Raw genomic sequence first — 49,193 nt, forward strand, 5'->3', positions numbered from 1 at the left:
AGGAATGGGAAGCAAAAGAACGAGAAGTTATCACGTCACAAGCCTATTTTTCTGATAACGGCCAATACGCTATTGTTAACGTGCGCTCAAAAGACAACAAAGACCGTTGGATTGCCAAATTGGATTTATCTAATGGCGAGTTGTCTATATTAGACAGACAACGTGACGAAGCGTGGATTGCCGGACCAGGGATTGGTTGGTCAATGGGTGGTGGTACCATGGGCTGGTTACCCGATAATAAACATATTTATTTTCAATCTGAAGCCACAGGATATTCGCATTTATATCTTTTGGATGTCACCAATGGTAAGAAAAAAGCCTTGACATCAGGAGATTTCGAAGTTTTTGATCCGTTTATTTCCAACGACCAAAAAAGTTGGTATCTAACCACCTCAGAAGTTGGTCCTGGCGAAAGACATTTCTATAAAATGCCATTAATGGGTGGAAAAATGGAGCAGTTGACCTCTATGACCGGTAATAATGACGTGACACTTTCTCCAGATGAAAAACACCTGGCTATTTTACATTCTTACAGCAACCAACCTTGGGAACTTTATTATAAAAAGAATACTACTAAAGCTGAAGCAGTTCAATTGACTTCAGGACAATCCGATGTCTTTAAATCCTATAATTGGAGAGATCCACAGCTCATCACATTTAAAGCTGAAGATGGCGCACAAGTACCTGCGAGACTTTATGTGCCGGAAGCATCGGTAAATAATAATGCCGCGGTTATTTTTGTCCACGGCGCAGGCTATCTACAGAACGTACATAAATGGTGGTCGTCTTACTTTAGAGAATATATGTTCCATAATTTGTTGACCGATTTAGGATATACGGTCATCGATATTGATTACAGAGGAAGCGCGGGCTATGGAAGAGATTGGCGTACCGGAATTTATAGACATATGGGCGGAAAGGATCTTTCTGATCAAGTGGATGGTGCGAATTATCTCGTGGAAAATTATGGCGTTGACAAAGATAAAATTGGAATTTACGGCGGAAGTTACGGCGGATTCATCACCTTAATGGCATTGTTTAATGAAGCGGATACCTTCACTTCTGGTGCAGCATTACGATCAGTTACCGATTGGGCGCACTATAATCATGGCTACACGTCCAATATTTTAAATGAACCATTTAATGACCCTATCGCTTATGAGCGCTCCTCTCCTATTTATTTTGCAGAAGGTTTAAAGGGCAATTTGCTCATTGCTCATGGGATGGTTGATGTGAATGTACATTTTCAGGATGTGGTCAGGTTATCACAACGTTTAATTGAATTGGGAAAGGACAATTGGGAAATGGCAGTTTATCCCGCAGAAGACCATGGTTTTGTTGAACCAAGCAGTTGGACGGATGAATATAAACGGATTTTGAAATTGTTTAATTCTACTCTAGTGGAAGATAAAAAAGATTAACAACTTAATTATCAGGTTTTGACGTCCAGACTTTTAACGCCTATAATAAACATATTGAAATATTAATAAGAGAGGTGAAATGGAATTTGAATTGCAAAACCTATCCATTTTGACTACTTTTGCAATATCTAAAAAGCACTTTATGCAAACGACGCCACAAACAACCAAAGACATTTCCTTCGAAGAATTTCAATCAGAAATCCTTAAAGATTATAAAATAGCGATGACTAGCAGGGAGTGTAGCCTGTTGGGCCGAAGAGAAGTTTTGACTGGAAAGGCGAAATTTGGAATTTTTGGTGATGGAAAGGAAGTACCGCAATTGGCTTGGGCCAAAGTGTTTCAAAACGGCGATTTCCGTTCTGGATATTACCGTGACCAAACCTTTATGATGGCCATTGGTGCTTTAAGTATTCAACAGTTTTTTGCTGGGCTTTATGGCGATCCAAATATTGATCACGATCCCATGTCGGCAGGACGTCAAATGGGCGGTCACTTTGGCACCCATAGTTTGGATGAAAAAGGCGAATGGAAAAATCTGTTAGAACAAAAAAATTCAAGTGCCGATATCTCTCCTACTGCAGGCCAAATGCCTCGTCTTCTAGGATTGGCGCAAGCCTCAAAAGTATATAGAAATGTCAAAGGTATTCACAGCCCAAAATTTTCAAATAATGGAAATGAAGTGGCCTGGGGTACTATAGGAAACGCGAGTACAAGCGAAGGTTTGTTTTTTGAGACCATAAACGCTGCAGGTGTGTTGCAAGTGCCTATGGTAATCAGTGTTTGGGATGACGAATATGGTATTTCAGTACATGCCAAACATCAAACTACAAAAGAAAATATCTCAGAAATTTTAAAAGGGTTCCAACGTGACAATAAACACAAAGGCTATGAGATTTTAAAAGTCAAGGGTTGGGATTATGTGGCATTGGTAGAAACCTATCAGCGCGCTTCAAAAATAGCCAGAGAAGAACACGTGCCTGTTTTGATTCACGTTGTAGAATTGACACAACCACAAGGCCATTCTACTTCTGGATCTCATGAACGTTACAAGAGTAAAGAACGTTTAGATTGGGAAATGGAAAATGATTGCATCCGTAAAATGCGCGAATGGATCATTACCAGTAGTATTTCCACAGAACTGGAGTTGGATACCATCGACAAAAACATTAAAAAACAAGTTAGAGAAGGTAAAAAGTTAGCTTGGGAAGATTATCAAAACCCTATAAAAGAAGAGCAACAAGTAGCTATCCAGCTGATTACTAATCTGGCAAATTCAAGTATCAACAAGGTTTTTATAGAACGTGTGATCACTGAACTTTCCAATGTATCAGAACCAATTAGAAAAGACATTGCGTCTGCAGTTCGAAGATCATTACGCTATGTGATTTCTGAAAACTCCAACGAAAAGCAAATCCTAAACGACTGGATTGATGCGTATTTAGAAAAGATACAGCCAAAATACAGCTCACACTTGTACAGCCAATCCAAAAAATCGGCATTATATATAAAAGAAGTCTTACCAACCTACGATACTTCTGCAGAAGATGTTGATGGCAGATTGGTACTGCGTGATAATTTCGACGTGCTATTTAAAAAATATCCACAAGTTTTGATATTTGGTGAAGATGCCGGAAAAATTGGTGATGTCAATCAAGGTCTGGAAGGTTTACAGGAAAAATATGGCGAGCTTAGGGTTGCTGACGTCGGCATCCGGGAAGCCACCATTATGGGTCAAGGCATAGGGATGGCGATGCGCGGTTTACGCCCGATTGCTGAAATCCAATATTTAGATTATATCTTGTATGCGCTTCAGATTATGAGTGATGATCTGGCTACCCTACATTATAGAACCCATGGTAAACAAAAAGCGCCCGTAATTGTTAGGACAAGAGGCCATAGACTGGAAGGTATTTGGCATTCTGGATCGCAATTGGGAGGTGTTTTAAATTTGATAAGAGGAATTCATGTTTTGGTACCTCGGAATATGACCAAAGCTGCAGGTTTTTACAATACACTTTTAGAATGTGATGAACCTGCTTTAGTGGTGGAATGCCTAAACGGCTACCGACTTAAAGAGAAACTGCCAACCAATTTGGGAGAGTTCAAAACGCCTTTGGGCGTTGTGGAAACGCTCAAAACCGGAAGTGATATCACCTTAGTATCCTATGGCTCAACCTTGCGATTGGTACAACAGGCAGCCAAAGAATTATTGGAAGTTGGGATAGATGCCGAAGTGATTGACGTACAGTCCTTATTGCCTTTTGATTTGAATCATGATATTGTAAAAAGTGTCGCCAAAACCAACCGACTGATGGTGATAGATGAAGATGTCCCAGGTGGTGCATCGGCTTATCTCCTCAATGCGATCTTGGGCGAACAAAACGCTTACCAATATTTAGACAGTCAGCCAAAAACATTGACCGCTCGTGCGCATAGACCGGCGTACGGAACAGATGGCGATTATTTTTCAAAACCTTCAACTGAAGATATTTTTGAAAGTGTTTATGCCTTGATGCACGAAGGAAATCCTAATGATTACCCAAAACTGAGATAATTTTATAAGGCCTTGTTTTTATCGAATTGAATACCTTATTTTATTCCCAATTAATACCCTAATTTATTAACCTTTGTAAATGAAAAATAAATTTAATGATTTGGCGCTTGCTATTTTAAGAGTAGGCTTCTCAGGAATGCTATTGACCCATGGTGTTCCTAAAATTAAAATTCTACTTGAAAATCCCGGTGGTTTTTCTGATCCTTTGGGCGTAGGTAATACAGTATCGCTCATTTTAGCTCTTATAGGAGAAGTTGTAGCGCCAATTTTTATTATTTTGGGACTTAAGACCAGAATTGCGGCTATTCCGGCCATTGGTACCATGGCTGTTGCAGCATTTATTGTTCATGCTCAAGACAGTTTTGGAACCAAAGAAAAAGCATTGTTATATCTGATTGGATTTATCGTTATTGCTTTGGTTGGGGCTGGAAAATATTCAGTGGACAAGAAATAATAATTTTAGATGAAAGCAGTTTCGGTTGTTACCATTAAGAAAGAATTAAAACATCGGTCTTCAGAAGAATTGCTGGAGCTTTGTTTGCGCCTTTCTAAATTTAAGAAGGAAAATAAGGAGCTGCTTACCTATTTATTATTTGAATCTCATGACGAAACGGGATATATCGAAACTGTAAAAGCTGAAATTGACGAACAATTCCAAACTATCAACACCAACAGTTACTTTTATATTAAAAAGAGTGTGAGAAAAATTCTGAGAAACATTAAAAAATATGCCAGATACTCACTAAAAAAAGAAACTGAAGTGGAGTTACTACTTCATTTTTGCACAGCTCTCAAAGACTTCGAGCCTTCTATATTTAAAAATATCACACTCAACAATATATATGACCGTCAGATTATAGCCATAAAGAAAATAGTCAGCAACTTGCATGAAGACTTACAGTATGATTATAATTTGATATTGGAGGAATTAGAAGAGGTCAGTTACAATTCAAAAATATTCAAACTCTGATTCATAAAGCTTCTCAATTTGGCCGGTCTCTCTACCAGTGGGCAGTTAAAGAAATACATCACCATCATAAAATTAATTCTCTCGCATGTATATAAAAATTTTAGTAGGATTTGTTCTTTTTATCCAAGTCCCGAATATTGGTTTTGCCCAGACAAAGGCAGCCGTTAATGCAAATGCTGCGCAAGTCATTTCAAATCAAAAGTCAGGACAGGATCAAATTAAATATGTTGATTCTACTTATGGCTACAGCGTGTTAATACCAACATGGTGGGAGATCAAAGAAACACCAAGTGCTAACTTTTTTGGTGGCACATTTCCTGAGATCGGGAAATCAGAAAGTGCTCTTTTGTTCAAGTCCTTTGAAAAAGAAAAATTTAAAACCCTCCAAAACTTTGAAAATTGGGTCATAGCTGGGTACAGATCGGGGGACACTCCAAAATGGTCAAATGAACATAAGGTATTGTTTAAAAGAGACCTTCCGGAATTCGAAAGCATTGGTAAAGGGTATAAAGTGCAACTAAAATCAGAGGACACTTTTTACAACTCTTGTTACATCATTGTTGAAACTTCCAGTGCGTTTCTATGGATTGATTTAACGGCTACAAGAGAAACTTACGATGCCAATTTTAAAAAACTGGAAAAAATAATGACACAGTTTAGCGCATTTTAAAGGTCATAAAAAAAACGTCAGACATAGTTTTTAATATCTGACGTTTTCTATTTCAATTGGAATTGCTCCCATTAATTTTTCCTTAATGCATGGATCAATTCCTCTTTATCCATTTTACTTCTCCCTTTAATACCAATTTCTTTGGCTTTTTCATAAAGCGCACTTCGCGTGCGATCTTCATAACGTTCGGCCTTTCCTCCTATTTTACCAGGATTTTTGGTATTGGCTATTCTAGCAGCCTTTTGTTTGCTGTAACCTTCATCTCTTAAGGCTTCATAGCGGGCATTATTTTTTATGGTCGGACCATGATCTTTTTGTTTCTCCATAATACGATTTTTTTTGAATATTCAAGCATTGCTAAAAATTATGCAACTTGTTCTTTGTGCTTTCCTTCATAAATTTCCTCAACCAATTTTGCATTGAACGCAGGTAAATCTTTAGGCGTTCTACTCGTTACCAAACCTTGGTCAACAACAACTTCTTCATCTACCCAATTGGCTCCTGCATTGATCATATCGGTCTTAATAGAGCTGTAAGAAGTGATTTTTCGGTCTTTCAACACATCAGCTTCTGCCAACAACCAAGGTCCGTGACAAATGGCACCAACTGGTTTATGGTTTTCGAAGAATGATTTTATAAACCTTACCGCTTTAGAATTTTTTCTTAACGTGTCTGGGTTGATCAGACCGCCTGGTAGCATCAAAGCATTATAATCTGTTTGGCTGACTTCGTCCAAAGTTTTATCGACCGTATAATCTGAACCCCAATTTCCATCGGTCCAAGATTTTATTGTTCCTGATTTTTCTGAAACAATATGGACTTCAGCGCCTGCTTTTTCCAAAGCGGCTTTTGGATCTCTTAATTCACTTTCTTCAAATCCGTTGGTTGCTAAAATTGCGACTCTCTTTTTATTTAGGTTTTCCATAATTTATTTATATAAGATTACTATTTGATTTGTTATAACATAACCAAAATATAGCCTATATAAAAATCACAGCAAGGCTTTAACCTAAGCTTAGCACAAGATGTTAACGTTTCTTAAAACTGAAATTGAAGTTGCCTGCCCGTCCGTAGGTTTTGAGGAGGCGGGAAAATGAAGTCGAAAATGAAGTTGAAGTTGAAGTTGAAAATGAAGCTGAAGTTGAAAGTTTAAACCAGTAAAACTGAAACTCGTAACCTGAAACCAAAATATTACGTCATAATCCGCACCAAAAGCTCTTTTAGCAAATCACCTTGAGGCACGGCATTGGCGCCAACACCTTTGCTTTTTACGTCAAATTCACGCAATGTAGCAATGACACTGCTCACTTTTCTCATCGGAAAATTTCTCGATGCCGTAATATATTCATTCACAAAATAAGGATTGATTTTTAAAGCAGAAGCGATATTTCTAGGCGATTTGTCGTTCATCCCATGTAAGTAAAGCAATTGCGAAAAGAAATTAAACAATAAAGAAACGGTAACCACCATGGGATTATCCTTAGGGTTTTCGGCAAAGTAAATAGCGATTTGATGGGCCTTTTTAATATCGCCCTCACCGATGGCCTTTCGCAATTCGAAGTTGTTAAAATCTTTACTGATCCCGATGTTCTCTTCTATATGCTCTGGAGATATTTGTGTGCCTTTTGGCAAAACAATCTGAAGTTTATCCAGTTCATTATTGATCTTACTCAAATCCGTTCCTAAAAACTCCACCAACATTTGCGACGCTTTTGGAGCAATGGTATAATCTTTAGGAGCCAGCACCCGTCTTATCCAATCGGCGACCTGGTTTTCATAAAGTTTTTTACTTTCATAAACCACTCCCATTTTATTGATGGTTTTGTAAAGTGACTTGCGCTTATCAATCGTCTTGTACTTATAGTTCATCACCAAAATGGTGGAAGGCTGTGGATGTTTGGCGTAATCAACCAGTTTTTCTATAGTTCTTGATAAATCTTGAGCTTCCTTTACAATGATTACCTGATATTCTGCCATCATCGGAAACCGTTTCGCATTTCCTACAATATCATCTATGGACACATCACGACCATAAAGCACCATCTGGTTGAAGCCACGCTCCTCTTCAGTTAGCACATTGTCTTGAATAAAATCTGAAATCTTATCAATATAATAAGGCTCTTCGCCCATTAGAAAATAAATAGGCTTCAACTTTCTGCTCTTAATATCGGCAGCTAACTGTTTAACTTCGTCCAAACTTTGTAAATTTTGAAATTCTCAAGTACCAAATCCCATTTTTACCTTGGGGAATTTGGTATTTGGTTATTGAAGATTAACTTTGGCAATGTCTAAATTAGAAGTCTTGCAACCACTTAATTTTCCAAAGTTTTCGTTCCGATTCAAAAATAGCGAAAATAAAGTATCTATTTTCGACGTCGTTCGTAAAAAGTTCATGATTTTACAACCAGAGGAATGGGTTCGACAACATTGTGTGCATTACCTAATGACTGAAAAAAAATACCCGCATTCTTTAATTAATGTGGAAAAGGAATTGACCATCAACAATCTAAAGAAACGCTATGATATTGTGGTGTTCAACACGCAAGGTGATGTCCATTTGATTGTGGAATGCAAAGCCCCACAAATTGCAATTGATCAAAGTACATTTGATCAAATTGCGCGCTACAACCTTACTTTGAAGGCAAAATATTTAATGGTCACCAATGGTTTGCAACATTATTACTGTCAGATGGATTTTGAAGCCGAGAACTATGTGTTTTTGAGGGATATTCCGGAGTATGAGAGGGACTAATCAATAAGTGGTGAGTGAGTGAGTGGTGAGTGGTGAGTGGTGAGTGGTGAGTGGTGAGTAAGTGAAAATAAATAAAAGTGAATTCGTGGCTAAAAAAGAAATAGCAGTCGTTATATTAAATTGGAATGGCAAGGCCTTGTTGGAAAAATTTCTTCCCTCAGTCCTTAGGTATTCTGAAAACGCGGCTATTTACGTGGCGGACAATGCCTCAACTGATGATTCTGTCAGTTTCTTAAAAACGACATATCCATCGGTAAAAATCATTCAAAACAAAGAAAATGGTGGCTATGCCAAAGGTTATAATGATGCCTTAAAACAGGTTGATGAAGCGGTTTTCTGTCTTCTGAACAGTGATATTGAGGTCACTGAAGATTGGTTGCAACCTATTCAGGCCCTATTTAATTCTGAACCGGGGACTGCCATAATTCAACCAAAAATTCTCGATTATAAAAACAAGGCCTATTTTGAATATGCTGGGGCTGGTGGCGGATTTATTGACAAATTTGGATATCCGTATTGCCGAGGGCGGATTTTTGATACGATTGAAAAAGACTTAGGCCAATACAATGACACCATTCCGATTTTTTGGGCTTCTGGCGCTTGCTTTTTTATTAGGAAATCTGTTTTCGAAAAACTACATGGCTTTGATGAATCTTTCTTTGCACATATGGAAGAAATCGATCTGTGCTGGCGCGCCCATAACGTTGGATATATTACTAAATATATTGGAACTTCAACGGTTTACCATGTTGGTGGTGCCACCTTAAACTCTACAAATCCGAAAAAAACCTATCTCAATTTTAGGAACAGTTTATTCACCTTAACAAAAAACGCTCCTAAAAACCTATTCTTTTTAATCTTTACTCGACTTGTTTTGGATGGACTGGCCAGTTTGAAGTTTATGACGGGATTTAAATTCGCCCATATTCTGGCAGTTTTAAAAGCCCACGCTAGTTTTTACTTGCGCCTTCCCCAACTCCTTAAAAAACGTCAAGCTCTAAGACATAATATAAATGTCATCAAACCTCGTGATTACTACCATGTAAGGTCAATTGTATGGCTTTATTTCGTAAAAAATCACAAGAAATTTTAGGTAGGAATTAAAGTGTTAAAATTCTTGTTAATTCTTCGCTTAAGTAGCATTTTTTATATAATTTTGCCTTGTTAAATTTCTAATTATTTAATCACTACCATTATGAAAAAAATCATGTTATTAAGTGTGTTTTCATTATTGGTTTTAAGTTCATGTGTATCTAAAAAAGAATATACAGCACTTGAAGCTAAACAAAAAGAAACACAAGATTTATTGAATACCGCAACTGTAAAGTTAAACAGCTGTATATCTGAAAGAGCTGCTGCACTAGCACGCGTTGAAGGTCTACAAGAGCAATTGGCTGACATGCGTAGAACAAACCTAGATTTAATTGACACTAAAGGTAATTTAACTACCTTAACTCAAAAAGGTGCTGAGAATCTTGAAAGATCTCTTGAGAGCCTAAAAGAAAAAGATCTTAAGATTACACGCTTACAAGATGCATTAACTAGAAAAGACAGTGTTACTCTTGCTATTGTAACAAGTTTGAAGAAAGACGTTGGTCTTAACGATCCAGACATTCAAATTAATGTTGAAAAAGGAGTTGTTTATATCTCAATTGCAGATAAGTTATTATTCCAAAGCGGAAGCTACAACGTTACTTCTAGAGCTAAAACGATCTTAAGTAAAGTAGCAACTGTAGTTAACGGAAAACCTGATTTTGAGTGTATGGTTGAAGGTCATACCGATAGCGTACCTTACAATAGAGGTGGTGTATTAGTTGACAACTGGGATTTAAGTGTTAAACGTGCAACTTCAATTGTTAGAGTATTGGAAGAATTAGGTGTAAACCCTAAGCAACTGATTGCTTCTGGACGTAGTGAGTATGTGCCATTAGTACCTAACGATACTGCCGAAAACAGATCTACTAACAGACGTACACGTATTTTAGTACTTCCTAAAATTGACCAATTCTACGAAATGGTTGAAAAAGAAATGAAAAGTATGATTGCTGAAGACAAAAAGAACTAAGCAGTTATTTTAAAATATTTAAAAGCTCAACTTGACGGTTGAGCTTTTTTTATTCCTGCGCAGGCAGGAATCTCTTTTTTTATATCTGCACAATGAATTTCCTCAAGAGAAAAGACATCGTTCCATTAGCGCCTATCCAAACCTGTTTTATTATTTGTGTATTATGCAGATAGAGAATTCCAAATCATTGAACACAGCCTCCATTTATTAACGACTGGAAATATGTTCAAAAAATAGATACAATTATTGTAAAGAATTTGAATTTTTCGGATCAAAATTTCAAAACGTTAAGGATCCAAGTCTATATGTTACCATGGATAAGACATATTTTAATAAAGGATCATGAATGGTCTTCTAAAATATCTCCAAGCTCCCTTTGCCTTCTCTTATAATTATAGGCTCCTCTTCAGATAGATCAATTATGGTAGAGGCTAAATTATCACCATAACCCCCATCAATTACCAAATCGACCAGGTTGCCCCATTTTTCTAAAATTAATTCAGGATCTGTGGTGTATTCAATTATTTCATCTTCATCCCTAATCGATGTAGAAATAATTGGCCGTCCCAATTGCCTTACAATTTCTAAAGCAATATTGTTGTTTGGCACGCGGATACCTACCGTCTTTTTCTTTTTAAAAGGATGTGGAAGCGTTTTAGCTCCTGGAAGAATAAAAGTATAGGGACCAGGCAGCGCGCGCTTTAAAATCTTAAATGTGGTAGTGTCAATTTGCTTAACATAATCGCTTAGGTTACTCAAATCATGGCATATAAAGGAAAAATTAGCTTTGTCCAATTTTACGCCCTTAATTTGTGCCACGCGTTCCAGTGCCTTGATATTATTAATGTCGCAGCCTAACCCGTAAACAGTATCTGTGGGATAAATAATCAATCCCCCATTCTTAAGTACCTTAATGACCTTCTTAATTTCTTTGGCGTTCGGGTTCTCTTCATAAATTCTTATCAATTCAGCCATAATATGTGTATTGTAATTACGTTTACAAAGTAATTAATAATTTCATAATGAAAGCCATAAAACTACTTTTACTCACTATTGTCCTTGTTTCTTTATCCTTCTCTTGTAGTAAAGAAAGTACCGATACACCTGAGCAAGGCTTAAACCCGTCAGAATATTATCAAGAACTCAATGTTAGTTATGGCCCTGATAGAGATCAGAAATTCGATGTGTATCTCCCAAAAAATCGAAACAGGTCAACAAAAGTCATGATCTTAGTTCACGGTGGCGGATGGTCTGCAGGCGATAAAGCAGACATGAATGGCTTTAAGGACATCATTCGTCAAGATGTATCGGATGTAGCCATAGTAAACATAAACTACCGTTTGGCAGATGATGATCGGAATCCTTATCCAATGCAGATTGATGATATCACCTCCATAATAAATCATCTTAAAGAGAATCAAGACTATTATGTCATCTCTGATGATTTTGGCTTTATTGGCGTAAGTGCGGGTGCGCATTTGTCATTACTTTGGAGCTACGCCTTTGATCCTGGAAACAATGTGAAAATGGTGTGCAGCATTGTGGGTCCTACAAACTTCACAGATCCTGCCTATTTGAACACTACAGATCCAAATATTCGGGCTTTAATGGATTTGTATGGTACTGCCGCTTCAACTCAGTTTTTGGAAGAGGTCAGTCCGTACCATCGGGTTACCGCTACGGCACCTCCAACCATCTTATTTTACGGTGGAAAAGATCCATTAATCCCAACAACACAAGGTACCGCCATGAGATCTCGTTTGCAACAATTGGGCGTTACCCATGAATTCACACTCTATGAAAATGCAGGTCATGGGTGGATAGGATTAGAATTGTTGGACACCTGGTCCAAATTAAAGGTGTTTACGCAAACGCATTTGTAGTGGAAAATCTAATTGGAATCTTATCCTAATACATCCAATTTCGCAAAGCGAAGTAATAATTTTTTAACACCGCCATGCTCAAAATTGATTTCGGCTTTGGTATCGGCACCGACACCTTCAATTTTAAGAACTTCACCTTTTCCAAAACGCATATGTTCTACAACATTCCCTACCGTCAACTTACCGTCAAATAAATTGACATCCGGACTTCCGGTGGACTTTCCAATTGGCTTCAGTTTTGCCGGAGGAATAAATTTAGGCGGTTTTTCTTCTGATTTTCGTTTTGCCGGTTTTTTGAAACGGATCATATTAGGTTCCACATCTCCAAAAATATCCGCAGACAACATCGGATTAAAGCGTCGATCGTCAATTGGAGTGATCACTTCTAAGAAGTTTTCGTCTATTTCCTCAATAAAGCGGCTTGGTTCAGCGTCAATTAATTTTCCCCAACGGTAACGTGACATGGTATAGGTCAGATAGGCCTGTTTTTCAGCTCGCGTCAAGGCCACGTAAAATAAACGCCGCTCCTCCTCCAACTCACTGCGGGTGTTCATACTCATTCCACTTGGGAATAGATCCTCCTCCATGCCCACAATATAGACATACGGAAACTCCAAACCTTTGGCTAAGTGAATGGTCATTAAGGCCACATGGTCTGCATCGCCTTTATCGGCATCCAAATCGGTGGCCAAGGCTACATCTTCCAAGAATTCAGGTAAAGCACCCGTGGCATCTGCCAATTCTTCTTGTCCTTCAACAAAATCCTTAATCCCATTGAGTAATTCTTCAATATTTTCCATTTTGGCAATCCCTTCCGGTGTGCCATCATCTCTATATTCTTTGATCAATCCAGTCACTTTGGTCACGTGATCTGCCAGCTCAAATGCATTTGCTGTTTCGTTCATCACCTGAAAACTTTCTATCATAGTGACAAAATTGAGAAGCTTATTTTTAGTACCGGAATTAATATTGATTTCAACTTTATCAATATGCTTCATCACCTCAAAAATGGAGCGGTTAAAGCCATTTGCAGCGACTACCAATCGGTCAATAGTAGTTTGCCCTATACCACGGCCCGGGAAGTTGATAACGCGTTTGAGCGCCTCCTCATCGGCTGGATTGATAATCAATCGCAAATAAGACAACACATCCTTAATCTCTTTACGCTGATAGAAGGATAGACCACCATAAATTCGATAAGGAATACCGCGTTTTCTCAAAGCATCCTCCATAGCACGGGATTGTGCATTGGTACGATATAAAATGGCAAAATCACTATTCATCAATTGATGTTCCATTTTATTTTCAAAGATGGAACTTGCCACAAAACGGCCTTCATCACCATCGGTCATCAATCGGTTGACTTTTATCTTAGCCCCTTCATCATTGGCCGTCCATACCACTTTTTCAAGCTTGGTCTGGTTTTTTTCGATGATGGAGTTGGCCGCATTGACAATGTTCTTGGTCGATCGGTAATTTTGCTCCAATCGGAACATTTTCACATCGTCATAGTCCTTCTGAAAGTTTAGAATATTGTTGATATTGGCGCCCCTAAAAGCATAAATACTTTGCGCATCATCTCCAACCACGCAAATGTTTTGGAATCGGTCCGACAATGCCCTAACTATCAAATACTGGGAATGGTTGGTATCCTGATACTCATCTACCAATATATATCGGAATCGGTTTTGATATTTGGCCAATACATCTGGGAAGCGCGTGAGCAATTCATTGGTTTTCAATAACAGATCATCAAAATCCATAGCGCCCGCTTTAAAACAACGATCGACATAGTTTTTGTAGATATCTCCCAAACGAGGTCGCTTGGCCATCGTATCTGCCTCAATCAGCTCTGGATTCTGGAAGTATGCCTTCACCGTAATCAAACTGTTTTTATACGATGAAATCCTAGAGCTGATCTGCTTGGTTTTATAAATATCCTTATCCAATCCCATTTCTTTGATAATGGCACCAATCAAGCGTTGCGAATCCTGCGCATCATAAATGGTGAAATTGCTCGGATAGCCCAATTTATCGGCTTCAATCCGAAGAATTTTTGCAAAAACCGAGTGAAATGTTCCCATCCAAAGATTCTTTGCTTCACTGCTGCCTACAATATCAGAAATCCTGCCCTTCATTTCACGAGCAGCCTTATTGGTAAACGTCAACGACAAAATATTGAACGGGTCAACCCCCAAACTCATTAAGTAAGCAATCCTATACGTCAACACACGAGTTTTACCAGAACCAGCACCCGCAATCACAATCATGGGACCATCTTTTTGCAGTGTTGGTGCTAACTGCGCTTCATTTAACTGACTTAAATACTTTTCCAAATCTCTTTCAATTATTAATCCGTGAAATTAACCAAAGCTTCTGTTTTTAGAGAACGTTTTTATCAATAATTATAAACAATTGCAATTGTTTTTCATCTTTAAAAGAAAAAGAATACCTTTAGAATGATTACGTAAAAAAAACAGCCCATGAACTATTCCCTCCTCCTTATTTGTCTCTTCGGAAGCATACTGTTAAACGCCCAAACTGATTTAGAAACCGATTGTAATGCTATAGAATCTAAAGTAATTGAATGGCGACGACATTTCCACGAACACCCCGAACTGAGCAATCGGGAATTTAAAACAGCCGAAAAAATTGCGGAGCACTTAAACTCTTTGGGCATTGAAGTTCAAACTGGTGTTGCAAAAACTGGCGTTGTGGGACTTTTAAAAGGAAATAACCCAGGCAAAGTTGTGGCCTTGAGGGCGGATATTGATGCACTTCCTGTCACTGAGCGTAATGAATTGCCGTTTAGATCGAAAGTTGAAACAGAATTTATGGGCACCAAAACTGGGGTGATGCACGCCTGTGGGCATGATACCCACACTGCTATTTTAATGGGCGTTGCCGAGGTTTTATCCAAACATAAAGATAAAATCAATGGGACCGTGAAATTCATTTTCCAACCTGCAGAAGAAGGTCCGCCTCCTGGAGAAGAAGGTGGCGCCAAACTCATGATCAAAGAAGGCGTGTTGGAAAACCCAAAAGTTGACGCGATTTTTGGATTGCATATCAATTCAGCAACGCCTGTAGGCACGATCTTATACAAATCTGGTGGTATTATGGCTGCCGTGGAGCGGTTTGTTATTAATGTGAAGGGCAAACAAACTCATGGCTCCCAGCCTTGGCTTGGCGTAGATCCTATTTTGATTTCAGCAAAAATCATTGACGGCTTTCAGTCTATTGTCAGCAGAGAGCTAGACTTGACCAAGGAAGCGGCTGTGATTACCGTAGGGAAAATCACTAGTGGCGTACGCTTCAATATTATACCTGAAAGTGCCGAACTCATTGGAACTGTACGTTCGTTGGATCCTGATATGAAAGCAAAAATCATCAAACGTATGACTGAAATGACCGAAACCATTGCCAAAGCTTATGGCGGCGAAGCTACTATTGTCTTTGAGAACTTTACATCCATAACGTACAACGATCCGGATTTAACGGCTACAATGTTGCCAACGCTTCAAAAAGTAGCAGGAAATGACCATGTTCTGATTACAAAAGCCGTCACCGGTGGAGAAGATTTCTCCTATTTTCAAGAAGTGGTACCTGGGCTATTTTTTTTCCTGGGTGGAATGACCCCAGGGAATATCGAAGTTTTTCCACATCACACGCCAGATTTTGTCATTGACGAAAGTGGGATGTTATTGGGAGTTAAAACAATGACGCAGTTGGCGATTGATTATTTGGAACTGGATTAGTTTTGGTGTTTCCCGCCTTCGCAAAAGCTACCCGCCTACGGACGGGCAGGCGGATGGTCAGGCTTGTTTCTAGTAGAAATCTAAATTTAACAATGTAATCTCTTAAATAACAACTATTTTAAATCTCTAGATTTAGATGCGAAATGCGCGCTTTTTATGCGTGATTCATCCTTTTAACGTTATTATCACATAAATCTGAATGCCACTACTTCTTTTTCCCATCCCCCGTCAATACGCTTGCCAATCCTGCTTTAATGCTTATCCATAGGAAATTGAAAATTGATTTGGTATGATCGCGTTCAATGCCTTCTTTATTACCGTCCCTAAATCCATCAGATTCACGATCACTGTTTTTAGCAATAAACAAATTCGCTATGGCGGATAGGACCTTGTTTTTCTTTTCGCCTTCACCATCTAATATTTCAACTTTAAAATCCTCATAATTTACTCGCATATCCACCCTGGAGGTGTTGGCATCTCCTGATACTGTCGCAAAGGTTTTTAAAAGTTCGCCTTCAAGCTTCACTTTCAAATTGGGTTGCGAAAACGGATTCAAATCTGCCGCGGGAAGCTTCCCAATATCAACTCTAAATACAAAGGCATCATTGACGTTATTAACATCAAATTCCCACTTCACTTTTAACGGCGTTCGCGCCATAAAAACAGCATCAATATCTAAAGTGGTTTTTTCCGATTCGCCATAAGTGTTACTTATGTTTTTTATGTCGACGTTCATTTTTGTGAATGAAAGTTCCCCTGCGCCCATATCGGCATTCACTTTTTCCGAGTACACAATGGATGCGTTCTTAAGAAAAATATCACTTAAAGTTAAATTAAACTTAAGCTCTCTTAACATTCTACTATATAGAATCTTACGCGTGAGATCATCAGCAACTAACTTGTTTCTGTAAATATTCATTTCTGGATTTTCAAAAGTAATCTTTGGGCTTTTAAAATAAAACACAGAATCCTTTTCATATCCGAATTTATGATCCTCCACAACCAATGAAGCTATAGTCACATCAAAATGATCGCGCTCAATAGGGATCATTTTATCATATGTTGCTTTGGAATATTTGGTATACATTTTCATTTGGTTAAAAACCGCTTTATCTTGAGTGATACTCGCAGAAGCTATTTCCAAATTTTCATAAACACCCATACTATAGAATAAGTCGGTGTACGAGATATTATAATCGGTGTATTTAAAAGGAATACGATTATTAACGGAAGCAGGGTCTATAGCAATGTCCAAAACATTTGCAGTGAATTTTTCTGTATAAAACAGAAGAGAGTCCGTTTCGATATCCTTAATGCTGATTTCTGCATTCTGGATATTAAATCTACCCACCTTAATCTCTTCTTTGAACTTCTCTAGGGAAGAATTCTGATATTCGTTTTTCGGAATGGCGCTATTGTGGTTATACCGCAACTTAGGACTTCTCAACTGTACGCTTTTTACATGAATCTGATCATTCAAGAGATAGCTCCAAAGCCCGAAACCACCAACCATCAAGGTGTCGAGATCAACCTCGATATTTGCTTTTGAAGTATGGCTGCCCCTATTCACTATTTTAGGCTGTACCATCACGACATCTCCTCGCCATACGCTGACGTCCAAAGATTTGTAATCCACACTTAGGTTTTCCGGAAGCTCTGTTTTAAGGAAATTTTCAAGTTTTGAAGAGACCATAGCATTTGCCACAAAATAGCCCACAATAGCAAGGACTAACACAGTGGATACTATTATCACAGTAATTTTTACAGGTTTGGTCATAGTTTAAAGATATGCCTTTACAGGCATCTGTTTTAAAAGCTGAAATAAAAAATTAAACTTACAACAACTCTAATCCAGTTGTGTGCTCAAATTTCTGTTTTTTTAACTTCTTTGCGAAATTTTAAAAAAAACATCTTATGTTTGATAAAACTTAACACCTCTTATGGATTTAGTACCAAAACTCATTGACGCCTTACTTTATGCAATCCCAGCATTAATCACTGGGCTTATAGCTTATTATTTTTTTAAGGAGCACACTAAAAACGAAGACGGCAGAAGACGTTTTCTACTTCAAAAAGACATGCAGGTCAACGCCATGCCCTTACGCCTTCAAGCCTATGAACGGATGGCTCTATTCTTGGAACGCATTACACCTTCAAAAATACTCATAAGAGTAAAGCCAACGTCTTCTGACAAAGATGATTACGAGAGCTTACTTATAACAAGCATTGAACAGGAATTTGAACATAATCTGTCGCAACAAATCTATGTTACTGACGACTGTTGGAACATTATTTGCGCCGCAAAAAACGCAACAATACAACTCATCAGAAAAGCCAGCCTTCTAGAAAAAACCGATACTGCCAACAAATTAAGAGAAGTTGTTTTGACTGAAATGATGGAGAAACGAGCGCCTAGTGATGCAGCACTTTCTTACATCAAACAGGAAGTAAGTGACATGTGGTAAATCGTATTGTTTTTAGTCACGCATAAAGCACCAAGTTATATTTCTTTTAACTATTCTGTTTTCTCAAGTTCTACTGGACTTATTTCTTGGTTTTTGTATTTTGCAAAATCAAATCCACTTTGCCACCATAAAGTCATTTTATCCTTGTTGAAAACCAATGAATTGGTAGTCAAAACGGTTGGGGTATAATAAAAATTAATAATCGCATTTTGGTTGTTGGCCACAAACTTTCCAATTCGGATGTTTTGAAATTCGATTCTATCCAACATGAACGCAAACATATTGGTCAGCAATGAAAACGCATTTAAAGAAGGCATCCTGTTATACTGGGTAACTTCAGTCTGTAAAACCACCGCGTCCACTACCGTTGCACCGCGCCTAATAGCCTCTTCTATAGGCACCATCGACCCCAAACCGCCATCGGCATATTCACAACCATCCTTTTTTGCCAAGGACATAAAAGGTGTATAATTGCACGAGATCCATACCCAATCCATAAATTCTTCGTAATCAAAGTCTTTAACAGATTTGTACTCCACCTGATTGAGGGACAGATTTGAAACCGTCACAACCACGTCAGCTTTCAAGGCTTTTAAGGCATTAAACCCCTCTTCGGTAACGTGTGATCGGATAAATCTTTTTAAATTATGGCTTTCACCAAAGGTTTTACTTCCACTAAAAAGATTTCGTAACACATTGAAATGATTGATACTAATGGTCTCAATACCTTTTCTCTTTTTGATGTTAAAGGGACAGACATTAAAAATATCGCTCTGAGTCACATTCGTATAGATTTCCTTAATTTCCTTCACCTTATTTAATGCCAAATGAGATACCAACAAGCTTCCCGTAGAAGTACCAATGAATAAATCGTAGTCAAGTTTCTTGTTTTCAATAAGATACTGTGCCACCCCACCTGCAAACGCACCTTTACTCCCTCCTCCTGATATGACTAATGCCCTCATTTATTTTTTGTTGTTTTTCGTTTCTCATTTCCCGCCTCCGCAAATGCTACGGACGGGCAGGCTAGTTTCCCGCCTCCGCAAATGCTACGGACGGGCAGGTTAGTTTCTCGTTTGAAAATTATTCTATTTATCTATATTCTTTGTTCCTATTTCTCCAATTCATCAAGAACCTGCTGATATGCTTCAATATTTTGAAGTTCCAACAACAATTCCTTTGCAAACTTTTGAAATCTCCAATTGTGATGAGTTGTTGCTTGAATTAAATTGGCCAAAGATATTTTATCGAACCCATTGATCAATTTTAGATAATTAAACGCATTCATCCGCAAATCAAAACTAAACCTTGGATCGGTATAACTTCTTAATTCTTCAAAAATTTCTTGTTTTTTATCCGATTGATATTCTATCGTATTTAAATGTAAGGCCAACCAAAGCAATTTCACATTATAATCGTTAAATCCATAAATATCTTTGGTTTGATGGAGATATTTAGCGCGATCGCTTGGGAAATTTACCCATAAATTATACAACGCACTCTCAATCGTCACGTAGGATGCGTCGTTTAAAAGTGTTTCATACATTTTTTTAAATTCGACTGGAATAGCGGCCATCTTTTGAGCAATAGCTTGGCGCACCTCAAAATTATTATTAAAATCCTCCAACTCAACCTCGTAACTGGGTTGCGAAAGAATCTTAATTTTCGCTTTATCAGAAATATCCGAAACCAAATAATCCCCACATTTTGAGGGATAGGTTTCACAGCAAACATCCATGTATTCTTGAATAAACGCTGATTTTTTCAAACTCTGAACCATCACATCTTGCGGCAACACACGGTCTTCTAACCATATCTTTACAAATTCTGACAAATCCTGACCGCTTGCCAACTCCACTTCTTGAATAAAATCAGACGTTTCAACATTTTTGTATTGATGCTTTAGTAGATAATTTCTCACAGCCAATGCAAAAGCATCTTCCCCAACCTGCTCCCGCAACACATGCAAGGCCCAGCATCCTTTTTGATAAAAAGTCACGCTACTGGATTTCGGATCAAGCAAAGACGTTGCATCTCCTGCATTTTCTTGCCCTAAAAGCTGCTGGGCGTACTCGTGCAATCGCCAATAGTAATAGTTATCCCCAAACACGTCACGCTCTGCCAAGAGCGCGTAATACGTCGCAAATCCTTCCTGCAACCAATGATGCTCACCACTTGTAGCTGTTACCATATTGCCAAACCACTGATGTGCCAGCTCGTGGGCATTGACGTTGACATAGTTCCGGTCGTTAAACCCAATAGCATCCACTACCATAGCATCTGAAAAGATGGTCAAAGTGGTGTTTTCCATCCCAGAATATAAAAAATCCTTGACCGGAACTTGTTTATAGATTTCCCAAGGATATGGCACACCAATCGCTTCTTCCAAAAAATCAAATAGCTGTTTGCTATAGCGATAAGTGGACTCTACTTTGGCTGAATCTTCTGGATAATAGTAATATTCTAAGGGAACGCCACTTTCTGAAATTTCCGTTCTTTTATTGTAATTGCCAATGGCAAGCGCTACGAGATAACTGCTCATTGGCTTGCTCATATCATAATGCCATGTTGTTTGGTTTTGCGTGATGGCTTCTTTTGAAACAAGCTCACCATTCGCCAAAACCTCATAACCATCATCAAAAGAAATGGATAAATCAAATTCAATCTTTTCATTTGTATCGTCAATACTTGGCAACCAGTTACTCGTGTACTTCCCTTGTCCCTGTGTCCAAATTTGATCATCTATAAAGTATAAAGCTTTTTTCGGCTCAGCGGAATACCAAAAAGTCAACAGATAGTCTTTTTCGGCTTTAAATTTGTTGATGATTATAATTTTATCGGATTCAATTCCAAAATCACTGGCTTCGACATCATCCGTAGTGACATCCTTCAATTCTACACTTCTGAAGTTCATATTTATGGCGTCGAGATACACAGAGTCCACCTCCTTTAAAACTTTAAAATAAACAAAGACAAACCCAGAAACCTGTTTGGTGTCTTTAAAATTTAGTTCCGCCTTTAGCTTTTTAAAATCAACAGCATCAGCCTGTTGTGCAGCAGCAACTCCGAAAACAAAAACAAGACAAAGCGAAAGAAGACGTTTCATTTATGGACTTTAGTTAAGATATGACCAAAATAAGAAAATAAAAACGATAATTCTGTAATGCGAATAAGCCTTTGTGAAACTTCTATTTCTTTGCGTAACTTTGCGATATAGCTATTGCACAAAGGAGACACAAAGGCACCACAAGTTCAATTTGGTGGTCATTCAATGGACTTCCGTGCTTCGCAAGACAAACATGAACACCAACCTTCAAACACCCATAGATTATCTCAAAGGAGTCGGTCCAAATCGCGCAAGTTTGCTCCGTAGCGAACTTGGCATTCACACCTATCAAGACCTGATCAACCTTTTCCCCAACCGCTATATTGACAAAACGCAATACTATAAAATCAACCAATTACAGCGCAACAGTGCTGATGTTCAGATAACCGGTGAGATCACAAACTTAAAAGAAGCTGGAGAAGGACGCGGCAAACGCTTGGTCGCTACCTTTAAAGACGACACTGGCATTATAGAACTCGTGTGGTTTAGAGGCCATAAATGGATTAGGGACAGCATCAAATTCGGGAAAACTTATGTCATTTTCGGGAAAATCAATTGGTTTAATGGTGTTTTTAGTATGCCACATCCTGAAATGGAACTGCTAGAAGAGCACGAAAAAAACTTACGCTCTGCCATGCAGCCCATTTATCCGTCCACCGAAAAACTGGCAAATAAAGGCATTTCCAATCGTGTTTTGAATAAAATCATGCAACAATTATTTTTGGAAACGAAGGGGCGATTTGAAGAAACACTTTCTGAAAACTTACTTTCCGATCTCAAATTAATTTCAAAGAGCAAAGCACTTTTCAACATTCATTTTCCTGAAAATCAAGAGCTATTATCGCTTGCACAATTCCGACTTAAATTTGAAGAATTATTTTATATTCAGCTGCAATTGATCATCAAAAATCTGATCCATAAATCGAAAATAAAGGGCTATAATTTTGAACATGTCGGACACTATTTCAACACCTTTTACCAGGAGCATTTACCCTTCGATTTAACCAATGCCCAAAAACGAGTTTTGAGAGAAATCAGGGCCGATTTGGGAAGCAATGCACAAATGAATCGCTTATTGCAAGGCGATGTAGGTTCCGGAAAGACCATAGTTGCGCTCATGTCAATGTTAATGGCACTTGACAACGATTTTCAAGCGTGCTTAATGGCGCCGACTGAAATTTTGTCAGTCCAACACTATCATGGATTAGTTGAGCTATGTAATGAATTGAACATCAGAATGGAACTACTCACAGGTTCAACTAAAACTTCACAAAGACGAAAAATTCACGAAGCGCTCGAAAATGGCGATTTGGACATCCTAATCGGCACCCATGCACTACTCGAAGATAAGGTGAAATTCAAAAATTTGGGACTTGCAGTCATTGATGAACAGCATCGTTTTGGAGTTGCACAACGCAGTAAATTATGGCATAAAAACACCTCGCCGCCCCACATTTTAATCATGACCGCAACACCAATTCCGAGAACTTTGGCGATGTCGGTTTATGGCGATTTGGATGTGTCCGTAATTGACGAATTACCACCCGGAAGAAAGAACATCAAAACGGTACATCGCTACGATAAAAATCGGTTGAAAGTTTTCAGATTTATCCGTGATGAGATCGCAAAGGGCAGACAAATTTATATAGTTTATCCGTTAATTCAAGAAAGCGAAACCATGGATTATAAAGATTTGATGGATGGTTACGAAAGTATCGTTAGGGAATTTCCATTGCCCGATTATCAAATCTCTATTGTCCACGGAAAAATGAAACCTGCCGATAAGGATTTTGAGATGCAACGTTTTGTTAAAGGTGAAACCCAAATCATGGTGGCCACAACAGTTATTGAGGTGGGCGTTAATGTTCCTAACGCCTCTGTTATGATCATTGAGAGTGCAGAACGCTTCGGATTATCTCAATTGCATCAATTAAGAGGCCGTGTAGGTCGTGGCGCAGAACAAAGTTATTGCATCTTGATGACCAGTCACAAACTCAGTGAAGACAGCAAAACCAGGCTACAAACGATGGTTAGCACCAATGACGGATTTGAAATAGCAGAAGTAGATTTGCGACTTCGTGGTCCTGGCGATTTGATGGGCACCCAGCAAAGTGGTGTCTTGAACCTCAAAATCGCCGATGTTATTAAAGACAAGGACATTCTACAACTTGCGCGCCATTACGCGAAAATAATTTTAAAGACGGACCCATCACTATCCCTTCCAGAACATAAAGTACTGCGCTATACTTATGGACAGCTCACGAAGTATAAGAATATTTGGAATTATATTTCTTAAGTTTTCAGTTGGCAGTCTTCAGCTGGCAGTCTTCAACAGATACAGCGGCAGAATAATGATCTTCAATGGTTTTTCTGTCCAAAACTAGGACTTCGTACCACATTTTTCATAAATTTGAGTGAAATGCATTGAATTTCATACCTGTCTGACCGTTCAGACGGGTTTTAATTTAAAACTAAATTATCACTGTAACAATTCGTAAACTAAATGAAATGAGAAAATTCTACTTTTTTATACCAATCACTATGGCAATGTTAATGCTTAGCTGCAAGGACACCAAACAAACACCACTGCAAATGGTTACATTGGACACCAGTCCATTAGATACTTATTTCTCTAACAATATGCCAGCTGATGAACCGGGTGGTGCCATTTTAATCATGAAGGGCGACAGCATTATTTTCAGTAAGGGATATGGGCTTGCCGATCTAGAACTCAACACTAAGATCGATGCCAACACCCTATTCAACATTGGTTCCATTTCAAAAACTTTTGTTGCCAATGCCATTTTGATGCTACAGGCTGAAGGTAAACTTTCGGTTGAAGACAATATGGCGCTATACTTCCCTGATTTCAAAAATAAAGCAATTGCTGAGAAAGTGAAAATCAAACATTTAATTACGCACACTTCAGGTTTACAGGACACTAGGGAAACCAAAACGGACTCCCTATTTTACTTGACTGCCAAAGATGTCGAGAACTGGTATCCGACAACCCAGGCAGAAGATTTGAATTTTGAACCTGGTACACGCTACGACTATTCCAACCCTGCTTACAATGCCTTGGCTCTGATTATTGAAGAGGTGAGCGGAATGAAATGGCAAAAATACGTTAAGAATCACATTTTTAAGCCGTCTGGCATGAAGACAAGCACCATTACAGATGGTCCACACCCTGAGACTGGTGTTTCCCACGGCTACATAAAAGACAACGGAAACTGGCTTGAAAAAGACTATGGCGAGGAACCTACATTTGCAGCAGCTGGCAATGGCGGCGTCTGGAGTTCAGTAAATGAATTGGCGAAATACGAATTGGCATTACAAGCGCACAAATTTATTTCAGATGCTATTTTAGAAGATTCAAGAACCATAAAACCATGGCCAAATTGGCAAGACACTACGCCCCCATTTATAGGTTGGTCTTGGTTTATTGACCAAACAACAGATGGTTTCAAAACGGTAGGGCATACTGGAAGCCAAGGTGGTTTCTTATGTAATTATGTCACGGTGCCCGAAAAAGGGATCACATTCATTATTCTTTGCAATACACCTAGGAATGTGGATGGATTTACAGATTTTATCACGGAATGGCTGATCAAAAATAGCTGGCTTTAAACTCAGCATATCAACATAAGTATTACAACCCACACCTCTCATAATTGAATAAAAAAACCAATCAAAAATCATGAAATCCTTGAAAACCATTTTTGCCCTGACGCTCGTTTCGTTATTACTTTTAGGTTCTTCCTGTCAAGAAAAAATGTCTAAAAAAGAAACTTTAGAAAAAACTATCCAAGCTCAAATTGATTCCATAGATGGCACTGTGGCTGTGGCATTTTACAGCTTATACCAACCTAAAGATAGTTTGTTAATCAATGTTGATGAAAAATTTCATGCGGCCAGTACTATGAAAGTTCCCGTAATGATCGAATTATTTAAACAAGCCTCAGAAGGAAAATTAAATCTGAAGGATTCGATTTTATTGAAAAATGAATTCAAAAGCATTGTGGACGGCAGCCTGTACAGCATGGATATCAACGATGATAGCGACGATATTATCTACAGTCAAATCGGCACAAAAGTAGCAATCAGCGATTTGATGCACAGCATGATAACTGTCAGCAGCAATTTGGCGACCAACATCCTCATTGAACTGGTTGATGCCCAAAAAGTAACTGCAACCATGCGGAGTTTGGGCGCAAAAAACATTGATGTTTTGAGAGGTGTAGAAGACCAAAAAGCGTATGATAAAGGCTTGAGCAATGCTACCACTGCTAAAGATTTGATGATTATTATGGAAGCCATTGCCACTCATACTGCCGGTAAACAACAAGATTGCGACGCGATGATTACTATTTTAAAAGATCAACAACACAAGGATGTCATCCCTGTCTATTTACCAAAAGAGGTTGAAGTGGCGCACAAAACTGGTTCTATAACTGGTGTACACCACGATGCGGGAATTATCTATTTACCTAATGGTCGTGCTTATATATTGGTTTTACTTTCCAAAAACCTAAAAGATTTTGACAAAGGAACCGACCAATTGGCTAAACTATCCAAAACAGTTTATGATTATGTCATTAGCAATTAGAGGAATTTCTACTGATAGTTGACTAAAAATCAACTTAACTATTTCAGATAAAAGTAGGATCGTTGTGTTTTACTGATTGAAACGACGTGCATTCTTAACCAAATCCGGTTGCCTACTTGTTTGCTGCTCTTTTACTACATCTGGAAATATGACTATCTTCGAAGCCTATTTCGGAAATTTAATCTTTCACTGATATCACATGTTACACTTAAAATTAGAAACAGATCCGCGATGGGTAGCCATTGCTGAAGACAATATAGAAGCAATATTGACGGACCACGCGTGGTGTGAACAAAAAGCGGCTACTAATGCCATAACCATCATTACTTTAAATCCGCAATATGAAGATTTGGTGACGGACCTATTGGAACTCGCCAAAGAGGAAATGGAACACTTTCAAATGGTGCACGAAATCATTAAGAAGAGAGGCTACACCTTAGGAAGGGAACGAAAAGACTGTTACGTCAACAAGCTCTACAAATTCATGAACAAAGGCGGTAGCCAATTGCAGAGCATGGTTGACCGATTGTTGTTTTCGGCTATGATTGAAGCAAGAAGTTGCGAACGCTTTAAAATGTTGTCACAACATGTTGAAGACCCAGAACTTTCAAAGTTTTATTATGATTTAATGGTTAGTGAAGCGGGACACTACACGCTTTTCATCACTTATGCGCGAAAATATGGTAAAGACATTGATGTTGATAAACGTTGGAAAGAACTCGTGGATTTTGAAGGCGAATTGATCAAAGAATACGGTAAAAGTGAAAGCATTCACGGATAGTTGGGAGCTGCAAGCTTGTAGCAGGAAGCATGAAGTTGGAAGTTCAAAGTATTAGGGTAAATGAGAAATCGAGGTGTAAATTTTTAAAAATAACTGATGGTGTATTAAATTTAAAAAACTACCTTAGATGTTCGCTTGCCATGTAGTTTAGACTGTTTTAAAATTGATTTTTAAAAACAATGGTCTTATGAAAAATATACTTTTTTTCTTAATTGCATTCTTTGGCTTTATTTCTTGTACTACCGAAGATGCCGCTGTCATTCCGCCTGATGAAGACCTTTCTCTAATCTATTATTACGATCGTAAGGATAGTGGAAATCTACAAGTTTATTCTTACGACGGTGTTCAAGAAACTAATTTGATCAATGACAACTCCTACGATTACTGGTGGATTAAGGTACATCCTGATAAAACGAAATTCTTATGCTATCGCTCTCCAAAAAACGCAGGTTTTAACTCTTATGAGGTTTGTGAATTAATGGTTTTTGATATTGATGGCAAAAATGGTCGCGTCATTGTACCCCTCCATTCTTATGGATGGGAAATTCAAGCACATGCAAAATGGTCTCCAGATGGCACAAAAATATTGGCGAGTGCCAAGTGCCCAGATCCTTCCATCAACGATATGGTATCACGTGGGAGATTAGTAGTCTTCAATGCCGACGGTAGTAATCCTTTCATTGTGTCCAAATTCAAGCATGACGCAACAGATCCTGCCTGGTCGCCTGACGGACGTCAAGTAACTTATGTAGGCCCTTCGGATTTAACTGACCCCACAAATCCGGAAAAAGCTGAAATCTATCAAGCAACACTCAACTATTCTACAATGGCATTGGAGAATCCCATTAGATTAACCTATGACGACCTCTATTGTTATGACCCAGCGTGGTCGCCTGACGGCAAGTGGATTGCATATAGTAAAGGTGCTTTTCTCAATCTGCTTTGGCCTGTAAACCATGATATTTATAAATGCAAACCTGATGGCTCACAAGATGTGTTGGTATTACACGATGGCAAGTTAAATGGTGTCCCCACTTGGACCCCAAACGGCAAACGCTTGATTTTCCATGTGCTTGGATTGGACGGACCGCCACCATTTAGCCTCTACAGTTGCAGCGCCAATGGCGATGATAAAAAACTTATTTTAAGCACTACTGGCATTTATAGAACGACGCCATCGGCAATAGAAAAATGAAGGGTTTTTAAAAACAACCTTAATTATAAAAAATTAGCGCAGTAGGAACGTTTTATTTAGGCACGGATTTACTCCTCCAGAAGTTCTTCCACAAAGGTTCTGAATTCATTTTTAAACTCCACATACTTTGCTCCAGTTGCCGGTCCATTAAAACCTGTATGGATTTTTCGGACTTTTCCTGTTTTATCAATAAAAATAGTAGTTGGATAAGAGACCACTTGCTTCAACATGGGCAATTTCTTCTGAGCTTCAACCTTATCTGAGGTTCCAGATTGCGCCAACAAAACAGGATAGTCCAATCCTAATCTATTCTTTAAGCGTTTTATACCCTCAAATGCCAGCGAATCGGTTTTGGCGTTTTCAAAAGCAAGCGCCACAAATTCGATAGCCTTATCAGAGTTAAGCTTAAAGTATTCAGAGAAAAAAACACTTTCGTCCAAACAGTTGGGACACCAAGTTCCCATAAGCTGCACCACAACAACTTTATTCTGAAATTGGGCATCTGCTAAAGAAATCGTTTGCCCTTCTTCATTTGGAAAACTGAATTCAAAATGCGCATCTTCATTTTGCAGAGTGGTGAGCAAATTGGCATCGGAGAGTTCAAAATGTTCATTTCGTTGGCCTTCAAACGCGGCACTCCATTTATTTCCAGAATAAAAAACACCGTTGAGCGTACTGTCTTTCACCGTTGCGACAAACAGAAACGCATGGGAACCATCAAAAGCCGACAGTTGCAATTCATCAACATTCATAACGCCTTCCAAATACCTGTAATCGCCTGCCTCGGTTCTGAACGTGCCTGTCACCTTCTTGCCGTTTTGCTGAAAGACCCCTTTAGCTTGGTAAACTGACTGATCAGAATCTGGATTAAATGCGACTTCCCAATTGCCCGAAATATCAACCGCCGGCACTTCTTTGGTCTCAAATCGTTCTTTGGAGTTATATATCGCTTTAAACGGTAAGTCCAAAGCCATATCTGTGTTGGTAAAACGACCGACCATGCCTTCTTTCGTTAATTTCAAAGCAAAATAACCTTCAAAAACAGGCATTTTAATAAAGATAGAATCGTTCTTATAGGTGATATCATCCACTAAGATGACTTCCTCGGCGTTAAAAATCTTCAAACTTTTATCTGCCATCACTTCAAAAGTAAATGGCAATGTTTTATTCTCATTAACCTTTAGCTCACCCAGCCAATAGCCATGTCGCATTTTTTCTGAATTATCCTTATTACAAGAAAATAGCGTGAAAACAGATAAAAGTATAAGCAAAAACTTCATAATGTATTTGGGGATTTTAATTGAGGGTTAAAATAAAGCTAAAAATCGTACAAAATAAAATTATTTACCATTTCTATAACTACATACTATTATTATCTTTACGCCGAATTTGAAAACAAGACGGAACATTGGGTTGCATGTAGATTATCTCAATCTCAAAAAAAGGAATACGAAACATCACCCTGTAGCATAACACTTAAAAAATGAAGATTTCCTATAATTGGTTAAAGCAATTTGTAAATATTGATTGGACTCCTGAGCAAACAGGCGAACTCCTTACTGATCTGGGCCTTGAAGTTGAAGGCATACAACAATTTCAATCCATTAAAGGTGGCTTGGAGGGCATTGTGGTAGGCGAAGTGCTCACCTGTGTGCAACACCCCAACGCCGACCGTTTAAAAGTGACCACGGTAAACATTGGTTCAGGCGCACCTTTACAAATTGTCTGTGGCGCACCCAACGTAGCTGCCGGCCAAAAAGTACCTGTTGCTACTATAGGAACAACGCTATATACTGCAGAAGCAGAAGCTTGGACCATTAAAAAAGGCAAGATAAGAGGTGAGGAAAGTCATGGAATGATATGTTCAGAAGATGAAATAGGTCTTGGTACTTCTCACGAAGGGATTTTGGTATTTGACAATGACCTGACCGTTGGCACTTTAGTTGCTGAAATTTATGAAGTTGAAAATGATCAGGTTTTTGAAATTGGGCTGACTCCAAACAGAGCCGATGCCATGAGCCATTTTGGAACTGCGCGCGACCTCAAAGCTGGGCTGATGCAGAAAAACATGCACGTGGAATTGATTACACCATCCGTAAGTGCTTTTAGAATTGATCAAGGGACTTTAAAAATTGATGTTCAAGTGATCAACAAAGAGTTGGCGCCTCGTTATTGTGGGGTCACAATTTCCGATTTAAAAGTTGGCACCTCGCCTACTTGGTTACAAAACAGGCTTAAAGCGATTGGAATCACACCAAAAAACAATGTTGTTGACGTCACCAATTACGTTCTTCATGAACTCGGACAGCCTTTGCACGCCTTTGACGCGAATAAAATTGAAGGCAATAAAGTGATTGTGAAAACACTGCCAAAAGGAACAAAATTCAAAACCTTAGATGGTATTGATCGCGAATTGCACGAAGAAGATCTTATGATTTGTGATGCCATAAAACCGATGTGTATTGCAGGTGTTTTTGGTGGAGAAAATTCAGGGGTTACAGAACACACCACGAGTATTTTCTTGGAAAGTGCCTATTTCAATCCCATAAGTGTTAGGAAATCTGCCAAAAGACACAGTTTAAATACAGATGCCTCCTTTAGATTTGAACGCGGTATTGATCCTAATATCACAGAATACGCTTTAAAACGTGCTGCTTTATTGATTCAAGAAGTTGCGGGAGGTTATGTTACCAATAATCTTGTGGACATCTATCCTAAACGAATTGAGGACTCTCCAGTGCATTTTAGTTTTGCCAATGCCGAAAAACTAATCGGTGAAGAAATCCCAAAGGACATTATCAAACGGATCCTTATGTCTTTAGATATCAAGGTCAATAACGTTACTGAAACTGGCTTGGGCCTAATGGTACCTGCCTATAGAAACGATGTGGTGCGTGAAGCCGATGTCATTGAGGAAATCTTACGAGTCTATGGCTACAACAATATCAATTTTACCGAGAAATTAAATGCCTCCATCTCTCCGACCTCTCGTTTTGAAGATTTTAAACTTCAGAATGTGACGGGCAACCAATTGGTAGCACAAGGGTTTTATGAGATTTTATCAAATTCACTGACCACACCTTCTTATGTCAAATTAAGTGCCGATTTAAAAGAAGAACACAATGTGGTGATGCTAAACCCCTTGAGTATCGATTTAAGTGTGATGCGCCAAAGTTTATTGTTTTCAGGACTGGAAGCCATCAATCGGAACATCAACAGAAGACGTTCGGATTTAAAACTGTTTGAATTTGGCAAAACCTACCATAGCTATGGTGATAAGTACAATGAAAACAAACATTTAGCACTATTTGTGACTGGAAACAAGGATGCCGAACGCTGGAACACCCATCAACAACCAAGTAATTTCTTTTACTTAAAAGGAATCATCACCGCCGTTTTAGAGCGCTTGGGACTTAACGGAATTAAGGGGTCTCCTATTGAAAACGACGTTTTTAGTGAAGGTATCAGTTTGCGAATTGGAAAAAAGATCTTAGTCGATTTTGGATTGGTCAATAAAAAAATAATGAAACATTTTGACATTTCGCAAGATGTATTGTTTGCTGATTTTAATTGGGACAATGTGATTGATTTGGTCAAACACACCAGTGTCAACTTCAAGGAACTCCCTAAATATCCATCAACAAGACGTGATTTTGCACTCTTGATAGATGATAATGTGACTTTTGAAGCCATTGACGCCATCGCCAATCAAACCGAGAAGCGTTTGCTCAAAAATGTCGATTTGTTTGATGTCTATCAAGGTGAAAAACTTCCAAAAGGAAAAAAGAGTTACGCGGTAAGTTTTAAATTCCAAGACGAGCACAGCACACTCACAGATAAGCAAGTAGATAAGATCATGCAAAAACTGCAATCCAATTTTGAAGCGCAACTTGGAGCGGAATTGAGATAGGATTTTAAAAATCACAAAACCAAGTTCAGGTATCAATTATTCGTTTTTAATCAAGCTTTTCGTTATATTCAATGCGAGCTTTTTGACTGTGAATTAAAAAATACGTTTTTGAGCTGATTCATGAGTGAAAACTCAGAGTCAAGTTTTTGCAAAAACAACTTGAAAACATGAATTTTATTAACAGAACATTCAAAAATATTATGTTTTAATTAGTAGACAAAGCTTTAAATAATCCTTAATTTTAATATTTCACAATAAACACAAGATACTATGGCAATTATAACTTTTAAAGGCAACCAAGTAACAACTTTTGGTGAGCTTCCAAAAATAGGAGCTGATGCTCCAAACTTCAGATTAACTGCAACTGATCTCTCTTCAAAATCCCTAAATGATTATTTGGGTCATAATGTGATTTTAAACATTTTTCCAAGTGTTGACACCGGTGTTTGCGCACAATCTGTCAGAACATTCAACGAAAAGGCATCGCAACTAAAGAACACCAAAGTCCTTAATATTTCTAAAGATTTACCATTTGCATTCGCTCGTTTTTGCGCGGCGGAAGGATTGGATAATGTAGAAAGTCTCTCAGATTTTAGAGATGGCAATTTTGGAAAGAACTACGGTCTGACCTTTGTTGACGGTCCTTTAGAAGCCTTACATTCAAGATGTGTGGTGGTGCTAAATGACAAGGCAGAAGTGGTCTATACTGAGCAAGTTTCTGAAATAACTGAAGAACCTAATTACAAAGCCGCGTTAGAGTCGCTTTCATAGATTTCTTATGTCCGAAAAGAAAGATTCGTTCCTGGTCAATCGCTTAAAAAGCGTAGGTTGGGCATTTAAAGGTGCCCTAATTTTACTGCGAACGGAAGCGAGTATCAAAATTCAATTTGCTATTGCAATTCTCGTGACCATAGCTGGCTTTTACTTTGAAATCTCCCCAACGGAATGGTTATTTCAAGTTGCCATGATTGGTTTGGTCATGAGTATTGAAGGGCTCAACACCGCCATTGAGTTCATTGCAGACTTTATTCATCCCGAACGACATGACAAAATTGGACGCATTAAAGATGTTGCTGCCGGAGCAGTTTTTATAGCGGCAATCTCAGCAGTTATAGTGGCTGTCATCATTTATTATCCCAAGCTTTTTTAATACTAAATCCGATAGGATTAACGTTAGTAATTTGTATTTTTGTTTCCTTAGGGAAACAGATTACCCCAATATATTTTAGTAATTTATTTAAAAATCAACAGATTTCCCTGGTTACGGAAAGTTAATAATGGCGAAGAAGAAAACCAAAGCTAAAAGCAGTACCACTACAAAAATTAAAAAACCTTCCCGAAAATTCGGGTTCAAATTATCAAGTCAGCAAAAATTAATTGTTGGTAGCTTGTTGATGATTCTTGGTATTTTACTATTTATAGCTTTTCTCTCCTTCTTTTTTACGGGAAAGGCAGATCAGAGCACACTTACTGAAATAGGCACCCGAGAAGTGGTTGCTGAAAACTGGCTTAATAAATTGGGCGCTTGGGTGAGCGACTTTTTTATTATGAGAGGTTTTGGAATCTCCTCATTTATATTCGCCGGAATTATATTTCTTTCTGGTATTTATGTCACCTTAGATATCAACAAAGCGAAACTTAGAAGTCACTGGATCTGGGGTACGCTCATCGCCATTTGGTTGTCTATTTTCTTCGGATTTTTTACCCATAAATATGATGCTCTTGGTGGCACCATCGGGTTTGAAATGAACTCTTTTATTCAGGATTATATCGGAATTATTGGTACCGCTCTCCTCCTCTTTTTTGGAATGATTATTTATGCTGCCATCCGATTTAAGGTCACAGGCGAATCGATTGTCAACGTTTTCAAATCGGCTAAAAGCAGTTTTAAAGAAGATTTTAAAACCAGTCCTCAAACCGCGTCAGAATCTTATGCTGCTTTAGATAATGATTTAACCGCAGAAGCAGAAGCCATTAAGGCTGCCTTCGATTTAAAACCTTCCAAACAAGATGTTGTAGCAGTTACAAAGCCTAAACCTTCAGCGCCTATTGCAAGTCCAAGCCTTAACATTGAAGTACCACAAATAGTTCAAGAGGAAGAAGAAGATGACGAAGAAGAATTGGCCATGGAAGTTGAGCAGGTTGTTGAAGAGGCTTCTGAAAGTGATAATCTCTCTAACAAACTTGTGGCAGATTATGGGAAATTTGATCCTACGCTGGAATTGAGTAAATATCAGTTCCCGACCTTGGACCTGTTAAAAAAGTACGATTCTGAAGGTATTACCATTGATCAAGATGAGCTTGAAGAAAATAAAAACCGGATTGTTGAAACCTTAAACAATTACAATATTGGCATCAGCAATATTAAAGCGACCATTGGTCCTACGGTAACCTTATACGAAATTGTACCCAATGCCGGTGTCAGGATCTCTAAAATCAAAAACTTAGAAGATGACATTGCCCTATCTTTGGCGGCTTTGGGCATTCGGATTATTGCTCCAATCCCTGGCAAAGGAACGATTGGAATTGAGGTGCCAAACAAAAACTCGACCATTGTTTCTATGCGCTCCGTGATTGCCTCCCAAAAATTTCAAAAATCAGAAATGGAATTGCCAATTGCCTTTGGAAAAACCATCAGCAATGAAACCTTTGTTGTTGATTTGGCAAAAATGCCCCATCTATTGATGGCTGGAGCAACTGGTCAAGGTAAATCGGTGGGTTTAAATGCCGTATTGACATCGTTACTTTACAAAAAACACCCTGCCGAAGTGAAATTTGTTCTGGTGGATCCTAAAAAAGTAGAGTTAACCTTGTTCAACAAAATTGAGCGCCATTACTTAGCCAAATTACCAGATAGCGAAGAAGCCATCATTACGGATAATACTAAGGTCATCCACACCTTGAATTCCTTGTGTATTGAAATGGATAATCGCTATGAGATGTTGAAAAATGCCTTATGCCGGAATATTAAGGAATACAATGATAAATTTAAAGCGCGCAAATTAAATCCTAATGAAGGGCATCAGTTTTTACCATATATTGTTTTAGTGGTTGATGAGTTTGCCGATCTTATCATGACTGCGGGTAAGGAAGTAGAAACACCTATTGCCCGTTTAGCGCAATTGGCCCGTGCCATTGGCATCCACTTGATCATTGCAACCCAAAGACCTTCTGTAAACGTTATTACGGGGATCATCAAGGCGAATTTCCCTGCTAGAATTGCTTTTAGGGTGACTTCAAAAATCGATTCCAGGACAATTTTGGACAGTTCTGGAGCCGACCAATTGATTGGACGTGGAGACATGCTCTACACGCAAGGAAACGAGTTGACAAGAATCCAATGTGCCTTTGTAGATACTCCAGAAGTTGAATTGGTAACCGAATTTATTGGTGGACAAAAAGGATATCCCGACGCCTATCTTTTACCTGAATATGTTGGGGAAGAAAGTGGCATAAGTCTTGATGTAGATATCTCCGACAGGGATAAATTGTTTAGAGAAGCTGCTGAAGTTATTGTCACGGCACAGCAAGGATCGGCCTCCTTATTGCAAAGAAAATTAAAGCTGGGGTATAACAGAGCTGGTCGATTGATTGATCAATTGGAAGCAGCCGGGATTGTTGGCCAATTTGAAGGCAGTAAGGCAAGACAAGTACTTGTGCCTGATCTTGTAGCTCTCGATCAACTTTTAGCAAATGAAGTATCCTAATATTTGAAATGAAACCGCAAATCCATAAACAGGATTAACAAAAAACTTAATAATGAAAAAATTATTTGTATTAGCCATGGTCTTATTATCGTTCTCAACATACGCACAAGATGCCGAGAAAGCAAAGACCTTATTAAACGAAGTGAATGCTAAGGTTAAAGGATATAACAACATCACCATTGATTTTAAATATGTCCTGAAAAATACCAGTGAGAACATTAACCAAGAAACACGCGGCGATGTAATCATTGAAGGGGAAAAATATTTATTGAATATCCTTGGTGTCACCCGAATTTACGATGGCAAGACACTTTATACAGTAAGTCCTGAAGATGAAGAAGTGACCATCTCAAAAAATAATACGGAAGACGAAAACACCATTACACCAAGTAAAATGTTATCGTTCTACCAAAACGGCTACAATTACGCCATGGATATCGTTCAAAATATCAGTGGCCGAAAAATCCAGTACGTAAAATTGACACCAATCGATAGCAATTCTGAAATAAAACAAGTATTGTTGGGAATTGATGCACAGACCAAGCACATTTACAATCTGATAGAAATAGGCAAAAACGGGACACAAACCACCTTAACTGTAAATAGTTTCAAAACTAATGAGCCTATTTCAAAAACCTTATTTACTTTTGATGCTAATAAATACAAAGGCTATTACATCAATAAGCTCGATTAGATAAGGCGCCAATTTTATGAAAATACTGGATAGGTACATACTTAAGACCTACTTAAAAACCTTTTTGAGCGTGTTTGTTATACTCATGCTCATTTTTGTTTTACAGGCCATTTGGTTGTATATCGCTGAGTTGGCCGGAAAGGATTTGGATATTGATACGATACTTAAATTCCTACTCTATATTACCCCAACGCTTATCCCTTTAATATTGCCGCTCACCATATTGTTGGTGTCCATTATGGTCTTTGGAACCTTAGCCGAAAACTATGAGTTTGCGGCCATGAAATCTACGGGTATCTCATTGCAGCGTGCTATGAGAGGCTTAAGTGTTTTTATCGTTTTTCTTTCCGTGACGACCTTTTTATTTGCAAACAATGTCATTCCTTGGGCTGAATATAACGCCTACAATCTGAGAAGAAATATCGCAAAGCTCAAACCTCAAATGGCTATCGCCGAAGGTCAGTTTAATGAAATAGGCAGTTTCAATATCAAAGTAGAGAAAAAAAGTGGTGATCGCGGTCAATATTTATCGAAGGTGATCATGCACCAATTCAAAGATAATCGACCAGGAAATCATACGGTAATCATTGCCGAATCTGGAGAATTGATCAGCAGTCCGTCGTCAAATATGCTTCAGCTGGTTTTATTTAATGGCAACTACTACGAAGAAATCTACACGAAAGATCCAAAGGAAATCCAAAAAAAGCCACATGCCAAAAGTTATTTTGACACCTATACCATGAATATAGATCTTGAAGCTTTAAACGATGTGGATTTAGCCGAAAAAAGCTATACTGACCGCTATAATATGCTTGATGTTGGCGACCTTAACTACACGATAGACAGTCTTTATAAAAACAAATCAAATGAATATAAGGTGCTGGCCGAAACTCTGTACAGCAGAACCTCAATAAACAGTTTGAATACTAATATATCACCAGAAACAGACAGTATTTTTAAAGGGAATGTCCTTGATCTTTTTGAAACCAAAGGCAAATTGCAACTGGTCAATTTGTCGTTAAACACCATTAGCAGTACGACGCAAATTATAACAACAAAAGAACAGTTTTTCGATGTTTCAGATAAAAACCTGAAAAAACATGTGATTGCCCTTCATGAAAAGTACGTTTTGGGCTTTGCCTGTTTTATCCTCTTCTTTGTTGGCGCACCCTTAGGAGCTTTGATTAGAAAAGGTGGCATTGGTTTGCCATTGGTCGTTGCCATTCTTTTGTTCCTTACCTATCATTTTATAGGGATTTTCGCAAAAAACAGTTCAGAAGATGGGACCTTAAACCCTATTCTGGCCACTTGGCTTTCTACCTTGATCATGTTGCCATTGGGAATCTATTTGACCTCTCGTGCCACCAACGATAAAGGCCTCTTTGATTTTGACAGCTATCTCAATCCTATTAAGAAATTCCTGAATCTTCGCCCTAAAAACTCCGTCATGATTGATGGTGTTTTGGTTCAGTACAGCTTTTTAAACGATTATAACAACGAAAAACTGATCAGTATCATCAAGAACCATGAAGATCTCAATTTTGATAAAAGCATCAAGCCTTTCGCATTAAATCAGTTATTGATCCGCAATCAATCTTTTGAAGATCTTCAAAAACAAGGGGTGATTATAAATGATGCCTACATCACATCAAAAAAGGAAGCCACGGATGCCATAGACTATTCTAAATTCGCATTTATTTTCTATACCATTGGTATTGTTCTTCTCATATTACATTTGGTTTTCAAAAACAATAATTTTCCTGAATACACTTCGGCCGCATTGGATCTCACCATTATTTCCTTTGGCATCTATCTACTTTATTATTGTGTGACTTGGATTAAGGCCAGCGTTTTCTACAAACATATTGGATTCAAATCAAAAGGAATAGACGTCATATTAATGTTGATTGCCTTTCCTTTTTACGGGGTTTCCCACTTTCTACTTAAGAACAAAATCAAGGAAGACTTGGACAAAAGTTGCATCCTAAATGTAAAATAAGCCATATCTTTGCATATAATTTCAAAAAAAATGACAACAACTACGATGACATCAACCATCACATTAAATACTATTGAAGAGGCCATTGAGGATATTAAAAATGGAAAAGTAATTATTGTTGTTGATGATGAAAACCGCGAAAATGAAGGTGATTTTATTGCCGCTGCAGAAAAGGTAACCCCAGAAATGATAAATTTCATGGCTACTCATGGTCGTGGATTGATTTGCGCACCACTTACTGAAGCAAGATGTAAGGAACTTGAACTCAACATGATGGTTGAGAATAACACCGTGCTTCATAACACCCAATTTACAGTATCTGTAGACTTAATCGGTCATGGCTGTACTACTGGGATTTCGGTACACGATCGGGCCAATACTATAAAGTTTTTGGTCGATGATAACACCAAACCTTCAGACTTAGGACGACCAGGACATATTTTTCCATTGAGAGCCAAAGAAGGTGGCGTGCTGAGGCGTACTGGACATACAGAAGCAACTATTGACCTTGCACGATTAGCCGGTTTAAAACCAGCGGGAATTCTTGTGGAGATTTTAAATGAAGATGGCACCATGGCACGATTGCCACAATTGATGAAAGTTGCTGAGAAGTTTGACCTTAAAATTATTTCTATAGAAGATTTAGTCGCTTATAGAATGCAGCATGACTCTTTGATCGAAAAGAAAGAAGATTTCGAAATTGTGACGCGTTTTGGCAAATTCAGATTAAGAGCCTACCAACAAACCACCAACGATCAAGTGCATATTGCTTTGACCAAAGGGTCTTGGAAGACTAACGAACCTGTTTTGACCAGAGTCAACTCTACCCTAGTCAACAATGATATCTTAGGGACGTTGACCAACAACGCCGATAAGAAACTGGATGATATGTTCAAATTGATTAATGATGACGGCAAGGGCGCCATTCTTTTTATCAATCAGCAGCATCAATCTACCGATTTGCTTAACCGCTTAAATACCTTAAAAGAAAAACAAAATCATTCAGATGTCATCAAGGCACCTGCTATTGCCATGGACAACCGAGATTTTGGAATTGGCGCACAAATTCTGCACGACCTCAACATCCATAAATTATTGCTGATGTCCAATAGCGAACATACCAAACGTGTGGGTATTATTGGTTATGGTTTGGAAATTGTGGATCATGTGAATTATTAGTGTGGAAAAAGAATCAAGATACTTCGATAAGCTCAGTAGCCCCCGCTTCGCTGTCAGAACCAAGAATCAAGACTAAAAGACTTTATTTACATCAGGCACTGACCTCAAGATAAAATTTAGACATATTTTTACTTTTTAGAATAGAAAAAGGATTTAGAACGACCGCTCTAAATCCTTTTTTTAATTAATAATAGCGTCTATTGGACTATTCTATCGCTAACTTTTTAGTCTCTTGTCCGTTATCGGTCAGTACTTTTACAAAGTAAACGCCTGTTTTTAAATTTGAAACATCAATTGATTTACTGTGTAGGACACGCTTCACACTTTTACCTAAAACATCAAAGATCTCCACATTTTTAATGTTATCTCTTGTAGAAATATTTAGGACGTCTGAAGCAGGATTAGGGTACACCTTAAAACTTTCTATATCAAAAGACTCTGAACTTAAAACAAAAGGAAGGACTAAGGAATAATCGGTCTCAATTCTACTTTCTGCTTCCCAGGCCAAATTTACGCTATCCCAAACTTCACCTGTAAGAATTGTATTATTGCCATTGCCATCGTGGGTATATAAGTAGCGATCTTCATTTTCCCAAGCGTCGCTTTTTCTTTCTTGATATAAGACCACCTTTGGCAAACCATTTTCATAGGACAGTTCTGTTCTGTGATCCAAAACCCATGCCCCTCCAACAAAATCTTCGCCAAGTGCTTCTCTCATTAAGTTCGAAGCATAAGTATAGGTTATCCTTTCGTCAAAATCCCAAGAATTAGTTCCAGAGTTCCACACCTTAATGATAGTTTGTGACGGCCTTCCTGCAGCTTGGTAGGCAATTTCCGTTTGCTCCTCATTCACCCATTTACCGCCCTCCCATTCTTGATCCGTATGCAGGGTAATATCGGCACCTGAATACTCGAATAAATCTCTCTCATTGTTTTCCCACGTGCTAGTTGCGGAATTCCAATTCTGACTGATTTCAGAACTTATATTTGAACCAGAATAGCTATATGTTATTCTGAAACTATTTGAAAATGGCATTGTGCCGAAGTTATTGCTCTGGTAAGTTTCCATTCTCAAATTGTTAGCACCATCATATTCATAAACTATTCTAGAAATGTCTTGCCATATCTTTTTGGATTCATCCCAAAATTGCGTGACAGAATTAATGATAGCGTTGTTGGCATTGTATTCTTTGTTCACGCGCGTGATGTTGGTTGATCCCGGCATGGCTAAGGTGAGTAGACTGGTTTCCTTATCACCTTCATTTCCATAAGTATATTGCATGGTTAGTTCATGATCCAATTCGGAACCATTGTCCTCACTGGAATAGAAGCGCTGCTCATCAATTTTATATTGGGAATATCCCGAGAAGCACATAAATAGGCACAACATAAATGTCGGAAAAAGTAGAAGTAGTTTCATGATTATCGTTTTAGAATGGTTTATACAGAATTCAATAAGCGATGCGATCATCAAAAATTGAATCATTTAAAAATGTCATTACCAAAACAAAAAGAAGACCTATTTACAAAGTTCATTCTACACCATCGAAAGTTCAAAATGGCATGTAAAATTAATAGTTGTCAAGTTATAACAGAAGTGGAGGTTATTGAAATCAATTGCGCTCTTAATAAAACTGAATTGCAGAGACGAAAATCTTTAGCTCGTTTTACAACTCATTTACTCTTACCAAATTACAGATTTTAAAAGACTTACGCAAGAAAATCTTTTCATGAACATCAATAATTCCCATTGGACTAACTTTAGAGGACTTAACTTTCTTCGTTATACCTGAAAGGCATAAATAGAAAAAGGTTTTAGAACAACCGCTCTAAATCCTTTTTAAGTTAACAATAGTATGTATTTTGATCTTATCTCATGACGTTTTCCTCACTTACACAACATTTATTGAAAGTTTTTTATGATACCTTCAAAGCTGAAGTAATGGCTTTTACCATGGCTTCTGCACGAGATTTCACCTCGTCTTCTGTCCAAGATAATTTGATCAGACAAGAAATATTCCGTCCAATGAAATGATCAGATTGCTCAAAAGTTTTTGTCTGAAGATATTTTAGACCCATTTTTATTTCTTCTGAAATTGGATATAAAGATTTAAGATTCTTTAAATGATCCCATTTACGGACGTAATGCCAATTATTGTCATAATAATGAAAACAGCCATCCACACCTGCTTCTTTTAGATTTTTTGAAGCCCTTCTGGTAATCTCCAAGTCAGGAAGGAAAAAGTTTAAAAAGGCATAACTTTCTTCGCCGCCTTCAGGAACCGTTCTGAAAGTCACTTCGGGGATTGCCGATAGTGCCTCTCTCAGGATGGTAAAGTTTTTTTGTTGAATGGACAGAAACTCTGGTAAGCGCCTTACTTGCGCCAATCCAACCGCAGCATGAAGTTCTGAAATCCTGAAATTATAGCCCAAAAACGGATGGGTCTCAGCGCCTCTATCACTGCCTTGATGATCATGGCCATGATCAGAATATTGGTCGGCTTTAATATAATAGTCCTTATTATTTGTTATGACTGCCCCACCTTCACCACAAGTAATGGTTTTAACAAAATCAAATGAAAAACACCCCAAGTCGCCAATACTTCCCAAAGGTTTTCCTTTATACATTCCGCCAATGGCTTGACAGGCATCCTCAATCAAGATCAAGTTATGCGCATCACAAATACGCTGCAATGCCTCCATATCTCCCATACTTCCGCACATGTGAACAACCATTATCGCTTTAGTTTTGGAAGTAATTGCTTTTTCAACAGCCTTCGGATCTAAGGTCAAAGTATCGTCAATATCTACTAAAATAGGAATGGCACCCACCATCATAATCGATTCAAAACTGGCAACAAATGTGAAAGATGGCATGATGACCTCGTCTCCTGCACCAATTCCAGCTGCAACCATAGCTACAGTAACCGCTGCTGTTCCACTAGATAATAATTGTACGTGTTTGCTTTGAAATGCCGATTCCAATTCGGTTTCCAATTCCTTGGCCTTCCAATGACCGTTGCGCATGCCGTCAAAACCATAGCGCATCAATACGCCGTTGTCCAAAACATCATTGACTTCCTTACGTTCAGCACTTCCAAATAATTCAAATCCTGGCATAACTATCTATTCATTTATAAATTTAGAACTCAAAATTACAATATATATGTTCAATCAAAAGGGAATGATATGAATTAATAGTCTCAATTTCAAGATAAAAATCAATCGGAAACATTAAGATTTTGTATATTTAAATTGTAAAATTCATTCTTGCCATGAAAAAATCGTATGTGTTATTCGTTTTATTTGCTTCATTACTGATAACCAATTGTGGTTCTAGCAAAAGTGCCGTAAAGGTTGACCCTTACATCGGTGCTTGGAACTTGTTGATAGAAAACACACCACAAGGCAATGTATCAGCTACTATGACGATTACAAAAAACACCGAAGGAGCTTATTCTGGAAGCGTTAATTCTGATGTGGGCGCATTTGATCTTTATGATATAAAAATAATGGACAGTAAACTTACAGCGGGCTTTATGATTCAGGGCGCTGAGTTTGATATTATCGGTAATTTTGAAAACCTTCTTTTTAAAGGGTATGTCTCAGGAATGGGAGAGGATTATCAGGCGAGTGGAACTAAAATTATTGAATAAGAACATCGTTTAAAAGCACCTATAGTGATTGTTTTACATTTCGATAATGCTATGCTTTAATTCTTTTCTTACTTTCTTGAAGCCCGAAAACATATCATCTTCAGCCCTATACCCTACTGGCAACAACAAAGTCGATTTAAGATGTTTCTCGTCAAGCTTCAAGATTTCGTCAAATTGCGCGCGATCAAAACCTTCCATAGGGCAGGAATCGATGCGTTCTACAGCACAGACCGTCATCAAGTTGCCCAATGCAATGTAGGCTTGTTTGACAGACCATTCCCGCTGTTCCTCAAAGCTCATGTTTTCCATGATCAGTTTCAAATTGTTTCTATAAGGCTCAAGAATGGTTTCTGGAGTTTGCCTTAAATGGCTGACATTATCAAACAAATCGTCCACATCGTCATCCTTGATCGTTTTTTTGATACAAAGCACCAATAAATGCGAAGCATCCACGATTTGACGTTGGTTATATGCGGCTCCCAACAATTGATTTCTTAAAGCTTCGTCTTTAATGATAAGCAAAGAAATGGTTTGCAAGCCAAACGACGTTGCTGTCAGATTAAAAGCCTGCTTGAGCGTATGCAGTTTATCTGTAGTAAGAACCTTATTGGGATCAAATTTTTTGGTGGCATAGCGCCATTTTAAACTCTCTATAATGCTCATTAGTATTGAATTCAGATTGCTGCAAAAATAAGGGTTGCGGACGTCAATTTTAAGGCATTTCCATAAATTAATTCAATGGCTGATTTTATTTTTTAAAAAGTTGTGATTTTACTTGAAAGAATTAAAAAAGGGTTCTATATTTGCACCCGCATTCAGGGCATACCTGATGAGACCAAAAACTGGAGAAATGGCAGAGCGGTCGAATGCGGCAGTCTTGAAAACTGTTGAGGGTCATACCTCCGGGGGTTCGAATCCCTCTTTCTCCGCTAAGAGATTACCAAATCTCATCAAAAGCCGATAAACACTATGTTTATTGGCTTTTTGCATTTTACTAAATATCATTTAAAATCATATATTATCAAATAAAAGGAGCGGGATTCGGTGCGTACTTTAGAGTTTGAATTTTACGCACCGAATGGCTTGCAATCCATTGTAAATGTTCTTTTTACATAACTAAAATAGGTTTTTTTTAGTTTAAATTTTGTACATTTAAAATCATTAAAAACTACGCACCTATGTTATTTACATTTTCAATTCTTTTTTACCCAAGAGGAAATGATATAGATAAAGACGGAAATGCTCCTATTTACGCACGGATTACGGTTAACGGAAAACGAAGTGAATTTAGTATTAGACGTAAATTATCGCTAGATAAATGGAGTTCGGAAGGCGGGAAAGCTAAAGGATCTTCAAATGAGTCAAGAGATCTGAATAGATATTTGGCCGCCATAGAAACCAAACTTCATAAGATTCAGGAACAGATATCTGAAAGTGACACTTTGGTTACTTCAGAAAAAATTAAAAATGCTTATCTCGGCAAGGGTAAAAAAGATAAGATGGTTTTACATATATTTCAGGATCATAATGATAAGGTCGAAAAATTGGTAGGAAAAGATTTTGCCCCCGGGACATTGGAACGTTATAAGACTGCCAAAAAACACGTAGAAGATTATATTGTGCAAGAATATAATGTAAAAGACATTTCCGTTAAAGAAGTTGACTATCAATTTATCACTGGTTTTGAGTATTATCTCAAGACTACTCGAAATTGCGCCCATAACTCCGCTATTAAATACATCACTAACTTTAAGAAGATTATTAGAATTGCATATGCCAACGATTGGATCAGCAAAGATCCTTTTATCCATTGGAAAGCAAAACTAAAAATTGTTGATCGCGAATTCCTAACTGAAAAAGAACTTCAGAAACTCGTTGATAAAGAATTCAGCATTTCTCGCTTGGAACAGGTTAAGGATATTTTTATTTTTTGCTGTTTTACGGGCTTGGCCTATGCTGATGTTAAAAAGCTCTCTAAAAAAAATCTCGTTTTCGGGATTACGGGCGAACAATGGATAAAAATAAACAGAAGTAAAACGGATACTAGAAGCAATATCCCGCTTTTAACAATTCCCCTTGCCATACTTCAAAAATATGCTGATAGTAGTGATCTTTCAGGGACCGAATTTCTACTTCCTGTATTGAGCAATCAAAAAATGAATGCTTATTTAAAAGAAATTTCGGATTTGTGTCACATCAACAAAAATCTCACTTTCCATTTAGCTCGACATACATTTGCAACAACTGTTACATTAACCAATGGAGTGCCAATAGAGTCCGTTAGTAAAATGTTAGGACATAAATCGATAAAAACCACCCAGCATTATGCCAAAATAATAGACAAGAAGGTAAGTGATGACATGAATATGCTTAAAGATAAGTTGTCAAAATATTCAAATATGGAAGAGGTTTCAAATCCTATTTAGCCTAAATATTTCAAGAAATTAATAAATCATGATTCTTTTTTTTCACTTTGTATATAACGAATCAAATCCTTCGCACTATCAAAATCTCATCGTCCGAAAATTCCATCCAAGCTATGTCATATATGTAGAAGAATGTTTTACCCTTTGAATTGACATGGAAATGGGTATGATATTTAAAACGAAAACCTTTTTTCTCAAACAAATTCCTGTAAACCTTAATCTGCGTTTTATTATTTCCAAGCACTTCTAAAAGAATGGCATAATTACGTTTGAGATAACCGTTGATTTCTATGGCAGCCACTTTAGAGGCATAGCGTAGCTTTTTGTGATACACATTTTTACAATGTGTAGAGCAGAAAATTTTATCCGATCGCCCTTTAATTGTTTTTGCACACACTTTACATTCCTGAACCATACAAAGCTTTGTTATACAATCAAATATAAGCATTCGTTCCTAACGGATAACCACACTTATTATCGTTAAAGACCGGATTAAGTTACCTATTTACTTTAAATTTGGATACATCCCTAAAATGAAGATCATGGAATGGAAGGATAAAACACATATTATTATTTATCTCCCCCAAGCTAATGCGGGTCGTATCAAGCTAAGAATTCCCTATGAAATGGCTGCGGAAAGGGAGACTTTCAAAGCTCTCAATGGAACTTTTTATCATTTCAATCAGAAGTTGTGGAGCATCGTCAATACTCCAGTAAACCTAAAACATCTCGAAACCCTCTTTGGCGATAAACTAGTCAAACAGAACACTGAGGCCCCCACTGTCATTCCAAAAGCTAATATTACAGAAGGCATACAGTCTGAGCTGGACCGTAATCATCAGAAAATGATTCTTAAAGGCTTTAGTCAAGCTACGATCCGCAATTACCAAAGCAATCTGATTCAATTTTTTCAGTATTTTGAATCGGTTGCCTATCGAGACATAACGAAGGAACAGATAGAAGGTTTTCTGTATTACCTGTTGCGAAAATATAAGATCACTGAGCAAAAGCAAAACCAGTTGATCAATGCCATAAAATGTTATTATGAGCATACTTTAGGCTTACCTCGAGAGTATTACAATATCACTCGACCCACAAAGAGCAAGGATTTACCGGATGTATTAAGCAAGGATGAAGTCCTCGCCATTATAAACTATCCCACTAATATAAAGCATAAAGCTATCCTTCATACGCTCTATGGTGCTGGCCTGCGTGTGGGCGAAGTGGTGCGCTTACGGGTGGCGGACGTGCGTAGCCATGATGGCTATCTTTTTATTAAAGACTCAAAGGGCAAAAAGGACAGACATACGACCTTAAGTCCATTTCTGCTAAAAATTTTGCGGGAATACTATCTTGAGCACAAGCCTAGTTATTGGCTTTTTGAGGGGCAAGATGGTGGCCAATACACTTCGCAAAGCATACAGCGCATTTATCGGAAAGCAGTAAAGGGCACCAACAGCAACCCTTGGAGTACGCCTCATACGTTGCGCCATAGTTATGCCACGCATCTCATGGAACAGGGCGTAAACATTCGTTATATTCAGAGTTCTTTGGGCCACTCCAGCACAAAAACCACAGAAGTTTACACTCGTGTTGTAGGAATAAACAACAAAACTTTAAAAAGCCCCTTGGATTCCTTGTATGAATCAGCTACATTTGGGAAGGATCAACCAAAACAAACACCGACATAGGGTATATATACGTCACTCCCTTTAGCTGATGACATATATACACATGTTATGTTTTATTTAAAAAAAATGAGTGCTTACAAAAAACAACATATTGTACCAGAAACTTACTTAAAGCATTTTTCAATTAACTCTGATGGAATTGGAATATTTGTTATCAATAGTGATGACAAGTACCGAAAAGGAATTCAAAAGAAAAACTCTGGAGACAAAATATTTTGGATACCGAATTATTCAGACACTGACTTTTTCGATGATAGAAAAGCGATTGAAAAAATGTTCGGAACCGACATTGAAAATAATTATAACAATATAATTAATGTAATAGAACAGGAAAAAACTACCATTGATTTTGGTGTAAAACAAGAATTGTTACAATGGATATTTTACACTAAATTGAGAAGTCCAATTTGGAAAAATCATCTTGAAAATTTTACTGATTACGATAACTTTAAAAAACAAGTTAACGATTTTGTAAGTAGTGCAGTAAGTATGAGATGGACAATATATAAAAGTCCTCAAAACAAATATTGGTGGACTTCTGACAATCCTGGATTTTGTCATAATTTAAAGAAGATGGAAGCTACACAAGAGATTCTTCCCGAACCAATTTACAATAAAGTTGGAGTTGACTCAATTTTATATTATCCATTGTCAAAAAAATATTGCTTAAATATTCACCCATATAATAAAGGAGAAGATTTGCACTTAAATGCTACAAATACCAATATAAGATTTGAAAAAGCAGATTTATCACTATTCAAAATATTGAATTATTCTACTCTTATAACACAAAAAAGATTGATTATTGCAACCGAATCGGAATCTTTAAACGAAGTGGAAGAAATAAAAAACAAAACATAACACTGTATAAAAAAAATAGGGCAAGTTAGTGCTTAAGCCAATGGTTCAGGCATATTTGCGAGGTCGCCAAATCTTTTGATTTGGCTTTTAGATAATAAGATAAAACAAAATGCAAAAAGATTTGGCTTGTGGATAATCCGAATATTTATCGCTTATTTTCAGCCCTACTTCTTTTATACTAGACCGTTGCCACACATTTAAAAAAACATCGTGAATGATTAATCTGATAGTTGGAAATACTGGTTCTGGAAAAACAACCTATTCAGCGGAATTAAAAGAAAAAAATAACGGAATAATATTTTCGATTGACAAATGGAACAAGACTTTATTTCTGACTGACAAAAAACCGACTGACGGATTAGAATGGTTTTTAGAAAGAATTGACAGAGCGGAAGAAATGATAATGGAATTAGTAAAGCAATTAGAAAACGCAAAAACTGACTCTATTCTGGATTTGGGACTTTCAAAATTCGAGCATCGGGAAAAGTTTAGAAAGTTTGCGGAATCGAAAGGATACGAACTGAAAATCCATTTTTTGGACATTTCAAAAGAAACTCGGCTGAAAAGAGTAATGAAAAGAAATAGCGAAAAAGGAGAAACATTTGAATTCGAGGTTAGCCAAGAAAATTTTGATTTTATGGAAAATTGGTTTGAGAAACCGAACGAAAAAGAAATGAAAGACGGAATAACCATTGCGGAATAAAAACGTGTGGCAATCGAGTAGACGGGTGACGACCTAAAGGTCGCCACTGCGCCTCTCACACCACCGTACGTACGGGTCTCGTATACGGCGGTTCACCAAATCGAAGTTTGCGTTTTATTTATATAATCTATCATAGGT

At 37.9% G+C, this 49,193-nt stretch carries 41 protein-coding genes and 1 tRNA gene (1 of these 42 only partly in view); 29 read left to right on the forward strand and 13 right to left on the reverse strand.

The window, feature by feature from the left end:
- From ESZ48_RS15525 to ESZ48_RS15545, 5 genes are all read left to right on the forward strand, one after another.
- Positions 1-1,421, forward strand: the 3' portion of a protein-coding gene (locus tag ESZ48_RS15525; protein WP_129018421.1) for a S9 family peptidase. It extends 955 nt beyond the left edge of the window; only the last 1,421 of its 2,376 coding nucleotides appear in the window; its start codon lies off the left edge, out of view; its stop codon occupies positions 1,419-1,421.
- Positions 1,422-1,563: 142 nt separating this feature from the next.
- Positions 1,564-3,975: an alpha-ketoacid dehydrogenase subunit alpha/beta gene (locus tag ESZ48_RS15530; RefSeq protein WP_129018462.1), complete on the forward strand. Its 2,412-nt coding sequence runs from the start codon at positions 1,564-1,566 to the stop codon at positions 3,973-3,975.
- A gap of 79 nt (positions 3,976-4,054) precedes the next feature.
- Positions 4,055-4,429 carry a DoxX family protein gene (locus ESZ48_RS15535; RefSeq protein ID WP_129018422.1) on the forward strand — a complete coding sequence of 125 codons (375 nt, stop codon included), beginning with the start codon at positions 4,055-4,057 and terminating at the stop codon, positions 4,427-4,429.
- Between the two features lie 9 nt (positions 4,430-4,438).
- Complete coding sequence (locus tag ESZ48_RS15540) at positions 4,439-4,945, forward strand: hypothetical protein (protein ID WP_129018423.1); 507 nt, start codon at positions 4,439-4,441, stop codon at positions 4,943-4,945.
- Positions 4,946-5,030: 85 nt separating this feature from the next.
- Complete coding sequence (locus ESZ48_RS15545) at positions 5,031-5,615, forward strand: hypothetical protein (protein ID WP_129018424.1); 585 nt, start codon at positions 5,031-5,033, stop codon at positions 5,613-5,615.
- A 71-nt stretch (positions 5,616-5,686) separates the two neighbouring features.
- Here ESZ48_RS15545 and ESZ48_RS15550 read toward each other — a convergent pair whose 3' ends face one another.
- From ESZ48_RS15550 to holA, 3 genes are all read right to left on the reverse strand, one after another.
- Positions 5,687-5,941, reverse strand: a complete 255-nt coding sequence (locus ESZ48_RS15550) for a DUF7218 family protein (protein ID WP_129018425.1) — start codon at positions 5,939-5,941, stop codon at positions 5,687-5,689.
- A 38-nt stretch (positions 5,942-5,979) separates the two neighbouring features.
- The gene (locus tag ESZ48_RS15555; RefSeq protein WP_129018426.1) at positions 5,980-6,540 is read right to left on the reverse strand and encodes a type 1 glutamine amidotransferase domain-containing protein; all 561 of its coding nucleotides are present in this window, start codon (positions 6,538-6,540) and stop codon (positions 5,980-5,982) included.
- A gap of 266 nt (positions 6,541-6,806) precedes the next feature.
- The gene (gene holA / locus ESZ48_RS15560) at positions 6,807-7,811 is read right to left on the reverse strand and encodes a DNA polymerase III subunit delta (protein ID WP_129018427.1); all 1,005 of its coding nucleotides are present in this window, start codon (positions 7,809-7,811) and stop codon (positions 6,807-6,809) included.
- 106 nt (positions 7,812-7,917) lie between these two features.
- Here holA and ESZ48_RS15565 point away from each other — a divergent pair, with 106 nt between their 5' ends.
- The 3 genes from ESZ48_RS15565 (at position 7,918) to ESZ48_RS15575 (ending at position 10,432) form a co-directional block, all read left to right on the forward strand.
- Positions 7,918-8,367, forward strand: a complete 450-nt coding sequence (locus ESZ48_RS15565) for a type I restriction enzyme HsdR N-terminal domain-containing protein (protein ID WP_129018463.1) — start codon at positions 7,918-7,920, stop codon at positions 8,365-8,367.
- Between the two features lie 85 nt (positions 8,368-8,452).
- Positions 8,453-9,460, forward strand: a complete 1,008-nt coding sequence (locus ESZ48_RS15570) for a glycosyltransferase family 2 protein (protein ID WP_129018428.1) — start codon at positions 8,453-8,455, stop codon at positions 9,458-9,460.
- Positions 9,461-9,562: 102 nt separating this feature from the next.
- Positions 9,563-10,432: an OmpA/MotB family protein gene (locus ESZ48_RS15575; protein WP_129018429.1), complete on the forward strand. Its 870-nt coding sequence runs from the start codon at positions 9,563-9,565 to the stop codon at positions 10,430-10,432.
- A 354-nt stretch (positions 10,433-10,786) separates the two neighbouring features.
- Here ESZ48_RS15575 and ESZ48_RS15580 read toward each other — a convergent pair whose 3' ends face one another.
- Positions 10,787-11,407 (reverse strand): L-threonylcarbamoyladenylate synthase, encoded by a 621-nt coding sequence (locus ESZ48_RS15580; RefSeq protein ID WP_129018430.1) that lies wholly within the window; start codon positions 11,405-11,407, stop codon positions 10,787-10,789.
- A 5-nt stretch (positions 11,408-11,412) separates the two neighbouring features.
- On the opposite strand from ESZ48_RS15580, the gene ESZ48_RS15585 reads away from it, so the two are divergent.
- Positions 11,413-12,315: an alpha/beta hydrolase gene (locus tag ESZ48_RS15585; protein ID WP_223266481.1), complete on the forward strand. Its 903-nt coding sequence runs from the start codon at positions 11,413-11,415 to the stop codon at positions 12,313-12,315.
- Positions 12,316-12,335: 20 nt separating this feature from the next.
- Here ESZ48_RS15585 and ESZ48_RS15590 read toward each other — a convergent pair whose 3' ends face one another.
- Positions 12,336-14,651, reverse strand: a complete 2,316-nt coding sequence (locus tag ESZ48_RS15590; protein ID WP_129018432.1) for an ATP-dependent helicase — start codon at positions 14,649-14,651, stop codon at positions 12,336-12,338.
- Between the two features lie 147 nt (positions 14,652-14,798).
- Here ESZ48_RS15590 and ESZ48_RS15595 point away from each other — a divergent pair, with 147 nt between their 5' ends.
- Positions 14,799-16,073 (forward strand): amidohydrolase, encoded by a 1,275-nt coding sequence (locus ESZ48_RS15595; RefSeq protein WP_129018433.1) that lies wholly within the window; start codon positions 14,799-14,801, stop codon positions 16,071-16,073.
- 205 nt (positions 16,074-16,278) lie between these two features.
- On the opposite strand, the gene ESZ48_RS15600 is transcribed toward ESZ48_RS15595, so the two are convergent.
- Complete coding sequence (locus ESZ48_RS15600) at positions 16,279-17,850, reverse strand: DUF748 domain-containing protein (protein WP_129018434.1); 1,572 nt, start codon at positions 17,848-17,850, stop codon at positions 16,279-16,281.
- Positions 17,851-18,013: 163 nt separating this feature from the next.
- Here ESZ48_RS15600 and ESZ48_RS15605 point away from each other — a divergent pair, with 163 nt between their 5' ends.
- A complete protein-coding gene (locus tag ESZ48_RS15605; RefSeq protein ID WP_129018435.1) occupies positions 18,014-18,538 on the forward strand; it encodes a DUF7935 family protein in 525 nt (174 codons plus the stop codon).
- A 50-nt stretch (positions 18,539-18,588) separates the two neighbouring features.
- On the opposite strand, the gene ESZ48_RS15610 is transcribed toward ESZ48_RS15605, so the two are convergent.
- On the reverse strand, positions 18,589-19,503 hold the full coding sequence (locus ESZ48_RS15610) for a patatin-like phospholipase family protein (protein WP_129018436.1): 915 nt from the start codon (positions 19,501-19,503) through the stop codon (positions 18,589-18,591).
- 146 nt (positions 19,504-19,649) lie between these two features.
- On the reverse strand, positions 19,650-21,644 hold the full coding sequence (locus ESZ48_RS15615; protein WP_129018437.1) for a M1 family metallopeptidase: 1,995 nt from the start codon (positions 21,642-21,644) through the stop codon (positions 19,650-19,652).
- 193 nt (positions 21,645-21,837) lie between these two features.
- On the opposite strand from ESZ48_RS15615, the gene recG reads away from it, so the two are divergent.
- The 5 genes from recG (at position 21,838) to ESZ48_RS15640 (ending at position 28,229) form a co-directional block, all read left to right on the forward strand.
- Entirely contained in the window at positions 21,838-23,940 is a 2,103-nt protein-coding gene (gene recG / locus ESZ48_RS15620) for an ATP-dependent DNA helicase RecG (RefSeq protein WP_129018438.1), read from the forward strand.
- Between the two features lie 212 nt (positions 23,941-24,152).
- Positions 24,153-25,274 (forward strand): serine hydrolase domain-containing protein, encoded by a 1,122-nt coding sequence (locus ESZ48_RS15625; protein WP_129018439.1) that lies wholly within the window; start codon positions 24,153-24,155, stop codon positions 25,272-25,274.
- A 70-nt stretch (positions 25,275-25,344) separates the two neighbouring features.
- Positions 25,345-26,253: a serine hydrolase gene (locus ESZ48_RS15630; RefSeq protein WP_129018440.1), complete on the forward strand. Its 909-nt coding sequence runs from the start codon at positions 25,345-25,347 to the stop codon at positions 26,251-26,253.
- A gap of 199 nt (positions 26,254-26,452) precedes the next feature.
- Entirely contained in the window at positions 26,453-27,034 is a 582-nt protein-coding gene (gene miaE, locus ESZ48_RS15635; protein ID WP_129018441.1) for a tRNA-(ms[2]io[6]A)-hydroxylase, read from the forward strand.
- A 187-nt stretch (positions 27,035-27,221) separates the two neighbouring features.
- The gene (locus tag ESZ48_RS15640; protein ID WP_129018442.1) at positions 27,222-28,229 is read left to right on the forward strand and encodes a TolB-like translocation protein; all 1,008 of its coding nucleotides are present in this window, start codon (positions 27,222-27,224) and stop codon (positions 28,227-28,229) included.
- A gap of 68 nt (positions 28,230-28,297) precedes the next feature.
- Here the strand turns inward: ESZ48_RS15640 and ESZ48_RS15645 are convergent, their stop codons facing one another.
- Positions 28,298-29,509, reverse strand: a complete 1,212-nt coding sequence (locus tag ESZ48_RS15645; RefSeq protein ID WP_129018443.1) for a TlpA disulfide reductase family protein — start codon at positions 29,507-29,509, stop codon at positions 28,298-28,300.
- Between the two features lie 203 nt (positions 29,510-29,712).
- On the opposite strand from ESZ48_RS15645, the gene pheT reads away from it, so the two are divergent.
- The 7 genes from pheT to ribB all read left to right on the forward strand — a co-directional run bounded on the left by pheT (position 29,713) and on the right by ribB (position 39,718).
- Complete coding sequence (gene pheT, locus ESZ48_RS15650; RefSeq protein WP_129018444.1) at positions 29,713-32,139, forward strand: phenylalanine--tRNA ligase subunit beta; 2,427 nt, start codon at positions 29,713-29,715, stop codon at positions 32,137-32,139.
- A gap of 270 nt (positions 32,140-32,409) precedes the next feature.
- On the forward strand, positions 32,410-32,910 hold the full coding sequence (gene tpx, locus ESZ48_RS15655) for a thiol peroxidase (RefSeq protein WP_129018445.1): 501 nt from the start codon (positions 32,410-32,412) through the stop codon (positions 32,908-32,910).
- 7 nt (positions 32,911-32,917) lie between these two features.
- Positions 32,918-33,289, forward strand: coding sequence for a diacylglycerol kinase (locus ESZ48_RS15660; protein ID WP_129018446.1), 372 nt, complete (start codon positions 32,918-32,920; stop codon positions 33,287-33,289).
- A 127-nt stretch (positions 33,290-33,416) separates the two neighbouring features.
- The gene (locus ESZ48_RS15665) at positions 33,417-35,846 is read left to right on the forward strand and encodes a DNA translocase FtsK (protein ID WP_129018447.1); all 2,430 of its coding nucleotides are present in this window, start codon (positions 33,417-33,419) and stop codon (positions 35,844-35,846) included.
- A 52-nt stretch (positions 35,847-35,898) separates the two neighbouring features.
- Positions 35,899-36,540, forward strand: a complete 642-nt coding sequence (locus tag ESZ48_RS15670; protein WP_129018448.1) for a LolA family protein — start codon at positions 35,899-35,901, stop codon at positions 36,538-36,540.
- A 16-nt stretch (positions 36,541-36,556) separates the two neighbouring features.
- Positions 36,557-38,539 (forward strand): LptF/LptG family permease, encoded by a 1,983-nt coding sequence (locus tag ESZ48_RS15675; RefSeq protein ID WP_129018449.1) that lies wholly within the window; start codon positions 36,557-36,559, stop codon positions 38,537-38,539.
- 30 nt (positions 38,540-38,569) lie between these two features.
- Positions 38,570-39,718 (forward strand): 3,4-dihydroxy-2-butanone-4-phosphate synthase, encoded by a 1,149-nt coding sequence (gene ribB / locus ESZ48_RS15680; RefSeq protein WP_129018450.1) that lies wholly within the window; start codon positions 38,570-38,572, stop codon positions 39,716-39,718.
- 205 nt (positions 39,719-39,923) lie between these two features.
- On the opposite strand, the gene ESZ48_RS15685 is transcribed toward ribB, so the two are convergent.
- Both ESZ48_RS15685 and ESZ48_RS15690 read right to left on the reverse strand, forming a co-directional pair.
- Positions 39,924-41,138: a T9SS type A sorting domain-containing protein gene (locus ESZ48_RS15685; protein WP_190246283.1), complete on the reverse strand. Its 1,215-nt coding sequence runs from the start codon at positions 41,136-41,138 to the stop codon at positions 39,924-39,926.
- Positions 41,139-41,635: 497 nt separating this feature from the next.
- Complete coding sequence (locus ESZ48_RS15690) at positions 41,636-42,838, reverse strand: DegT/DnrJ/EryC1/StrS family aminotransferase (RefSeq protein ID WP_129018452.1); 1,203 nt, start codon at positions 42,836-42,838, stop codon at positions 41,636-41,638.
- A gap of 155 nt (positions 42,839-42,993) precedes the next feature.
- Here ESZ48_RS15690 and ESZ48_RS15695 point away from each other — a divergent pair, with 155 nt between their 5' ends.
- Positions 42,994-43,374: a hypothetical protein gene (locus tag ESZ48_RS15695; RefSeq protein WP_129018453.1), complete on the forward strand. Its 381-nt coding sequence runs from the start codon at positions 42,994-42,996 to the stop codon at positions 43,372-43,374.
- A gap of 33 nt (positions 43,375-43,407) precedes the next feature.
- Here the strand turns inward: ESZ48_RS15695 and ESZ48_RS15700 are convergent, their stop codons facing one another.
- On the reverse strand, positions 43,408-44,037 hold the full coding sequence (locus ESZ48_RS15700) for an NAD(P)H-dependent oxidoreductase (protein ID WP_129018454.1): 630 nt from the start codon (positions 44,035-44,037) through the stop codon (positions 43,408-43,410).
- 181 nt (positions 44,038-44,218) lie between these two features.
- On the opposite strand from ESZ48_RS15700, the gene ESZ48_RS15705 reads away from it, so the two are divergent.
- A tRNA-Ser gene (locus ESZ48_RS15705) sits at positions 44,219-44,303 on the forward strand.
- A gap of 249 nt (positions 44,304-44,552) precedes the next feature.
- Entirely contained in the window at positions 44,553-45,800 is a 1,248-nt protein-coding gene (locus ESZ48_RS15710) for a site-specific integrase (RefSeq protein ID WP_129018455.1), read from the forward strand.
- Between the two features lie 61 nt (positions 45,801-45,861).
- Here the strand turns inward: ESZ48_RS15710 and ESZ48_RS15715 are convergent, their stop codons facing one another.
- On the reverse strand, positions 45,862-46,134 hold the full coding sequence (locus tag ESZ48_RS15715) for a hypothetical protein (RefSeq protein WP_223266482.1): 273 nt from the start codon (positions 46,132-46,134) through the stop codon (positions 45,862-45,864).
- A gap of 292 nt (positions 46,135-46,426) precedes the next feature.
- Between ESZ48_RS15715 and ESZ48_RS15720 the strand changes: the two genes are divergently transcribed.
- From ESZ48_RS15720 to ESZ48_RS15730, 3 genes are all read left to right on the forward strand, one after another.
- Complete coding sequence (locus ESZ48_RS15720; protein ID WP_223266483.1) at positions 46,427-47,491, forward strand: tyrosine-type recombinase/integrase; 1,065 nt, start codon at positions 46,427-46,429, stop codon at positions 47,489-47,491.
- A gap of 66 nt (positions 47,492-47,557) precedes the next feature.
- Positions 47,558-48,352 carry a DUF4238 domain-containing protein gene (locus ESZ48_RS15725; protein WP_190246284.1) on the forward strand — a complete coding sequence of 265 codons (795 nt, stop codon included), beginning with the start codon at positions 47,558-47,560 and terminating at the stop codon, positions 48,350-48,352.
- Between the two features lie 214 nt (positions 48,353-48,566).
- Entirely contained in the window at positions 48,567-49,055 is a 489-nt protein-coding gene (locus ESZ48_RS15730) for an AAA family ATPase (protein WP_129018459.1), read from the forward strand.
- Positions 49,056-49,193 lie beyond the last annotated feature (138 nt).

Origin of the sequence: Gelidibacter gilvus (genome assembly GCF_004115975.1) — a bacterium.
Classification (GTDB): Bacteria; Bacteroidota; Bacteroidia; order Flavobacteriales; family Flavobacteriaceae; genus Gelidibacter; species Gelidibacter gilvus.

What these genes read in the sequence shown, in the direction of transcription:
- ESZ48_RS15615 (WP_129018437.1), bottom strand. Translation starts at nt 21,644, where the DNA reads ATGAAACGTCTTCTTTCGCTTTGTCTTGTTTTTGTTTTCGGAGTTGCT.
- ESZ48_RS15535 (WP_129018422.1), top strand. Translation starts at nt 4,055, where the DNA reads ATGAAAAATAAATTTAATGATTTGGCGCTTGCTATTTTAAGAGTAGGC.
- ESZ48_RS15645 (WP_129018443.1), bottom strand. Translation starts at nt 29,509, where the DNA reads ATGAAGTTTTTGCTTATACTTTTATCTGTTTTCACGCTATTTTCTTGT.
- ESZ48_RS15675 (WP_129018449.1), top strand. Translation starts at nt 36,557, where the DNA reads ATGAAAATACTGGATAGGTACATACTTAAGACCTACTTAAAAACCTTT.
- ESZ48_RS15550 (WP_129018425.1), bottom strand. Translation starts at nt 5,941, where the DNA reads ATGGAGAAACAAAAAGATCATGGTCCGACCATAAAAAATAATGCCCGC.
- ESZ48_RS15730 (WP_129018459.1), top strand. Translation starts at nt 48,567, where the DNA reads ATGATTAATCTGATAGTTGGAAATACTGGTTCTGGAAAAACAACCTAT.
- ESZ48_RS15595 (WP_129018433.1), top strand. Translation starts at nt 14,799, where the DNA reads ATGAACTATTCCCTCCTCCTTATTTGTCTCTTCGGAAGCATACTGTTA.
- ESZ48_RS15725 (WP_190246284.1), top strand. Translation starts at nt 47,558, where the DNA reads ATGAGTGCTTACAAAAAACAACATATTGTACCAGAAACTTACTTAAAG.
- ESZ48_RS15670 (WP_129018448.1), top strand. Translation starts at nt 35,899, where the DNA reads ATGAAAAAATTATTTGTATTAGCCATGGTCTTATTATCGTTCTCAACA.
- ESZ48_RS15545 (WP_129018424.1), top strand. Translation starts at nt 5,031, where the DNA reads ATGTATATAAAAATTTTAGTAGGATTTGTTCTTTTTATCCAAGTCCCG.
- recG (WP_129018438.1), top strand. Translation starts at nt 21,838, where the DNA reads ATGAACACCAACCTTCAAACACCCATAGATTATCTCAAAGGAGTCGGT.
- ESZ48_RS15600 (WP_129018434.1), bottom strand. Translation starts at nt 17,850, where the DNA reads ATGACCAAACCTGTAAAAATTACTGTGATAATAGTATCCACTGTGTTA.
- miaE (WP_129018441.1), top strand. Translation starts at nt 26,453, where the DNA reads ATGTTACACTTAAAATTAGAAACAGATCCGCGATGGGTAGCCATTGCT.
- tpx (WP_129018445.1), top strand. Translation starts at nt 32,410, where the DNA reads ATGGCAATTATAACTTTTAAAGGCAACCAAGTAACAACTTTTGGTGAG.
- ESZ48_RS15685 (WP_190246283.1), bottom strand. Translation starts at nt 41,138, where the DNA reads ATGAAACTACTTCTACTTTTTCCGACATTTATGTTGTGCCTATTTATG.
- ESZ48_RS15530 (WP_129018462.1), top strand. Translation starts at nt 1,564, where the DNA reads ATGCAAACGACGCCACAAACAACCAAAGACATTTCCTTCGAAGAATTT.
- ESZ48_RS15640 (WP_129018442.1), top strand. Translation starts at nt 27,222, where the DNA reads ATGAAAAATATACTTTTTTTCTTAATTGCATTCTTTGGCTTTATTTCT.
- ribB (WP_129018450.1), top strand. Translation starts at nt 38,570, where the DNA reads ATGACAACAACTACGATGACATCAACCATCACATTAAATACTATTGAA.
- ESZ48_RS15625 (WP_129018439.1), top strand. Translation starts at nt 24,153, where the DNA reads ATGAGAAAATTCTACTTTTTTATACCAATCACTATGGCAATGTTAATG.
- ESZ48_RS15555 (WP_129018426.1), bottom strand. Translation starts at nt 6,540, where the DNA reads ATGGAAAACCTAAATAAAAAGAGAGTCGCAATTTTAGCAACCAACGGA.
- ESZ48_RS15540 (WP_129018423.1), top strand. Translation starts at nt 4,439, where the DNA reads ATGAAAGCAGTTTCGGTTGTTACCATTAAGAAAGAATTAAAACATCGG.
- ESZ48_RS15575 (WP_129018429.1), top strand. Translation starts at nt 9,563, where the DNA reads ATGAAAAAAATCATGTTATTAAGTGTGTTTTCATTATTGGTTTTAAGT.
- ESZ48_RS15580 (WP_129018430.1), bottom strand. Translation starts at nt 11,407, where the DNA reads ATGGCTGAATTGATAAGAATTTATGAAGAGAACCCGAACGCCAAAGAA.
- ESZ48_RS15630 (WP_129018440.1), top strand. Translation starts at nt 25,345, where the DNA reads ATGAAATCCTTGAAAACCATTTTTGCCCTGACGCTCGTTTCGTTATTA.
- ESZ48_RS15610 (WP_129018436.1), bottom strand. Translation starts at nt 19,503, where the DNA reads ATGAGGGCATTAGTCATATCAGGAGGAGGGAGTAAAGGTGCGTTTGCA.
- ESZ48_RS15720 (WP_223266483.1), top strand. Translation starts at nt 46,427, where the DNA reads ATGGCTGCGGAAAGGGAGACTTTCAAAGCTCTCAATGGAACTTTTTAT.
- ESZ48_RS15700 (WP_129018454.1), bottom strand. Translation starts at nt 44,037, where the DNA reads ATGAGCATTATAGAGAGTTTAAAATGGCGCTATGCCACCAAAAAATTT.
- ESZ48_RS15665 (WP_129018447.1), top strand. Translation starts at nt 33,417, where the DNA reads ATGGCGAAGAAGAAAACCAAAGCTAAAAGCAGTACCACTACAAAAATT.
- ESZ48_RS15605 (WP_129018435.1), top strand. Translation starts at nt 18,014, where the DNA reads ATGGATTTAGTACCAAAACTCATTGACGCCTTACTTTATGCAATCCCA.
- ESZ48_RS15690 (WP_129018452.1), bottom strand. Translation starts at nt 42,838, where the DNA reads ATGCCAGGATTTGAATTATTTGGAAGTGCTGAACGTAAGGAAGTCAAT.
- ESZ48_RS15660 (WP_129018446.1), top strand. Translation starts at nt 32,918, where the DNA reads ATGTCCGAAAAGAAAGATTCGTTCCTGGTCAATCGCTTAAAAAGCGTA.
- ESZ48_RS15710 (WP_129018455.1), top strand. Translation starts at nt 44,553, where the DNA reads ATGTTATTTACATTTTCAATTCTTTTTTACCCAAGAGGAAATGATATA.
- ESZ48_RS15695 (WP_129018453.1), top strand. Translation starts at nt 42,994, where the DNA reads ATGAAAAAATCGTATGTGTTATTCGTTTTATTTGCTTCATTACTGATA.
- pheT (WP_129018444.1), top strand. Translation starts at nt 29,713, where the DNA reads ATGAAGATTTCCTATAATTGGTTAAAGCAATTTGTAAATATTGATTGG.